This window comes from Mycetocola lacteus, from assembly GCF_003667575.1.
Classification (GTDB): domain Bacteria; phylum Actinomycetota; class Actinomycetes; order Actinomycetales; family Microbacteriaceae; genus Mycetocola; species Mycetocola lacteus.
Window position 1 is genome coordinate 288,358 of sequence record NZ_RCUY01000009.1, and the last position, 57,049, is coordinate 345,406.

The 57,049-nt window shown below is 66.4% G+C and carries 55 protein-coding genes, 1 tRNA gene and 1 riboswitch (2 of these 57 running past the window's edge); of the genes, 25 read left to right on the plus strand and 31 right to left on the minus strand.

Translation table 11 applies throughout. The annotated features are described in order from the left end of the window. The 3 genes in view from cydD to D9V34_RS10495 are tightly spaced (at most 16 nt apart) and all read right to left on the minus strand, a layout consistent with a single transcriptional unit that may run on beyond the window. On the minus strand, positions 1-1,474 hold the 5' portion of the coding sequence (cydD, locus tag D9V34_RS10485; RefSeq protein ID WP_121688761.1) for a thiol reductant ABC exporter subunit CydD. It extends 212 nt beyond the left edge of the window; 1,474 of the gene's 1,686 nt are visible here — the first part of the coding sequence; its start codon is at positions 1,472-1,474; its stop codon lies off the left edge, out of view. A gap of 12 nt (positions 1,475-1,486) precedes the next feature. Beyond that, complete coding sequence (gene cydB / locus D9V34_RS10490; RefSeq protein WP_121688762.1) at positions 1,487-2,497, minus strand: cytochrome d ubiquinol oxidase subunit II; 1,011 nt, start codon at positions 2,495-2,497, stop codon at positions 1,487-1,489. A 16-nt stretch (positions 2,498-2,513) separates the two neighbouring features. Then, positions 2,514-3,923, minus strand: a complete 1,410-nt coding sequence (locus D9V34_RS10495; protein ID WP_121688763.1) for a cytochrome ubiquinol oxidase subunit I — start codon at positions 3,921-3,923, stop codon at positions 2,514-2,516. 252 nt (positions 3,924-4,175) lie between these two features. Here D9V34_RS10495 and D9V34_RS10500 point away from each other — a divergent pair, with 252 nt between their 5' ends. The 3 genes from D9V34_RS10500 to D9V34_RS10510 all read left to right on the plus strand — a co-directional run bounded on the left by D9V34_RS10500 (position 4,176) and on the right by D9V34_RS10510 (position 7,040). Next, a complete protein-coding gene (locus D9V34_RS10500) occupies positions 4,176-4,841 on the plus strand; it encodes a DedA family protein (protein ID WP_121688764.1) in 666 nt (221 codons plus the stop codon). Positions 4,842-4,901: 60 nt separating this feature from the next. Then, positions 4,902-5,933 (plus strand): App1 family protein phosphatidate phosphatase, encoded by a 1,032-nt coding sequence (locus D9V34_RS10505; protein ID WP_121688975.1) that lies wholly within the window; start codon positions 4,902-4,904, stop codon positions 5,931-5,933. A 63-nt stretch (positions 5,934-5,996) separates the two neighbouring features. Next, on the plus strand, positions 5,997-7,040 hold the full coding sequence (locus D9V34_RS10510; RefSeq protein ID WP_121688765.1) for an FUSC family protein: 1,044 nt from the start codon (positions 5,997-5,999) through the stop codon (positions 7,038-7,040). Positions 7,041-7,068: 28 nt separating this feature from the next. Here D9V34_RS10510 and D9V34_RS10515 read toward each other — a convergent pair whose 3' ends face one another. Continuing rightward, a complete protein-coding gene (locus tag D9V34_RS10515) occupies positions 7,069-7,767 on the minus strand; it encodes a hypothetical protein (RefSeq protein WP_245991998.1) in 699 nt (232 codons plus the stop codon). Positions 7,768-8,422: 655 nt separating this feature from the next. Beyond that, positions 8,423-8,812 (minus strand): YchJ family protein, encoded by a 390-nt coding sequence (locus tag D9V34_RS10520; RefSeq protein ID WP_121688767.1) that lies wholly within the window; start codon positions 8,810-8,812, stop codon positions 8,423-8,425. Between the two features lie 60 nt (positions 8,813-8,872). On the opposite strand from D9V34_RS10520, the gene D9V34_RS10525 reads away from it, so the two are divergent. After that, on the plus strand, positions 8,873-9,592 hold the full coding sequence (locus D9V34_RS10525; protein ID WP_121688768.1) for an SOS response-associated peptidase: 720 nt from the start codon (positions 8,873-8,875) through the stop codon (positions 9,590-9,592). 86 nt (positions 9,593-9,678) lie between these two features. Beyond that, a riboswitch (FMN riboswitch) is annotated at positions 9,679-9,807 on the plus strand. A gap of 70 nt (positions 9,808-9,877) precedes the next feature. Next, positions 9,878-10,573, plus strand: a complete 696-nt coding sequence (pnuC, locus tag D9V34_RS10530; protein WP_121688769.1) for a nicotinamide riboside transporter PnuC — start codon at positions 9,878-9,880, stop codon at positions 10,571-10,573. Positions 10,574-10,645: 72 nt separating this feature from the next. On the opposite strand, the gene D9V34_RS10535 is transcribed toward pnuC, so the two are convergent. Continuing rightward, the gene (locus tag D9V34_RS10535) at positions 10,646-10,975 is read right to left on the minus strand and encodes a thioredoxin family protein (RefSeq protein ID WP_121688770.1); all 330 of its coding nucleotides are present in this window, start codon (positions 10,973-10,975) and stop codon (positions 10,646-10,648) included. Between the two features lie 133 nt (positions 10,976-11,108). Between D9V34_RS10535 and D9V34_RS10540 the strand changes: the two genes are divergently transcribed. From D9V34_RS10540 to D9V34_RS10575, 8 genes are all read left to right on the plus strand, one after another. Then, positions 11,109-12,092, plus strand: a complete 984-nt coding sequence (locus D9V34_RS10540; RefSeq protein WP_121688771.1) for a diaminopimelate dehydrogenase — start codon at positions 11,109-11,111, stop codon at positions 12,090-12,092. A 226-nt stretch (positions 12,093-12,318) separates the two neighbouring features. After that, positions 12,319-12,408 (plus strand): K(+)-transporting ATPase subunit F, encoded by a 90-nt coding sequence (kdpF, locus tag D9V34_RS10545; protein WP_121647648.1) that lies wholly within the window; start codon positions 12,319-12,321, stop codon positions 12,406-12,408. Beyond that, positions 12,408-14,069: a potassium-transporting ATPase subunit KdpA gene (gene kdpA / locus D9V34_RS10550; protein WP_121688772.1), complete on the plus strand. Its 1,662-nt coding sequence runs from the start codon at positions 12,408-12,410 to the stop codon at positions 14,067-14,069. The genes kdpF and kdpA overlap by 1 nt, the downstream gene beginning before the upstream one ends. After that, positions 14,069-16,201, plus strand: a complete 2,133-nt coding sequence (kdpB, locus tag D9V34_RS10555; protein ID WP_121688773.1) for a potassium-transporting ATPase subunit KdpB — start codon at positions 14,069-14,071, stop codon at positions 16,199-16,201. Before kdpA ends, kdpB begins: the two co-directional genes overlap by 1 nt. Before the next feature lie 27 nt (positions 16,202-16,228). Beyond that, positions 16,229-16,819 carry a potassium-transporting ATPase subunit KdpC gene (gene kdpC / locus D9V34_RS10560; RefSeq protein ID WP_121688774.1) on the plus strand — a complete coding sequence of 197 codons (591 nt, stop codon included), beginning with the start codon at positions 16,229-16,231 and terminating at the stop codon, positions 16,817-16,819. Then, positions 16,816-19,371 (plus strand): ATP-binding protein, encoded by a 2,556-nt coding sequence (locus D9V34_RS10565; RefSeq protein ID WP_245991999.1) that lies wholly within the window; start codon positions 16,816-16,818, stop codon positions 19,369-19,371. The genes kdpC and D9V34_RS10565 overlap by 4 nt, the downstream gene beginning before the upstream one ends. Then, entirely contained in the window at positions 19,368-20,057 is a 690-nt protein-coding gene (locus D9V34_RS10570; protein WP_121688775.1) for a response regulator, read from the plus strand. The genes D9V34_RS10565 and D9V34_RS10570 overlap by 4 nt, the downstream gene beginning before the upstream one ends. 80 nt (positions 20,058-20,137) lie before the next feature. After that, complete coding sequence (locus D9V34_RS10575; protein WP_121688776.1) at positions 20,138-20,845, plus strand: TetR/AcrR family transcriptional regulator; 708 nt, start codon at positions 20,138-20,140, stop codon at positions 20,843-20,845. Positions 20,846-20,861: 16 nt separating this feature from the next. Here the strand turns inward: D9V34_RS10575 and D9V34_RS17570 are convergent, their stop codons facing one another. Both D9V34_RS17570 and D9V34_RS10580 read right to left on the minus strand, forming a co-directional pair. Then, on the minus strand, positions 20,862-21,704 hold the full coding sequence (locus tag D9V34_RS17570; RefSeq protein WP_147441682.1) for a hypothetical protein: 843 nt from the start codon (positions 21,702-21,704) through the stop codon (positions 20,862-20,864). A gap of 82 nt (positions 21,705-21,786) precedes the next feature. Beyond that, entirely contained in the window at positions 21,787-22,167 is a 381-nt protein-coding gene (locus D9V34_RS10580) for a winged helix-turn-helix transcriptional regulator (protein ID WP_342773001.1), read from the minus strand. Positions 22,168-22,265: 98 nt separating this feature from the next. Between D9V34_RS10580 and D9V34_RS10585 the strand changes: the two genes are divergently transcribed. Both D9V34_RS10585 and D9V34_RS10590 read left to right on the plus strand, forming a co-directional pair. Beyond that, positions 22,266-22,655: a nuclear transport factor 2 family protein gene (locus tag D9V34_RS10585; RefSeq protein WP_121688777.1), complete on the plus strand. Its 390-nt coding sequence runs from the start codon at positions 22,266-22,268 to the stop codon at positions 22,653-22,655. Between the two features lie 93 nt (positions 22,656-22,748). Continuing rightward, positions 22,749-24,299 (plus strand): MFS transporter, encoded by a 1,551-nt coding sequence (locus D9V34_RS10590; RefSeq protein WP_245992000.1) that lies wholly within the window; start codon positions 22,749-22,751, stop codon positions 24,297-24,299. Here D9V34_RS10590 and D9V34_RS10595 read toward each other — a convergent pair. Beyond that, on the minus strand, positions 24,296-24,784 hold the full coding sequence (locus D9V34_RS10595; RefSeq protein WP_081864054.1) for an Lrp/AsnC family transcriptional regulator: 489 nt from the start codon (positions 24,782-24,784) through the stop codon (positions 24,296-24,298). The two genes, D9V34_RS10590 and D9V34_RS10595, sit on opposite strands and share 4 nt — an antisense overlap. Positions 24,785-24,846: 62 nt before the next feature. On the opposite strand from D9V34_RS10595, the gene D9V34_RS10600 reads away from it, so the two are divergent. Both D9V34_RS10600 and D9V34_RS10605 read left to right on the plus strand, forming a co-directional pair. Next, entirely contained in the window at positions 24,847-25,626 is a 780-nt protein-coding gene (locus D9V34_RS10600; protein WP_220700580.1) for an AzlC family ABC transporter permease, read from the plus strand. Next, on the plus strand, positions 25,623-25,955 hold the full coding sequence (locus D9V34_RS10605; RefSeq protein WP_121688779.1) for a branched-chain amino acid transporter permease: 333 nt from the start codon (positions 25,623-25,625) through the stop codon (positions 25,953-25,955). Before D9V34_RS10600 ends, D9V34_RS10605 begins: the two co-directional genes overlap by 4 nt. Before the next feature lie 22 nt (positions 25,956-25,977). Here the strand turns inward: D9V34_RS10605 and D9V34_RS10610 are convergent, their stop codons facing one another. Both D9V34_RS10610 and D9V34_RS10615 read right to left on the minus strand, forming a co-directional pair. Further along, positions 25,978-26,805, minus strand: a complete 828-nt coding sequence (locus D9V34_RS10610; RefSeq protein ID WP_121688780.1) for a phosphatase PAP2 family protein — start codon at positions 26,803-26,805, stop codon at positions 25,978-25,980. A gap of 126 nt (positions 26,806-26,931) precedes the next feature. Then, positions 26,932-27,687 (minus strand): SDR family NAD(P)-dependent oxidoreductase, encoded by a 756-nt coding sequence (locus D9V34_RS10615; protein WP_121688781.1) that lies wholly within the window; start codon positions 27,685-27,687, stop codon positions 26,932-26,934. Positions 27,688-27,926: 239 nt separating this feature from the next. Between D9V34_RS10615 and D9V34_RS10620 the strand changes: the two genes are divergently transcribed. The 3 genes from D9V34_RS10620 to D9V34_RS10630 are packed head-to-tail and all read left to right on the plus strand — an operon-like array spanning position 27,927 to position 30,296. Further along, positions 27,927-28,787, plus strand: coding sequence for an aldo/keto reductase (locus D9V34_RS10620; protein ID WP_121688782.1), 861 nt, complete (start codon positions 27,927-27,929; stop codon positions 28,785-28,787). A 14-nt stretch (positions 28,788-28,801) separates the two neighbouring features. Next, positions 28,802-29,470, plus strand: coding sequence for a TetR/AcrR family transcriptional regulator (locus tag D9V34_RS10625; protein ID WP_121688783.1), 669 nt, complete (start codon positions 28,802-28,804; stop codon positions 29,468-29,470). Beyond that, a complete protein-coding gene (locus D9V34_RS10630; protein ID WP_121688784.1) occupies positions 29,448-30,296 on the plus strand; it encodes an oxidoreductase in 849 nt (282 codons plus the stop codon). The genes D9V34_RS10625 and D9V34_RS10630 overlap by 23 nt, the downstream gene beginning before the upstream one ends. Before the next feature lie 56 nt (positions 30,297-30,352). Here the strand turns inward: D9V34_RS10630 and D9V34_RS10635 are convergent, their stop codons facing one another. Further along, positions 30,353-31,372: a LysR family transcriptional regulator gene (locus D9V34_RS10635; RefSeq protein ID WP_121688785.1), complete on the minus strand. Its 1,020-nt coding sequence runs from the start codon at positions 31,370-31,372 to the stop codon at positions 30,353-30,355. A 74-nt stretch (positions 31,373-31,446) separates the two neighbouring features. Between D9V34_RS10635 and D9V34_RS10640 the strand changes: the two genes are divergently transcribed. Next, positions 31,447-32,283, plus strand: a complete 837-nt coding sequence (locus D9V34_RS10640; RefSeq protein ID WP_121688786.1) for an aldo/keto reductase — start codon at positions 31,447-31,449, stop codon at positions 32,281-32,283. 232 nt (positions 32,284-32,515) lie between these two features. Here D9V34_RS10640 and D9V34_RS18145 read toward each other — a convergent pair whose 3' ends face one another. Continuing rightward, positions 32,516-34,687, minus strand: coding sequence for an Ig-like domain repeat protein (locus D9V34_RS18145; RefSeq protein ID WP_183091949.1), 2,172 nt, complete (start codon positions 34,685-34,687; stop codon positions 32,516-32,518). Positions 34,688-36,231: 1,544 nt separating this feature from the next. Next, positions 36,232-36,609, minus strand: a complete 378-nt coding sequence (locus D9V34_RS10655; RefSeq protein ID WP_147441683.1) for a hypothetical protein — start codon at positions 36,607-36,609, stop codon at positions 36,232-36,234. A 31-nt stretch (positions 36,610-36,640) separates the two neighbouring features. On the opposite strand from D9V34_RS10655, the gene D9V34_RS10660 reads away from it, so the two are divergent. Then, the gene (locus D9V34_RS10660; RefSeq protein WP_121688979.1) at positions 36,641-37,069 is read left to right on the plus strand and encodes a MarR family transcriptional regulator; all 429 of its coding nucleotides are present in this window, start codon (positions 36,641-36,643) and stop codon (positions 37,067-37,069) included. 12 nt (positions 37,070-37,081) lie between these two features. On the opposite strand, the gene D9V34_RS10665 is transcribed toward D9V34_RS10660, so the two are convergent. The 15 genes from D9V34_RS10665 to hemE all read right to left on the minus strand — a co-directional run bounded on the left by D9V34_RS10665 (position 37,082) and on the right by hemE (position 51,582). Further along, positions 37,082-37,894 (minus strand): fumarylacetoacetate hydrolase family protein, encoded by an 813-nt coding sequence (locus D9V34_RS10665; protein ID WP_121688789.1) that lies wholly within the window; start codon positions 37,892-37,894, stop codon positions 37,082-37,084. Next, on the minus strand, positions 37,891-38,553 hold the full coding sequence (locus D9V34_RS10670) for an MBL fold metallo-hydrolase (protein ID WP_121688790.1): 663 nt from the start codon (positions 38,551-38,553) through the stop codon (positions 37,891-37,893). The genes D9V34_RS10665 and D9V34_RS10670 overlap by 4 nt, the downstream gene beginning before the upstream one ends. A 101-nt stretch (positions 38,554-38,654) precedes the next feature. After that, complete coding sequence (locus D9V34_RS10675; RefSeq protein ID WP_147441684.1) at positions 38,655-39,188, minus strand: hypothetical protein; 534 nt, start codon at positions 39,186-39,188, stop codon at positions 38,655-38,657. 123 nt (positions 39,189-39,311) lie between these two features. After that, on the minus strand, positions 39,312-39,914 hold the full coding sequence (locus tag D9V34_RS10680) for a hypothetical protein (protein WP_121688792.1): 603 nt from the start codon (positions 39,912-39,914) through the stop codon (positions 39,312-39,314). Positions 39,915-40,037: 123 nt separating this feature from the next. After that, positions 40,038-40,110 (minus strand) — tRNA-Ala (locus D9V34_RS10685). Between the two features lie 297 nt (positions 40,111-40,407). After that, on the minus strand, positions 40,408-41,922 hold the full coding sequence (locus tag D9V34_RS10690; RefSeq protein ID WP_121688793.1) for a DHA2 family efflux MFS transporter permease subunit: 1,515 nt from the start codon (positions 41,920-41,922) through the stop codon (positions 40,408-40,410). A gap of 33 nt (positions 41,923-41,955) precedes the next feature. Next, positions 41,956-42,588 carry a PadR family transcriptional regulator gene (locus D9V34_RS10695; RefSeq protein WP_121688794.1) on the minus strand — a complete coding sequence of 211 codons (633 nt, stop codon included), beginning with the start codon at positions 42,586-42,588 and terminating at the stop codon, positions 41,956-41,958. 147 nt (positions 42,589-42,735) lie between these two features. Further along, the gene (gene hemL, locus D9V34_RS10700) at positions 42,736-44,064 is read right to left on the minus strand and encodes a glutamate-1-semialdehyde 2,1-aminomutase (RefSeq protein ID WP_121688795.1); all 1,329 of its coding nucleotides are present in this window, start codon (positions 44,062-44,064) and stop codon (positions 42,736-42,738) included. Positions 44,065-44,095: 31 nt separating this feature from the next. Next, positions 44,096-45,073 (minus strand): porphobilinogen synthase, encoded by a 978-nt coding sequence (gene hemB, locus D9V34_RS10705; protein ID WP_121688796.1) that lies wholly within the window; start codon positions 45,071-45,073, stop codon positions 44,096-44,098. After that, positions 45,070-45,909 (minus strand): uroporphyrinogen-III synthase, encoded by an 840-nt coding sequence (locus D9V34_RS10710; protein WP_121688797.1) that lies wholly within the window; start codon positions 45,907-45,909, stop codon positions 45,070-45,072. Before D9V34_RS10710 ends, hemB begins: the two co-directional genes overlap by 4 nt. A 4-nt stretch (positions 45,910-45,913) precedes the next feature. Then, on the minus strand, positions 45,914-46,888 hold the full coding sequence (hemC, locus tag D9V34_RS10715) for a hydroxymethylbilane synthase (RefSeq protein WP_121688798.1): 975 nt from the start codon (positions 46,886-46,888) through the stop codon (positions 45,914-45,916). Continuing rightward, positions 46,885-48,054 (minus strand): ferrochelatase, encoded by a 1,170-nt coding sequence (locus D9V34_RS10720; protein WP_396822693.1) that lies wholly within the window; start codon positions 48,052-48,054, stop codon positions 46,885-46,887. Before D9V34_RS10720 ends, hemC begins: the two co-directional genes overlap by 4 nt. A 161-nt stretch (positions 48,055-48,215) precedes the next feature. Further along, a complete protein-coding gene (gene hemQ / locus D9V34_RS10725) occupies positions 48,216-48,908 on the minus strand; it encodes a hydrogen peroxide-dependent heme synthase (protein WP_121688980.1) in 693 nt (230 codons plus the stop codon). 8 nt (positions 48,909-48,916) lie between these two features. Further along, on the minus strand, positions 48,917-50,491 hold the full coding sequence (locus D9V34_RS10730; protein WP_121688800.1) for a protoporphyrinogen/coproporphyrinogen oxidase: 1,575 nt from the start codon (positions 50,489-50,491) through the stop codon (positions 48,917-48,919). Then, positions 50,488-51,582 carry a uroporphyrinogen decarboxylase gene (hemE, locus tag D9V34_RS10735; RefSeq protein ID WP_121688801.1) on the minus strand — a complete coding sequence of 365 codons (1,095 nt, stop codon included), beginning with the start codon at positions 51,580-51,582 and terminating at the stop codon, positions 50,488-50,490. The genes D9V34_RS10730 and hemE overlap by 4 nt, the downstream gene beginning before the upstream one ends. Positions 51,583-51,701: 119 nt before the next feature. Between hemE and D9V34_RS10740 the strand changes: the two genes are divergently transcribed. After that, positions 51,702-53,048: a glutamyl-tRNA reductase gene (locus tag D9V34_RS10740; protein ID WP_121688802.1), complete on the plus strand. Its 1,347-nt coding sequence runs from the start codon at positions 51,702-51,704 to the stop codon at positions 53,046-53,048. Between the two features lie 108 nt (positions 53,049-53,156). Then, positions 53,157-54,017: an ABC transporter ATP-binding protein gene (locus D9V34_RS10745; RefSeq protein ID WP_121688981.1), complete on the plus strand. Its 861-nt coding sequence runs from the start codon at positions 53,157-53,159 to the stop codon at positions 54,015-54,017. 563 nt (positions 54,018-54,580) lie between these two features. Here D9V34_RS10745 and D9V34_RS10750 read toward each other — a convergent pair. Further along, on the minus strand, positions 54,581-55,378 hold the full coding sequence (locus D9V34_RS10750; RefSeq protein ID WP_121688803.1) for a PIG-L family deacetylase: 798 nt from the start codon (positions 55,376-55,378) through the stop codon (positions 54,581-54,583). After that, a complete protein-coding gene (locus D9V34_RS10755; protein WP_121688804.1) occupies positions 55,371-56,525 on the minus strand; it encodes a glycosyltransferase in 1,155 nt (384 codons plus the stop codon). Before D9V34_RS10755 ends, D9V34_RS10750 begins: the two co-directional genes overlap by 8 nt. Before the next feature lie 137 nt (positions 56,526-56,662). Between D9V34_RS10755 and D9V34_RS10760 the strand changes: the two genes are divergently transcribed. Then, positions 56,663-57,049: the 5' portion of an RNA polymerase sigma factor gene (locus D9V34_RS10760; protein WP_121688805.1), read on the plus strand. 123 nt of this gene lie beyond the right edge of the window; only the first 387 of its 510 coding nucleotides appear in the window; the start codon lies at positions 56,663-56,665; the stop codon falls past the right edge of the window.

Below are 57,049 nucleotides of genomic sequence, written 5' to 3' on the forward strand. Positions count from 1 at the left end.
CACGTCGACGCATCCGGTACAGCGCTCGGGCGATGCCCACGCGCTGCGCCTGCCCGCCGGAGAGACCGGCACCGGACACACCCAGTTCACGTGCGGCATCCAGGTCTTCGGCAACCGCGGTTTCCAGCGCCCAGGCCAGGACGGCGGGGTCGGGGTCCGGGTCGCCCAGGGTGACGTTCTCGGCAATGGTTCCGGCGGTCAGGCCGGGACGCTGCGGAGCCCAGGCGAGCCAGTCGCGCTCCCCCGCGGGGACTCCGCGCAGGGAGAGGCCGTCGCGGGTGATCTCGCCGCTAAAGTCGGTGAAGCCCAGCAGCGCACCGACCAGGCTGGACTTGCCCACACCGCTCGGACCCGAGAGGACCGTGAGCTTCCCGGGCAGTACCTCGGCGCTGATCGGCTCATGTGACAGCGGCGCATCGGCCTCGTGCTGGGCGCGAACCGCGGCGAATACCAGGCCGGTGCCCGCAGTCCGGCCCTGGGTAACCGAAGCGGCGGAGCCGGTGGTGGTTTCGGGCAGCGCGGCCGCCTCATCAAGAATCGCAAACGCATCCTCGGCGGCGGTCACGCCCTCGGCTGCCGCGTGGAAGTTGGTGCCCACGTTGCGCAGCGGGAGGAACACCTCGGGGGCCAGCAGCAGCACAAACAGTCCCACCGAGAGCAGCATGCCGCCCTCAACCAGGCGCAGGCCGATGCCCACCGCCACGATCGCGACGGCGAGGCTCGAGGCCAGCTCCAACACAAAGCCGGAGAGGAAGGTCACCCGCAGCACCTTCATCGTCGCCTGGCGATACTCGGTGGTGATGGTGCGCATCCGGTCGGCCTGGCGGTGCTGGCGACCAAAAATCTTCAGGGTTGCGAGGCCGCCGAGCAGGTCGACGAAGCCGCGCGAGAGTTTACCCAGGGTGTCCCACTGGGTGCGCTGGATGGACTGGGTTGCCCATCCCACCAGCGCCATGAAAAACGGAATCAGCGGCAGGGTGACCACCACAACGATGCCCGACACCCAGTCCTGCCACCAGATCACCACAACGAGGATCGGGGTGACCAGGGCGGTCAGGATCAGCTGGGGCAGGTACTTGGCGAAGTAGTCATCCAGCGCATCCATGCCGCGGCCGGAGAGGGTCGCGACCGAGATCGATCCGCGCCGGGCCAGCCAGCTCGGACCGAGCTTTCGGGTGGCATCAAGGATCTTGCCGCGCAGCTCGGCCTTGACCCGGCCGGCCGCGCGCATCGAGAGCGTTTCGCTCGCCCACACGGTGAGCGCGCGAACCGCAGCGACCCCCACCAGCGCGCCGAGCCACGGGCCCAGGACGGAGAGCGAATCTCCATCCAGGGCCCCGGTCACAATCCGGGTGAGAACGGCGGCAAAGCCGATCACACACGCGGTGGTGACCAATCCAATCAGGGTCTGAGCCGCGAGGTAGACGCGGATTGAACGGGCATAGCGCAGCAGGCGGGGGTCAAGCGGACGCATCGTGAATGGACCCTAGTGGGCCGCAGCCTCGATCGTCGCGTGGGTGATCCGCTTCCGGAAGACCCAGTAGGTCCAGCCCTGGTAGAGCAGGATCAGGGGCAGTGCGATCACGGCCACCCAGCTCATGAACTCCAGCGTGTAGGTCGAGGACGAGGCGTTCTCGATGGTCAGGCTGTTGGTAGCCGGGTCGATCGTGGAGGGCATCACGTTCGGGAACAGGGTCACGAACAGGGTCAGCACGGCGGCGGCGACGGTCACGGCGACGGCCGCGAAGCTCAGCCCCTCCTTGCGGAGGTAGTTGAGCGCAACCGCGCCGATCAGAGCCACGGCGGCAATCGCCGAGCAGATGATCGTGGCGAGCTTGAACTCGGACATGATGATCGTCCACACCAGGAAGCTGGCCGCAACCACGATGGTGATGATCCCCACCTTGACCGCAAGCTTCTGAGCCCGAGCGTGCAGCTCGCCATCGGTCTTCAGCAGGATGAAGTACAGACCGCTGAGGAAGAACAGCAGCAGCGTGGTGACACCACCCAGCAGCGCATACGGGTTCAGCAGGTTCCAGAACCCACCCACGTAGTCGAAGTGCTCGTTCAGCGGAACGCCGCGGACGACGTTGGCGAAGGCGACACCCCAGAGCAGTGCGGGGATAACCGACCCGATGAAGATCATCGTGTCGAAGGAGCGCTTCCAGCTCTCGTGCTTGCGCTGGTGGCGGTACTCGAAGGAGACACCGCGCAGAATCAGCGCAATCAGGATGAGGAACAGGGGCAGATAGAACCCGGCGAACAGGGTTGCGTACCACTCGGGGAACGCGGCGAACAAACACGCACCGGCCACGATGACCCAGGTCTCGTTGAGGTCCCAGACCGGACCGATGGTGTTAATCAGGACGCGACGCTCGGAGTCGTTTTTACCGAGGAAGGGCAGCGAGATGCCCACACCGAAGTCGAAGCCGTCGAGGATGAAGTAGCCGATGAACAGGGCACCGACGATCCAGAACCAAAGCTGTGCAAGATCCATGATGGTTTCCCTTTACCTAGTAGACCGTCGCGGTGGGCACCGGAGTGTCCGAACCGTCGTCTGCGGTTTCCACCGGCGCGGGGCCGGCAATGGCTGCCTTACGGATCAGGCCGAATTCGACCACGGCGAGTGCGCCGTAGACGATCGTAAATCCGATCAGGGAGAGGAGCACCTGGAACCCGGTGAGCTCGGGCGATACGGCGTCCTTGGTCTTCAGCAGACCAAACACGATCCACGGCTGTCGACCCATCTCGGTGAAGACCCAACCGATCGACATGGCCAGCAGGGAGGCCGGGAAGGACCAGATGGCGACGCGCCAGACCCAGCGCTTGGGACTGCGGCCCTTGCGGGTCACAAACAGGCCCACGGCGGCGACGATCATGTGGAACATGCCCAGACCGATCATCCAGCGGAACGCCCAGTAGGTGATCCAGATGGTCGGCGAGTAGGTGTCGGGACCGTACTGAGCGGAGTACTGAGCCTGCAGCTCGCGGATACCCTCAACCGTTCCATCGAACGAGTGGGTGGAGAGCAGGGACAGCAGGTAGGGCACGCGGATCGAGAACAGCTCGTGCTGTCCGTCCGGGGTACCAAACGTGAAGATCGAGAAGGAGGCGTTTGCTCCCGTGGCGGTGTTGTACAACGCCTCGGCGGCAGCCATCTTCATCGGCTGAGTCTGAACCATGGCCAGGGACAGCTGGTCACCAAAGAACATGGTGCCGGCACCGGCGATGAGCATCATCCACAGACCGAACTTCAGCGCCGGACGCATGGTGTCCAGGTGCTGGTTGCGCGACAGGTGGTAGGCGGCGACGGCAACGATCAGACCGGCACTCACCATGAAACACGCGGCGATGGTGTGCGGGAATGCGGCCAGGGCCACCTTATTGGTGAGCAGCTCACCGATGCTGGTGAGCTCGGCCCGACCCTTTTCGGCGTTCATCTGGTAGCCCACCGGGTTCTGCATGAACGCGTTGGCGGCGATGATGAAGTACGCGGACAGCGCCGTCGCGAAGGCCACACACCAGATCGAGGCCAGGTGGAGCTTGGGCGAGAGTTTATTCCACCCGAAGATCCAGACACCGATGAAGGTGGCCTCAAAGAAGAATGCAAGCAGACCCTCGAGGGCCAGCGGGGCACCAAACACGTCACCGACGAAGCGGGAGTAGTTGGACCAGTTCATACCGAACTGGAATTCCTGCACGATACCGGTGACCACACCCATGGCGAAGTTGATCATGAAGATCTTGCCGAAGAACTGGGTGAGCTGCAGGTAGTGCACCTTACCGGTCCGCACCCATGCGGTCTGGAAGATCGCCACCGTGGTGGCCAACCCGATCGTCAAGGGGACAAACAGGAAGTGATACACCGTGGTGAGACCGAACTGCCACCGGGACAGTATCAGCGGATCGAGAATTTCGTTCATGTCACAAACGCTCCTGGTTTACGCAAGACAACTACGTGGACTAAGCGACCGTCAGCTCCGTGCAGGGAGGTAATTCCTGTGGTGAGACCTGTCTTGTTGACCTCAGATTAGCATGATTTAACCCTGTGGTCTGACCACACATTTCGCATACTAACCGACACGGTGTCGCAATCCCCGAAATGGGTGCCAAGACTCCCCCTATACGGGTCACGAATGCACAAATGTGCGACCCTGCTGTCGTAGATTAGACACGTGAACGATTTCCTCGGCGGCATCCTCGACCTTGTCCAGAGCGTTGATCCCGTGCTGCGCACGCTGCTCGCTGGGATCGGCATGATGCTGGAGACCAGCGTCCTGATCGGCCTGATCGTTCCCGGAGACACCATCGTGATCATCGCCTCGACCGCGGTGTCCGGACCGGTGGAATTCATCTCAATGGTCCTGGCGATCATCGTCGGCGCACTGCTGGGCGAGTCCATCGGCTTCTGGTTGGGCCGCACCTTTGGTCCGGCTATCCGCCGCTCGTGGGTGGGCCGCAAGATCGGTGAGAAGAACTGGCAGCGCGCCGAACTCTACCTCGATCGCCGCGGCGGTATCGCGGTGTTTCTCTCACGGTTTCTCCCGGTCCTTCACTCGCTCATCCCACTGACCGTGGGCATGAGCCGTATGACCTATCGTCGCTTCCTTGCCTGGACGATTCCCGCATGTGTGATCTGGGCGGGGGCGTACGTCGGTGTGGCCTCGGCCGCCGCGGGTGGATATCGGCAGATGGCCGATCAGCTCCACGGTGCCGGATACATCTTTGTGGGTGTGATTGCCGCGTTCCTCGCGGTTGTTTGGGGTGTCAAAAAGCTCATCGGACGCCGCGAAGCGAAGCATTTGGATCTTCCCGAGGACCAGGCCGACCCCAAAGCATGACAGAATTGACTCGTGCCCACGCCTGACCACGACGACACCGCACGTCACTCCCCCTCCGCGATGGTCTCGGCAACCATTCATCGCGCCGCCCGAATTGACGATGCCATTCTCGCCTGGCGAGAACGCCGCGGCCGCAAGCGCGGCTGGCGGGGAACCGTGGTCCCCTACACCGGGTATGGCTCGACCACCTGGGTACGCGTGCTGTGCCGGGTGCTCCTGAGCGGAAGCACCACCCACCCGCAAACCCGTGAGCAGGATTCGTCCCGTCGCATTCGCGGCTGGCGCTCCTTTATTACCGTGCCGGTGGTGGATGCCGAGGTGATCGTCACCGTCGCCGGAGTTGAGCACCGCCTGAGCGCCGACCGCGGCGGTCTGATCGATGCGGTCATTCCCGCCGAGCTTGAGCCCGGATGGCAGCAGATCACGCTGACCACCGAGGGACACGAACCGGTATCCGCCGACGTATTTATCGTGGACCCCGAGGCTCGCTTCGGGGTGATCTGCGACGTGGACGACACGGTCATGGTCACCGCCCTCCCGCGCCCACTGGTCGCCGCCTGGAACACCTTTGTGCTGGATGAGCACGCCCGCGTCCCGGTCCCCGGAATGGCCGTGTTCCTGGACCGGATGGTGCGAGCCCGCCCCGGCTCCCCCATCATCTACCTCTCCACGGGCGCCTGGAACGTGGCCCCGACCCTCAACCGCTTCATGTCCCGAAACCTATATCCGGCGGGCGCGCTGTTGCTCACCGACTGGGGTCCCACCGTGGACCGCTGGTTCCGCAGCGGCCGCGACCACAAGGTGCAGAACCTCGACCGACTCGCCAGCGAGTTCCCCAACATTCGCTGGCTCCTGGTTGGCGACGACGGTCAGCACGACGAGGACCTCTACCGCGACTTCTCCCAGGCCCACCCGGGCCAGGTGCGGGCCATCGCAATTCGGCGCATGTCCACCGGCGAGGCAGTGCTGGCCGGCGGCCGCAGCCGTCACGACGACGTGGAGGACAGTGAGAGCGACGGCGTGCTGCGCCTCTCGGCACCCGACGGTGCCGGGCTGCTGGCGCTGCTCAAAAACGCTCATCTGCCCGACTAGCGCCGACGCACGTTATCCGACGCGCCCAGCACCCCTGATGCATCCATCCGATATTCTGGGGGCATGCGCCTGACCTCTCTGATCCGCACCAGTTCGCGGATTCCCCTGCTTCAGGCGCTCAAGACGTCCATCGCCACCGTGCTCGCCTGGTTTGCCGCTTCCGCGGTCCTGCCCTCGCAGATGCCCGTGTTCGCGGCGGTCGGCGCACTACTCGTGGTCCAACCGAGCCTGCATCAGTCAGCCGGTAAGGCAATCGAGCGCAGCATTGGCGTGATCGGTGGTGTGCTGATCGCCACCGGCGTCAACCTGGTGTTCGGCTTACAAAGCTGGGCGATCCTGCTCGCCATCGTGATCTCGATCATGGTGGCCTGGGTGTTCCGCCTGTCCCCCGGATCCTCGAATCAGATCCCGATTTCGGCAATGCTGGTCCTCGCGATCGGCGGTGCCACCCCCGACTACGCCTGGCATCGAATCCTGGAGACCCTGATCGGTGTGGCCATCGGTTTTGTGGTGAACGCGGCGATCGTGCCGCCGGTGATCCTCGCCCCCGCCCAGCGCGAGGCCGCGCAGCTGGCCCAGTCGGTTGCGGCACAGCTGGATGATCTGGCCGCGGCGCTCCCCTCGAAGCAGAGCCGCGCGGAACTGGACTCGCTGATGATCTCGGCCCGCCTCCTGCGTCCGATGCGCGATAAAGCCCTGGCGGCGATCCGGGTGGGCGAGGAATCGCTCACGATGAATCCCCGCCGAAGCAACCATCGGGATCGCCTCAACGAAACCAAGGCTCTGATCCAAACCCTGAGCGCGCTAACCAACCGGGTTGTGGGGATGAGCCGTGCCTTCCACGACCACTACGATGACGGGCTGCGCGATGAACCCACCGTCCGGGCGATCGCCCAGGAACTCTCCCGCGCCGCCCACGACCTGCGACTCCTGGCGGACGCCCGCATCCTCGACCGTAAGGATCCCGAACTCTCGGTTCCGATCGAGGAACCCATGCTGACCGCGCCGATCACCATCCACAAGCCCAACCCACTGCACTGGATCCTGATCGGCTCCCTGATGGAGGATCTCCGCCGCATCCGCGAGGAGATCACCGGGGACGCCTAGCCCTGGAGCTTAAGCCCGCTGCAATCGGCTAGAGATCATCGAACTTCACGATTATCTCGTCGGAGTGGTCGAACCAGGTCCACGGGGGCCGCGCGTCAAGAAGCTCGCTCACCTGCCGGTGGCCCGGCGAAATTGGGATGTCCCACTCCAGCCCCTCTGGCCCCGGTCCCGCACCGTTCCAGTAGCTGCGCTTTGTAAACTGGGCGGCGATGTCTTCCCACCTGCGAGGTCGATAGAGGCCTGAATCATCCAACGCCGAGATTCCACGTGTGATCGCCTCGCGAACCGCCGCCCCCATGAGGAGCTCGTCGATATAGGGCCCCGGCGAGTAGAACGGAACGGTCCCGCGCTTCAGCTCGTTCACGATTCCCCGACAGGCTCTCGCTACGGCGTCCGCAAACGCCCTATTTTCTGCGATACGAAACATCACGCGCACATCAAAGTAGGCAAATGGGGGAACCTGAAATAGCGGGCGCTGCCCCGGGGCCAACAACCATCGAGCGATATCCTGGTTGGCCCAAGCTTCGAGAATTGCCACCAGCACCTGCGCCTGCTTCGGTGTCAGAAAGCCGCCACCCAGCCACTTCCATTCCAGCGTGTCCTGATCCCTCTGCCGGACCTCCGGTGTGCGCTCCGCCAAACCCAGCACCCGCGCGCAGGCCACACCCGTGCTCTCTTTGACCCTCTCCGGATCCACTTCCCAGCGCGCCCACGTGGACACACTCACGGACGCGCGCCTAGCCGCTCCGGCCTGTGACAGCCCGAGGTCCCTACGCCTGCGCAACCTCTCGTTCATCTGAGCGAGGCTAATCAGAACTCGCCCCAGGATCAACTCCCCGGTTCCACCACGGACACCGCGGACACTCCGAACGCTTCGAACGCTTCGAACGCTTCGAACGCTTCGAACGCCGACGATGCACTGAAATCGGGGACGTCGCAGACAAATCGGGAGGGGACCAGATGAATCGGGGTACCAGATGAATCGGAGGCGCTTTTCCCGTTTGCCTCGTTTAGTCCACCCTCCCCACCCCTTTCCCTTTTAGCGAGAGGGTCGTTTTGACCCGTAATTGACACGTCAAAACCGGCACTCGCCACAGAAGCATGTGCGAGGAGAAACAGGGCGGGATTTTGACACGTAATTGACGTGTCAAAATGCCTCCTCGCCACAGGGGCATGTGTGTGGGAGAAACGGCGAGGTTCTCCGCTCACCGCACCGGACCGCACCGGACCAGACCGCACCGGACCGCGTCACAATCGGGATCAACTAAGGAGCGGGCCAAGCACCAAACGGCTACCAAAGCGCGACAAGCGACTAGCGACTAGCGACTAGCGACAAGCGACTAGCGACTAGCGACTAGCGACTAGCGACTAGCGACTAGCGACTAGCCGATGGTAGGGTCGGCGTCGCGGTAGTACCAGCGGCCGTTTTCGCGGGTGAAGTGGCTGCGCTCGTGCTGGGTGCCCTTGCCGTCCGGGGAGCGGTAGTAGGCGGTGAATTCGACCGTGCCGACGCGGTCCAGGGGGCCGCCGGCGCTGGTGCCCTCGATGTCGAGGCGGTACCAGCGCAGGTCGGGGTCGAGCTCCAGGGCACCGGGACGGGTGTGCGGGTGCCAGGTGTGCAGCAGGTAGTCCACATCGCCCACCGCAAACGCCGAGAACCGCGAGCGCATGAGCGCCTCGGCCGTGGCTGCCGGGGTGCCGGCATGGGCGCGACCGCAGCACTCACCGTAGGTGAGGCCGCTCAGGCATGGGCAGCGCAGTGTGGGATCCATGGCTCAATTCTCCCACGATGTCCCCACCAGCGGATAACATCTCAGGAAAGGAGGCTGCGCATGTGTGGACGCTTTGCCATGGATGGCGAGATCAACAGCATGATCGTCGAGTTTATCGAGGAGACCGGGCGCGCTCCGGCCGAGTGGCGGCCGTCGTGGCAGCCCTCCTGGAACATCGCCCCGACCCAGCAGATCCCGATCCTGCTCGAGGCCACGCGGCCCGAGCTCAATCGTGAGCTGCGGTTCGAGAGTGCGTCCTGGTCGCTCGTCCCCCGCTGGTCCGAGACGCTGCGCCCGAAGTTCCCCACGTTCAACGCGCGGATCGAAACAGCCGCCGAAAAGCCCACGTTTCGGGCAGCGGTCAGGCATCAGCGCGCGGTCGTGTTTGCCACCGGCTACTTTGAGTGGCACACCGAGGACGGGGTCAAGGCGCCCTATTTCATCCGTCCCGCGACCCATGAGATCACCGCGTTTGCCGGGCTCTACTCCTGGTGGCCGGACCCCACACTCCCGTATAATGATCCGGCGCGCTGGCACCTCACCGCGACCATCCTGACCCAGCCCACCGCCCCCAACCTGGCCGAGATTCACGACCGCAATCCGGTGTTCCTCCCACAGGAGCTGTGGCTCCCCTGGATCGACAGCTCGGTGACCGGAGACGCGGCCCTGCTGGACACGGTGGCCGAGGCCGGAGCCGCCTGGGCGCGGGACTTCCGTGCGGATCGAGTGGGTCCGGTACGCGGAAACGGCCCCGAACTCATCGACCCGGTGGCCGCCTAGGAACGTCGCACCGACGTCAAGAATCGTCATCCTCGCGGTCCGCACGAGCGCGCGGAACAAAATCCGCGGGGCCCGCGTTAGACTGATCGAGTGCTCCGGGGTCGGTGTAATTCCGAACCGGCGGTGATAGTCCGCGAACCGCACGGGAAACCGTGTGGCCGAATCGGTGAAATTCCGATACCGACAGTTAGAGTCTGGATGAGAGAAGCACGCTTTGGTGATTGTTGACGTTTAACATCCCTTGGTATTTCCCCCGCAGTTTCGCACGCGGAAGGAGAAAAACCATTGAACGTCATTACCTGGCTCTTTGACGCCCAGCTTCACATCGGATCTCAAACGATCCTCTGGCGCGAAATCATCGGCAACGTTTTCGGACTGATCTGCGCGATCGGCGGCATGCGACGCAAGGCATGGGCCTGGCCGGTCGGCATCATCGGCAACCTGCTCCTGCTCACGGTGTTCCTGGGGGCGGTGTTCCACACCCCGAACCCCACGAACCTGCTGGGTCAGGCCGGACGGCAGATCATGTTCCTGATCGTCGCCGTCTACGGGTGGATCCGCTGGCACCAGTCCCGCGGGGGCCAGGCCGTCGCGATCTCGCCGCGCTGGGCCAGCGGCAAGCAGCGCATCTTCCTGGTGGTTGCCCTGGTGGGTGGTACCGCGATCCTCACGCCGGTGTTTCGCGCACTGGGATCCTTCGAACCGGTCTGGGCCGACGCCTGGATCTTCATGGGTTCGCTGCTGGCCACCTACGGGATGGCCCGCGGGTGGGTCGAGTTCTGGCTGATCTGGGTGGCCGTGGACGCCGTGGGTGTGCCGCTGCTGGTGAGCGCCGGGTATTACGCCTCGGCGTTTATGTACCTGTTCTACGGGGCCTTCACGCTGATCGGGTTCTTTGTGTGGTGGCGGATCAACCGGGTCGAGTCGGCCGCCCGCGCGCTGCTGGACACCGATTCGGCCATGCCGGTGCTGCGTGGCTAAACCCGCACGCGCATCATCCCGCGCTCATGTGGCGGCACGAGTCCGTGTAGGAGCGCGGAGCGGGCCTGCGCGCTAGCAGGCGCCGGAGTTTCGCACCTCGATCAGGGCGTCGTCGATATCGGCGGCGGTCAGCACGTCGGCACGCGAGTAGACCAGGTGTCCCCCGCGGTAGATCAGCGTGGTCGGGATCGAACGCACACCCAGCTTCTGGGCCAGTTCGGGCTCGGCCACGGTGTCCACCGAGCCATAAAACACGTCCGGGTGCGCGGCCGAGGAGGCCCGGAACACGTCGGCGAAGGCCAGGCAGGGGCCGCACCAGGCGGCCCAGAGGTCAAGAATCACCAGGCGGTTGGATTCAAGAACGGATTCGAAGGACTCGGTGGTCACCGGCGTTACGGACATGGTTCCATGCTAAACCCGCCGCCACACCCCGGTGCACGAGCGTGCACCCCGCCGCCGGGCCACGCGGGCGCTGCGCTAGGGTGGGGGTTCGTTTATCCGGGAGCGCATTGGCGCGGTAAGGGAGCAGCACAGCATGTCACAGCAGATTCGGGTTGGCATCGTGGGATACGGAAATCTCGGTCGCGGAGTGGAGGCCTCGCTCGCCCTCAACCCGGATCTGGAACTCGTGGGTGTCTTCACCCGGCGCGATCCCGAGACTCTGATCCCCGCCCGCCCCGAGACCCGGGTGTTCGGGATCGACGCCCTGGACGGGCTCGAGGACCGGATCGACGTGCTGATCCTCTGTGGCGGTTCCAAGGACGACCTGCCGATCCACGGACCCGAACTCGCCGCCCGCTTCAACACCGTGGACAGCTTTGACACCCACGCCCGCGTGCCCGAGTACTTTGCGGCGATGGACGCCGCAACCTCCGGCGAGCGCGTGGCGATCATCTCGGTGGGCTGGGATCCCGGCCTGTTCTCGATTAACCGGCTGTACGGCGAGGCCATCCTCCCCGACGGCGATACGCACACGTTCTGGGGCCGGGGCCTCAGCCAAGGGCACTCGGACGCGATCCGTCGCATTCCCGGCGTCGCCGCGGGCGTGCAGTACACGATTCCCTCGGAGGAGGCGATTTCAAAGGTCCGCTCCGGCGAGCGCCCGACCCTCTCCACCCGGGACAAGCACACCCGTGAGTGCGTGATCGTCCTGGAAGACGGGGGCAACGAGGAAGCCATTCGCCAGGCGATCGTGACCATGCCGCACTACTTCGACGAGTATGACACCACGGTCACCGTCATCGACGCCGAGGAGTTCAACCGGGAGCACCGGGCGATGCCGCACGGCGGGTTTGTCATCCGCAGTGGGCAGTCCTCCCCGGAAACCTCCCAGGTGATCGAATACCGGCTCGCCCTGGACTCCAATCCCGAGTTCACCGCGAGCGTGCTGGTGGCCTATGCCCGCGCCGCCGCAAGACTGCGCGCCCGGGGACAGTTTGGTGCCCACTCGGTGCTGGATATCGCCCCGGCGCTGCTCTCCCCGGACTCCCCCGAGACGCTGCGAGCACGCCTGCTCTAGCACGGTGTTAAGAGCGCGTTAAGAAAGCGCAGTGCGGTGTCAGGACGGCGTTAAGACGATCCCTACACGAACCGCTTCCGCGGTTACCTAGAGAGGCACCCCGCCCGAACCGTTCGGGACCGGGGGTTCCGTCTCGGGAGATTTTCGTGTTAGACATCCTCTTTATCGGCATCACCATCGCGTTCTGCGCGCTGTGTGCGTGGGCCGCTCGTGGAATCGAGAAGCTATGAGCCTCGACTCCATCACCGGACTCGTTCTGATTGTCCTGGCCCTCGGCTACCTGACCGTGGCCCTGCTGCACCCGGAGCGCTTCTGATGGCCGCGCTGGTCCCGGGGATCCTGCAGATCCTCCTCGTTTTCGCCGCACTCGCGCTCTGCTACCGCCCCCTGGGCGACTACATGGCGCGGGTGTTCACCACGACGAGCCACTGGCGGGTAGAGCGTGCGATCTATCGCCTCGGAGGCATCAACCCCGACGCCGAACAGGGCTGGCGCTCCTACCTGCGCTCGCTGCTGTGGTTCTCGCTGGTTTCCATCCTGCTGCTCTACCTGATTGTGCGCACCCAGTCGGTGCTGCCCTTCGCCGGTGGACACACCGGGCTAACCCCCGACCAGGCGTGGAACACCGCCGTGTCCTTTGTGACCAACACCAACTGGCAGTCCTACTCCGGTGAGGCCGCGCTCGGTGTGACCGCCCAGGCCGTGGGTCTGGCCGTCCAGAACTTCCTCTCCGCCGCGGTGGGTATCGCGGTCGCCGTCGCGCTGTTCCGCGGCCTGGCCCGCACCGAAACCACCCAGCTGGGTAACTTCTGGGTGGACCTGGTGCGCGGCAGCGTGCGCATTCTGCTTCCGCTGTCCACGGTCTTCGCGATTGTGCTGCTGGCCGGTGGCGTGGTCCAGAACCTCGCCGACCCGGTCACCGTACACACCCTCGGCGGCGCGGTTCAGCACATCCCCGGCGGAACGGTGGCCTCCCAGGAGGCGATCAAGAACCTCGGAACCAACGGTGGCGGGTACTTCAATGCCAACGCCGCCCACCCCTTCGAGAACCCCAGCGCCTGGACCAACCTGCTGCAGGTGTTCCTGATGCTGCTGATCCCGGTGGCCCTGACCCGCACCTTCGGGGTGATGATCGGCAGCAAGAAGCACGGCTTGGCGATCCTCTCGGCCATGGGTATCCTCTACATCGCCTCCCTGGCCGGTGTGATCGCCTCCGAGCTGGTCAATGCCAGCGGAGCCCTGCACGCCGCGGGTTCGGCGCTCGAGGGCAAGGAGCTGCGCTTCGGCGTGATCGGCTCGGACTTCTTCGCGGTCAGCACCACGATGACCTCCACCGGTGCCACCGATGCCGCACACTCAAGCTTCACCCCTCTGGGTGGCGGACTGCTGGTGCTCAACATGGTGCTCGGCGAGATCTCCCCCGGTGGTGTCGGATCGGGCATGTACGGCATGCTGATGATCGCGATCCTCTCGGTGTTCATCGCCGGGCTGATGGTCGGACGCACCCCCGAATACCTGGGCAAGAAGATCGGCCCCAGCCAGATGAAGCTCGCCTCGCTGGCGATCCTGGTGATGCCCGCGACCGTGCTGATTGGCACCGCAGTTGCCTTCTCGCTGCCCAGTGTGCGCGCCTCGCTCAGCACCAGCGGGCCGCACGGCCTGACCGAGCTGCTGTACGCGTTTGTCTCGGCGGCCAATAATAACGGTTCCGCCTTTGCTGGGCTGAGTGCCAACACCCCGGTGCTCAACGTGATGCTGGGACTGGTGATGCTCGCCGGCAGATTCCTGCCGATCATCCTGGTCCTCGCCCTCGCCAGCACCTTCGCCGAGCAGCGCCACGTGCCGGATACCGCCGGTACCCTGCCGACCCACCGTCCGCTCTTCATCGGCGTGATGGCCGGTGTGGCCCTCCTGGTGTCCGCGCTGACCTTCCTGCCGGCCCTGGCGCTCGGCCCGATCGCCGAGGCGCTCGGCTAATGACTACCCCCACCACAGAAACAACCTCGGATCCTCTAGGGAGCACCGTGTCCACGTCCACCACTACCTCAGCAAAGCCGTCCGCGGCGGCCACCGCCCGCACCTCCGGCGGTGCCTTCAGCCCCCGCCAGATGGTGTCCTCTCTCCCCGCGGCCCTGCGCAAGCTCGATCCGCGCATCATGATCAAGACCCCGGTCATGTTCCTGGTCGAGGTGGGTGCCGCCTTCACCACCGTGATGGCGATCATCAGCCCGAGCCTGTTTGCCTGGGGCATCGCCATCTGGCTGTGGCTCACCGTGGTCTTCGCCAACCTGGCCGAGGCCGTGGCCGAGGGACGCGGCCGGGCCCAGGCCGACTCGCTGCGTGCCGCTCGCACCACCACCACCGCGGCACGGCTGGACGCAAACGGTCACATCGAGATCGTCCCGGCGACCGCGCTGCGCCGCGATGACCGGGTGCGCGTTCGGGCCGGAGAGGTCATCCCCGGTGACGGCGACGTGATCGAGGGTGCCGCAACCGTGGACGAGTCCGCGGTGACCGGCGAATCCGCCCCGGTGATCCGCGAGTCCGGTGGCGACCGCTGTGCCGTGACCGGCGGCACCCGGGTACTCTCGGACACCATCATCGTGCAGATCACCAGCGAACCCGGCGAAACCTTCCTCGACCGGATGATCGCCCTGGTGGAGGGTGCCACCCGACAGAAGACCCCCAATGAGATCGCGCTGAACATCCTGCTGGCCGTGCTGACCATCATCTTCCTGCTGGTGATCCTCAACCTCCAGCCGCTGGCCATCTTCTCCGGGGCTCGGCAGTCGCTCATCGTCCTGACCGCCCTGCTGGTCTGCCTGATCCCCACCACAATCGGCGCGCTGCTCTCGGCCATCGGTATCGCCGGCATGGACCGCCTGGTTCAGCGTGGCGTGCTGGCCCGCTCGGGCCGTGCGGTCGAGGCCGCCGGGGACGTCAGTACCCTGCTGCTGGATAAGACCGGCACGATCACCGAGGGTGACCGCAAGGCCACCGGCCTGCTGCCCGTGACCGGCGTGAGCGCCGATGATCTGGCCCGCGCCGCCCGCCTCTCCTCCCTCGCCGACGAAACCCCCGAGGGCCGCTCGGTCGTGACCTTTGCCGAGGAGCAGTTCCCCGCCCAGAGCGCGATCGCCGCCCCGGCCGACGCCGAGTTTGTGCCCTTCCAGGCCAAGACCCGGATGAGCGCGATCGTGTTGCCCACCGGCGAGAAGATCGTCAAGGGTGCCACCAACGAGGTCCTGGCCTGGGTCGAGGCCCATGAGGGCACCGTGCCCGCCGATGCCCGTACCATCGCCGATGAGGTCTCCGCCGGAGGTGGCACCGCCCTGGTGGTGGCCACCCACGCCCCCGAGATGCCCGCCCGGGTGCTCGGCGTGATCCGCCTGTCGGATATCGTCAAGGCCGGCATGCCCGAGCGCTTTGCCCGGCTGCGGGCGATGGGGATCCGCACGGTCATGATCACCGGTGACAACCGGCTGACCGCGCAGGCCATCGCCGCCGAGGCCGGGGTTGATGACTTCCTGGCCGAGGCGACCCCCGAAGATAAGCTCGCCCTGATCCGCCGCGAACAGGAGGGCGGCCACCTGGTCGCCATGACCGGGGATGGCACCAACGACGCCCCGGCGCTCGCCCAGGCCGACGTGGGGGTGGCCATGAACACCGGCACGTCCGCCGCCAAGGAGGCGGGCAACATGGTGGATCTCGATTCGGACCCCACCAAGCTGATCGAGATCGTCGAGATCGGCAAGCAGCTGCTCATTACCCGCGGCGCGCTCACCACCTTCTCGATCGCCAACGACGTAGCCAAGTACTTCGCGGTCATCCCGGCCATGTTTGTGGCAGCGTTCCCGGGCCTTGCGGCGCTCAACATCATGGGCCTGCACTCCCCCGAGTCGGCGATCCTCTCGGCGGTGATCTTCAACGCCCTGGTCATCATCGTGCTCATCCCGCTGGCCCTGCGCGGCGTGCGCTACCGCCCCCAGGCGGCGGCCAAGCTACTCGGCCACAACCTGCTCGTGTTTGGTGTGGGCGGGCTGATCATCCCCTTCCTCGGGATCAAGGTCATCGACCTCATCCTGACCCTCATCCCCGGCCTCAACTAAAAACGATCCGATCTAAGGTTCACGAACATGTCTGCATCCTCCTCACTGCGCTCCTTCGGGACCGCGCTGCGCACCCTCCTGGTGCTCACGGTCCTGCTGGGTATCCTCTACCCGGCGGCCATCCTGCTGGTGGGCCGGGCCATGCCCGCGGCCGCCGACGGCTCGCTGGTCTCCGACCACGGCAAGGTCGTGGGATCCTCGCTGATCGGCCAGGACTTCACCGGCGACACCTGGTTCCACCCGCGCCCCTCGGCGGGCAAGTACGATGCGCTGAACTCCGGCGCCTCAAACCTCGCTCCCACCTCGAAGGACCTGGCCAAGCAGATCGATGATCTGCGTGCCCAGGTGGCCAAAACCGAGAACGTGTCCCCGGCCAAGGTTCCCGCCGATGCGCTGACCGCCAGCGCGTCGGGCCTCGACCCGGACATCTCCCCGGAGTACGCTCGGCTACAGAGCGCACGCGTGGCCGCCGCCCGTCACCTCTCCGAGGAGACCGTGGCCAGACTCGTGCGCGAACACACCGAGGAACCGCTGCTGGGGTTCATCGGCGTCCCGACCGTCAACGTGCTGGAGCTGAACCTGGCTCTTGAGCACGCCGCAGGAAGCGAGGCTCAGTGAGCGAACGGGTTGCCCGTGGCACCCTCAAGGTCTACCTCGGTTTCGCGCCGGGCGTGGGAAAAACCTTCACCATGTTGAAGGATGCCCACGACCGGCACGCGGCCGGGGTCGACGTGGTGGTGGGGCTGATCGAGGACCACGGTCGGGAGCGCACCCGCGAGCTGCGGGCGGGCATCCCGGCGATTCCGCTGCGCGAGGTGTCCTACCGCGGCGGCAGCTTCCGTGAGCTCGACGTGGACGCGATCCTGGCGCGCAAACCCACGCTGGCCATCGTGGACGAGCTGGCCCACAGTGTGGTGCACACCGAGGGCACCACCGACGGTCCCGAGAAGCGCTGGGAGGAGGTGCAGACCCTGCTGGATGCGGGGATCAACGTCTACACGACCCTGAACATTCAGCACCTGGAATCCCTCAACGACGTGGTCACCGCGATCACCGGGATCACCCAGCGTGAGACCATTCCCGACCGGGTGCTGCGCGCCGCCGATGAGATCGAGCTGGTGGACCTCACCCCGGATGAGCTGCGCGCCCGGCTCGGCGCCGGACACGTGTATCCGGCCAACCGGGTGGATGCGGCCCTCGCCAACTACTTCCGGATCGGCAACCTCACCGCCCTGCGTGAACTCGCGCTGCTGTGGCTCGCCGATCAAGTGGATGAGCTGCTGGAGAAGTACCGCACCCAGAAGAGCATCAACACCACCTGGCCCGCCCGCGAGCGCATCGTGGTCGCGGTGACCGGCGGCCCGGAAACCGAGACGCTGCTGCGCCGCGGGGTCCGCATCGTGGGACGGATCGCCGGACGCGAGCTGCTCGCCGTGCACGTGATCCAGGACGACGGTCTGCGCGCCTCCGACGCCACCGCGCTGGCCCGCGCCCGCACGCTGGTCGAGGAACTCGGCGGCACCTGGCACACCGTGGTCGGTGAGGACCCGGCCAAGGCGCTGCTCGACTTTGCCCGCTCGGTCAACGCCTCCCAGCTGGTGCTCGGCGTCAGCCGCTCGGGCTGGCTGCGCCGCCTGCGCGGACCGGGCATCGGTTCGCGCGTGATCGCCGCTGCTGGCAATATCGACGTACACATGGTCACCCATCAGGCCGCACACGGCAAGCGCGAACCGCGCGCCCGTCGCGGGGCTGCGCTGACCCGCTCGCGCCGAATCGCCGGGTGGATCGCCGCCCTGGTCGGCCCGGTTGTGGTGACCGCGCTCTTCCTCAGCTTCGGCCCCGGGGCGACCTCGCTGAGCTTGACCCTGCTGGGCTACATCACCCTGGTGGTGTTTGTGGCGCTACTCGGCGGGTTCTGGCCGGCGATCATCGCCGCGCTGGTGGGCACCGCGCTGGTCAACTGGTTCTTCACCCCGCCCGTGCACACCCTGACCATCTACCAGAGCGAGAACGTGGTCGCGCTGGTCCTGTTCCTGCTGGTGGCCGCCGGGGTGGCGCGCGTGGTGGACCTCGCCGCCCGGCGCACCACCGAGGCCGCCGCGGCCCAGGCTCAGGCCGCGCTGCTCTCCGAGCTGGCCGGGGGCGTGCTGCGCGAGGGAGCCTCGGTGCAGTCGCTGCTCGACAGCCTGCGCGAAACCTTCAGCCAGGATGCGGTCACCCTGGCCTCGCACACTCCCGAACCCGCCGGTGCCGATGTGTGGCAGGCCGTGGCGACCTCGGGACCCGCGTGCCAGGGTCCGGGTTCGGCAACCAGCACAATCCGGATCGACAAGACCCACGCGCTGCTGCTGGTGGGCGCGCCGGTTTCGGCCTCCGACCAGCGCGTCCTGGAAGCCTATGCGGGCCGCCTGCTCGGCGTCCTCGCCCAGGACGAGCTGGACCGTGCCCGCGTGCAGGCCCAGGAGCTCGCCGCCGGCAACTCGATCCGCACCGCCCTGCTGGCCGCGGTCTCCCACGACCTGCGCACCCCGCTGGCCGGAATCAAGGCCGCGGTGTCGAGCCTCCGGTTGCCGGATGTGGAGTTCAGCGCCGAGGATGAGGCCGCCCTGCTGCTCACCATCGAGGACTCCACCGACCGGCTCAATACCCTGGTCACCAACCTGCTGGATATGAGCCGGATTCAGGCCGGGGAGATCCGGCTCGAACAGGCCCCACTGGAGGCCGCCGACGTGGTGGCCGGTGCGCTGGCCGCGCTGCCCGGACATCCGGAGATCTCACTGTCGATTCCCGAGGATCTGCGCCTGCTCGGCGACTACGGGCTGCTGGTGCGCATCCTCGCCAACCTGCTGGATAACGCCCTCAACCACGGCGCGGGTGCCCAGGTCGGGGTGTCCGGCGGCCGGGTCGAGGATCGGGTGGAGCTGCGCGTGATCGATCACGGACCGGGCATCCCCCGCACCGAACAGGACACGGTGTTCCGACCCTTCCAGCGCCTGGGTGATGCCCCGGCGGGAACCGGGATCGGGCTGGGACTCGCCGTGGCGCGGGGCCTGACCGAGGGAATCGGTGGCACCCTGGAGATAGAGGAAACCCCCGGTGGGGGCGCCACGATGGTGCTCGCCCTCCCCGCCGCGGATCCCACCCATCCATCCGAGAGGAGCCCACGTTGAGCACGGTACTCGTGGTGGAAGACGACGCCAACATCGCCCGCGCCCTGCTGGTGAACCTGCGGGCGCGCGGCTACCGGGCGCTGCACGCCCCCGACGGAACGCGCGCCCTGGACCTCGCCGCCCACGAACATCCCGACGTGATTCTGCTGGATCTCGGCCTGCCGGATGTGAGCGGACTCACGGTGATTCGCGGGATCCGTGGATGGTCACGGGTGCCGATCCTGATCGTGTCCGCGCGGCAGGAATCCGCGAGCAAGATCGAGGCGCTGGATGCCGGGGCCGACGACTACGTGACCAAACCGTTTGCGATGGACGAGCTGCTTGCCCGGCTCCGGGCGGCCCTGCGCCGCGGCACGCCCGAACAGGCCGAGGCCAGCGTGACCACGGCCGATGGGCGACTCGAAATCGACCTCGCTACCAAGCGGGTGCGCGTCGAGGGGACCCCGATCAGCCTGACCCCCACCGAGTGGCTGCTGGTTGAGCAGTTCGCCCGCAATCCCGAACGCCTACTCAGCCAGACCGAACTGCTGCACGCGGTCTGGGGCCCCGAATACGGGCGGGAAACCAACTATCTGCGGGTGTACCTGTCCCAGATCCGCCAGAAGCTTGAGGTTGACGGATCCCGGCCACGCTACTTCGTCACCGAGCTGGGGATGGGGTATCGCTTTACCCCCTCGGGCGGCTAGGTCACCCCACGCCGCCTACACTCACGAAACACCCACACACAATCCCCTAAACTGGGACAGCCCTTCGAAAGGAGCCGTCCATGACGAGCGATCGACTCCCCCAGTCCGACAGCACCGCTACCGCCGGCGAGATCACCGGTATGCGCCGCGCCCCGCGCCAGGAGCGCAGCGAAAAGCGCGTGACCCTGATTCTGGACACCTTTGCCCAGCTGATTGACGAGGTCGGTTATTCGGCCATCTCACTCTCCCTGCTGGCCCGCCGAGTGGGCATGTCCGGCCCCGGAATCTACCGCTACTTCGACGGGCTACCCGCCGTGGCTCGCGCGCTGGCCACCCGCAACCAGGAGCGCGTATTCGAGGCGATCGTGGCCCGGATCTCGCACCGACCCGAGGCCGACTGGGACGAGGCCGTGACCGACGTCATCGCCGGCTACGCCGACTTCTTCCGCACTGAGCCGGGTTTCCGCTGGCTGCGGCTGGGCAACATCATCGACGAGCACCAGGATGATGCCGCCGAAACCAACCGGATGATTGCCGCGCGTCGCGTGGGCGAGCTGTTTGCCAACCACTTCAACGTGGTCCCGCGTCCCGACTTTGGTCGCCACATTGAGGTTGTGGTGGAGGTCACCGATTCGCTGGTCGCGCGGGCGTTTGAGCTCTCCCCCGAGGGCGACGAGTTCTTCCTCACCGAGTCGGCCCGCATGGTGGTCACCTACGTGGGCGACTACCTTGAGCGCACCCGCCCCGCGGGTTCCCCGGGCACCCCGCCCAAGACTCCCAAGGGCTAATTATCCCAATTGCTTATCAGCTAAAAAAACCTTCCGGATTAGGAGATGTGGAAAGCAGTCGGTCAGGATTCTCGGACAACAGGACGTTAGCGAGGCTCAAAGCTGCGCTTAGGTCGTCTCTTGGGATATCTTTCGCATGAGCAACTGAGTTCCTGACGGCTCGGATGACATCTATTTGAGCTGAATACTTCGTCTTAAGGTAATCCCGAACCATGCCGTCTTCATCAGGCCAATAGTCCTTGTTTTCCACTGTGAGCGCGGGCGTCGGCAACGTTGTGAGGATGTTCTCCCTGATGTCTTCCCAAGCCTTCAAGATCGAAATGCGCAGTTCTGCGTCCGATTTGCCACTAGACGCTGAATCCATCTGATTCTTATACGACTCAAAACCGGATTCCTTGACTGTGCCTTGAGATATATCGCCCCAATCGCCAGCGCGCAAATGAATACTCGTCTGGGACGTGGCCGCGGATGCAGAGAACGACGAACTAATTACATCGACGCGCGTTGCTAGCGCAGCGATTCTAGTCTCTGAATCCATCGAACGCTTGTTTGCGTTCTTTGCGATAGATTCAACTCCAAGCAACTTCTGTTTGACGGACAAACCAAATAGACCGACCTCGCTAATTTCAGCCCAAATCAATGCAACTACGAGTACAAGCATTGCTAAAACGCCCGAGTCAGTCAAAACAGGAGTACGGCATGTCACCGACGCGTCACTTGAACCCGGGTTCGTAAAATCACACACTAGAAACTCGCCCAGCAGGGTCCCGCGAACGCAAAAAGCGATCACGATGAACGCGAGTATGTAGCGAACTAATCGCCACTGATTGGATCTAAGTGAGTTAAAAATGAATTTCATGTCATGTTCATATTGGCAGGAATCGCATGCCATTAAGGCATAAGCACACACTAGTTAAGAATCCGATAGCGATTGGCTACTTTCAAAGGAGATGCGCTACCAACACGATTTCATCGGCGGCGCTGTCATAGCGATCGCGGTTGTCCAGGACATCCTCGATATGGGATTCCGCCCAGATCTGGAGCGCCTTCAGCGGCTCTTCGAGCGTGCGTCCCAGCTCGGTCAGTTCATAGCGCCCGTCGGCACGAATCAGCATGCCATCGCGCTCCAGGGAGCGCAGCGTGTCGGTCAGCACCTTCTTACTGATGCCCTCGATCCGGGTGTGTAGCTCGCCAAAGCGCAGCGGGCCGGCCACCAGGCTGATCACGATCATCGCCGTCCACTTATTCGCGATTTGCGCGAGCGAGGTGCGCGAGGGGCAGCTGCGCGAAAAAATGTTCCACTCCACAGGTCTTCCATTCACTCCGGGTTGACCCTAGCCTAGTGCCGAGATGCCGGTTACGTTGAGGTAACCGCATGCATCATGACATAACTGTCCTAGGACAACCCCAAGGAGAAATCATGAGCATTCCCGCCGCCTACCAGCGCTACGAAGACGCCCTCGCCACCGGAGACATGGCAGCCCTGGCCGCCGCCCTGCACCCCGCGGTTGTATGGCACCAGCCGGGCGCCAACCCGCTCTCCGGCGACCACGTGGGACCCGACGCCGTACTCGCCCTGCTGGGTGGGTTCATGGAGCGCAGCCAGGGCACCTTCGCCCTGCAGACCCAGACCCGCATGGTCAACGGTGACACCGTGGCCACCACCGTGGCCTTCTCGGCACAGCGTCCCGGACGCCCCGATCTGGGCATGAACGGGGTGGATGTGTTCCGCATCGCCGATGACCGCATCGCCGAAATCTGGCTCTTCAGCACCGACCAGGAAGCCGAAGACGCCTTCTGGCAGGACTAGGGTGTCGGGGCGCCCGTGAACTCTGGATAAACGGGCGCTTTCACCCCCTCCTCACGGCGTTTTCAAATCGATTCGACCGCTACAGTTAAACGTGTGAGTGTTTCCCCTTCCCCCGCACAGGATTCCCTGTTTTCCCGCCGTTTTTTGAGTGTCACCCTGGGTGCCTGCGCCCTGGTATTTTTAGGTGCGTTTGAGTCGATGGCGGTCACGACCATCATGCCCGTGATCAGTGCCGATCTGAACGGACAATCCCTCTACGCCCTGGCCTTCGCCGGCCCCCTGGCCACCGGCATTATCGGCATGGTCGTGGCGGGCAACTGGGCCGACCGATCCGGTCCCACCCGGCCGCTTCTGGCCGCGGTGACGATGTTCACTATCGGCCTGATCGCCTCGGGCCTGGCCACCGCAATGTTCCCGTTCCTGCTGGGCCGCCTGGCCCAGGGCATGGGCGGCGGCGCGATCACCGTGGCCCTCTACGTCATGGTCGCCCGGGCACTGCCCCCGCGCCTGCACCCGCCGATGTTTGCCTGCTTCTCCGCCGCCTGGGTTTTGCCCTCGCTGGTGGGACCGGTGATTGCCGGATTCGTCGCCGACACCTGGAGCTGGCACTGGGTCTTCCTGGGCGTGGTTATCCTCGTGGTGTGCGCCCTTGCTCTGGTCACCCCCACACTGCGCCGCCTCTCGGCCAGCGAGCACACGCTGCGCGCCGCGGATGCCGACGGCACCGTTCCGGTACGCGCCGCCTGGGACGCCCCGCGTATCCTCTGGGCCACCCTGGCCGCCGTGTCCGTGCTGACCCTGAGCCTTGCCGGCGAACAGGGGCCCGGCGGCCTGGTGGTTGCCGTGGTCGCGCTGGTGATCGGGCTGATCGCCGTACGCCCGCTGCTGCCCGCCGGCGTCCTGGGACTGCGCCGGGGACTGCCCGGTGTCATCCGCATGCGCGCGGTGGTCGCCGCCACCTTCTTTGGTGCGGAGATCTACGTGCCCTACCTGCTGATCGAGCACTACAACTTCTCCCCCACCGCCGCGGGCTTCGCCCTGACCGGTGGTGCCGTGAGCTGGGCCGTGGGCTCGGCGCTGCAGGGTCGGATGGGCGACCGCCTGCCCAACGCGTTCATCGCCCGCAGCGCCCCGATCATCGCGTTTGTGGCGATCGGCGGGCTGTTTGTGGTGGCACTACTGCACCTCTCGCCGTGGATCGCGCTGGCCGCCTGGACCCTCGCCGGTCTCGGCGTGGGCATGCTCTACCCGCGCCTGGGTGTGCTGACCCTGGCCCACTCAACCCCCACCAACCAGGGCTTTAACTCGGCGGCACTGACCATCGCCGACTCGTTTGGAAGCGCCATCTCGCTGGCCATCGCCGGGGTGCTGTTCAGCTCGGCCCTGATCGGAGGAAGCGGGCCGTTCCTGCTAGTCTTCGCCTTCACAGCGGTGCTCGCGCTGGTCGCGCTGGCGATCTCGTCGCGGATGCTCGGCGGACTGCCGACGAGCGTGGAACCCACGCCGACGATGCCGGTCACCGTGGTGCCCGCGGATCCACACACCGGCCCGATCACCCTGATCTCCGCCGAGGAGATCGCCGTGCACACCGGGACCATCACGATTGTCTCGCCGACGCAGCCCGAGAACAGGGACGAAGACTAGGGCTCAAACGAGCGCGCATCTCCCTCGGGTAGCGTGTCGGTGAACAGCTTCATGGTGAGGTGGGAGTCCACCCGGGTCACCGGGGAGAGCGTGGAGAGCTTGGACGTGAGGAACATCTCGTAGGCATCCGAGTCGGACACGGCAACCCGGATGTAGTAGTCGGGGCGGCCAAACATTCGGCGCAGCTCCACCACCTCGGGCATCGCGATCACGTCCTGCTCAAACTTCTCCATCGTGACCCGGTCGTTGACCCCGATGTCCACGGCGACCACCACCTCGAAGCCCCGACCCATCGCGGTGTAGTCCACCTGGGCACCGTAGCCGGCGATGATCCCCGCCTCCTCCAGGCGACGCACGCGTCGCAGGCACGGGGGCGGGGTCAGCCCCACCCGGCGGGCCAGATCCACGTTGGACATCCGTCCGTCGCGCGCAAGCAGTAACAATATCTCTTGATCGATGGCGTCCAGGGCGGGTTTGTTGCTCATAATTACCATTCTAGGTTCATATCGGGTACAAAATAAGCCACGCTTTTTCCTAAAATTGCGTTGTGACCCCTGAACCCGCACCCACGGCCCGGCGTGGCGCTCGCCCGCGACCCGACGGCCGTCGGGCGCGTCTTGGTGAGCTTAGGCTGGCGTTCTTTGACACCGCGGGTGCCGGAGGCGCCCTGTTCCCCCTCGGGCTCGCATTCGGCCTGCTGGTTTCCCAGGCGGGCCTGGACTGGTGGTGGGCCACGATCTTTACCGCCGTCGTCTATGCGGGATCACTCGAGTTCATCCTGGTGGGGCTGGTGATGGTCGCCGCACCGCTCTCCACGATTGCCCTCACCTCCCTGGTGGTTAATGTGCGCCACGTCTTTTACGCGCTCTCCTTCCCGATCCACCGGGTGCGCCCGGGCCTGGGCAAGCTGTACTCGGCGTATGCGATGACCGATGAGGCCTATGCGATCACCACCGGCCGCCCCCGAGAGAACTGGACCGGCACCCGGATCATCGGCATCCAGGTGTTCTGTCAGCTCTACTGGGTGCTCGGGGCGACCGTTGGCGCGCTGGCCGGGAACCGGCTGGAGCTCCATCTCCCCGGGCTGGAATTCACCCTCACCGCGCTGTTTGTGGTGCTGGCCATCGAGGCGTATCGCGCCCGCCGAGACATGCCCACCGCGGTCATCGCCCTGCTCTCGGGCCTAATCGGCATCGCGCTGTCCCCCGAACACATGCTGCCGATCGCGATGTCGCTGCTGACCACGGGGCTCCTGGTTCGGTTCTGGCTGCGCACACGCCGAGCGCGGCATACATCGAATGTGGATCACGGCGAGGAGGAACGATGATCGACCCCGGCTATCTCCTTGCCACCGTCCTGGTCGCCGGAGGCATTACGTTTGCGCTGCGCGCGGTCCCCCTGCTCGCGGTCGCCCCGCTCCGGCGCAGCGCAGCCGTGCGATATCTCGCCGAGGAGCTGCCCGCGGGCATCATGATTGTGCTCGTGCTCTACTGCCTGCGGGATCTAGACGTCACGAGCCTCTCCCCCGCGCTCCCGACACTGATCGCGCTGAACGTGACCATCGGGCTCCAGCTCTGGAAGCACAACGCGCTGCTGAGCATTTTCGCGGGCACCGCGGTCAACGTCGTGCTGCTCTCGACGGTGTTTCCGGCCTAGCGGGTACGCCGGTGCCGCCGCGTTAGCGGCGTCCGCGCACCGGGATCCGCAGCAGCGACACCAGGGCGAGGACCCACAGCGCCGCACCACCACCGGCGATTTCTCCCGCCAGCATCACGCGGGTGTTCAGCCCAGCCCCCAGCCCGGCCACACCGACCGCAAACGCGACGGCAAAGCCCAGGGTCCCCAGCACCATGAACAGCGTGCGCACCAGGCGCAGCCCGCGGGTGCCGGATTCCACCCGTCCACGCGCGGGCCGCACAATCGTGCCGAGGGCCAGCGTGCCCAGGGAGAGCGCGAATCCACCAAAGACGTCACTCGGACGATGCCAGCCAAACATCAGGAGCTGGGCGCTGATGGTCACCAGCAGCGGGGCACCCAGCAGCATCACGATCCAGCGCCCGGTGGAGGGCAGCACCAGGATCAGGGCCATCACCAGGACCGACACCACGGCCGCATGCCCGCTGGGGAATGAGTTCCCCGGGTTTTCCAGATGGAATTCGGGTCGCTCCAGGAACACGTTTTTCAGAGCCTTGGCCGAGAGCACGGCGACCCCGATGGCAAGCACCGTATGGACCGCCCCGCCGATGCCCGATCGCCAGAGCGCGATCAGCGCGATCACCACCGCCAGGATCGCAATCGACTGCAGGCTCACCCAGTCCAGGGGCGGTGGAACGTTACTGGAGAGGGTTGAGGCGCGCAGGAGTGCGTTTTCGGCGCGCTGTCCCACATCGTTCTGGACCCCAAGCAGATAGGTCGCGACAAACACGGCGAGGGCGATCACAAACACGATGATCGCGCGTCCGCGCGCACCAAGACGGGCGCGAGACGGGGACGGGTTGGGCGACATAGGGGGAACTTTCTCAGCGACCCGAGGGCCGGGGACGTGCGGGGAAGAATTCAACCCTATGACAGCATGCCTGGGAGTTTCGGGATCGCCCCGGGGTTTCAGATCCGCCCGGGGCGAACGTCGAAACTAGCGGGCGCTGTAGCCGCCGTCCACGAGGTGGGTGCTTCCGGTAACAAATCCCGCGGCATCACTGGCGAGGAACGCGATCATCTGGGCGATCTCCTCGGCGGTGGCCAGACGTCCCATCGGGTGCAGCGCAACCAGGGCCGCGTAGCTCTCCGGGGTGGTGATGTTCTGAATCATCGGGGTGTGGACATACCCGGGGGCGACCGCATTGACCCGCACACCGGTGCGGGCATTTTCCAGCGCGGCGGACTTGGTCATCCCCACCACGCCGTGCTTGGCGGTCACATAGGCCGAGGCACCGGCCTGGCCAACCGTGCCGAGAATCGAGGCGAGGTTCACCACGGCGCCGCCGCCGTGGGCGGCCATCGCCGGGATCTGCGCACGCATTCCGGTGTAGAGCGAGTCGAGGTTGATGCTGATCACGCGGTGCCAGTCCTCGGGGGTGTACTCGGTCAGCGGGGCCGACGGTCCCGAAATGCCCGCGTTGTTGACGGCGATGCCCAGGGGCGCCATCGCCTCGGCCAGGCGGACCGACTCGGTTCCCCAGTCGGGGCTGGTCACGTCGGCCACGAACGTAGCCGCGGTGCCTCCACGCGCAATAATCTCCTGATACACGGCCTCGACGGCCGCCTGGTCACGGTCAACCAGCAGCACCGCTGTTCCGTTTGCCGCCAGGAGCTCCGCGACGGCGCGGCCGATTCCTGCACCCGCTCCGGACACGATTGCCGAACGGTTTGCCACATCATAGGTAGCCATGATTTCCTTCCCGGACCGGCGAACGTCTCGCCTGGCCCATCCGGAACCATACGCCTCGGTATGTACTCGTCAATGGGTGGCGCCGATTTCGCACGCTTTGCTGTCGCATTGTGTGGGATTTCCCGTTTTCACCCCGGAAACTCGCGGATTGCTGACGTTCGCACGCCGCGAACACGCGGGCTTGACAAGCGATCAGACAGAACTAAACTAAACGTACAGTTCAGTTCTGAAAGGACACCATGTCAACACCACACGCAGCCGGTTCGGGCACCTTCCTTCTTGGCGGCGACCTCCCTGTCACCCGACTGGGCTATGGCACCATGCAGCTCACCGGCCCCGGAGTCTGGGGCGAACCCGCGGACCCCGACACCGCGATTGCGGTCCTCCGCCGCGCGGCCGAGCAGGGCGTCACCCTGTTTGATACCGCGGATTCCTACGGCCCCAGCGTCACCGAGCGACTGATTCGTGAGGCTCTCCACCCCTACCGCGACGAGATCGTGATCGCCACCAAGGCGGGCTTCACCCGTCAGGGACCCGGAGAATGGACGATGCTGGGCCAGCCCGCCTATCTGCGCCAGCAGGTCGAGATGTCCCTGCGCATCCTGGGGCTGGACCGGATCGACCTCTTCCAGCTGCACCGCATCGACCCGAACTTCCCCCTGGCGGACCAGCTGGGGGTCCTCGACGAGATGCGCGTCGAGGGCAAGATTCGCCACATCGGCCTGTCCGAGGTGAGCGTGGACCAGGTGAGGGCGGCATCCGACATCACCCGGATCGCCTCGGTGCAGAATCTCTACAACCTCAGCGACCGCAGCGCGGAGGATCTGCTGAGCTATGCCGAAGCCACCGGCATCGGCTTCATCCCCTGGTTCCCCCTCGCGACCGGCAAACTCGCCGGCCCCGACAGCCCGCTCGCCCAGATTGCCGAAACCCACGGTGCCACCCCGGCACAGCTGGCCCTGGCCTGGCTTCTGCACCGCTCCCCCGCGATGCTGCCCATCCCGGGAACCTCCTCCCTCGCCCACCTCGATTCGAACAACGCCGCGGCGGACATTAGCCTGGATGCGGACGAGATGGCAGCGCTTTCGGCGCTGAGCTAACCCCGGAGGACCCAATGCCCACGCCCCCACCCGCCGAGGTACCCGACGGTATTCAGTGTCACCCCACCGGGACCCGCAGCGACCGCATTCACGAATCGGTTCTGCGCGCGACCGAGGAGCTACTGACCGAGGGTGGCTATCCGGCGGCGACCGTGGACGCCATCGCGGCCCGGTCGGGCGTGAGCAAGGCCACCATTTATAAGCACTGGCCCTCCCGGACGGCCGTGGCTGCCAAGGCGTTTGGACGCCTGATGGCGGGCGCACTCCCGCTGCCCGACACCGGCAACAGCGTTGCCGATCTCACCGAGCAGGTCCGCCGCGTCAGCGCGTTCTACGCCAGTGACCTGGGGGCGGTTTTTGCGCAGCTGCTAGCGGCCTGCGTGAACGATCCAACCGGGGCCACCTACTTCCGCGAATACTTCCTCGAGGGCCGGCGCACGGCGATCGCGACGCTCTGGCAGCGCGCGGTTGAGCGAGGCGACGCCTCCCCCACCATCCCGATTGACGACGTGATCGACATCCTGTTCGGACCGCTGATTTTCCGTCGCTTGACCGGACACTTCCCCCTCACCGAGGACGCGGCTACCACGCTGGCGCTGAACGCGCTCCGTGGGCTCCTCCCCGCGGCGTCCCCACACACTTCTCTTTCCAAGGATTCCCATGACACACACCATTCTGATTAGCGGCGTGAGCGGCGGCCTCGGCCGTTCATTCGCCACCGCCGCACTCGACGCCGGACACACCGTTGTTGGCACGCTGCGCAAGCCCGAACAGATCGCCGCGTTTGAGGCGCTGGCACCGGGCCGCGCCCACGGCATCCTGCTTGATGTCACCGACACTCCGGCGATCGCCCCGGCAATTGAGCGAATTGAGCGGGAAATCGGCCCGATTACCGCGCTGGTCAACAATGCCGGCTACGGGGTCGAGGGCACATTTGAGGAAACCCCACTGGACACCGTGCGTGAGCAGTTCGAGGTCAACGTCTTCGGTGTAATTGAGCTCACCCGCGCGGTTCTGCCCTACCTCCGCTCGCGTCGGGCCGGCCACGTGGTGTTCATCACCTCGATGGGTGGTCTCCGCGCCTTCCCCGGCCTGACCGCCTATAACTCCACCAAGTATGCGGTGGAGGGGCTGGCCGATGCGCTCCGTCCCGAGCTGGCAGGGCTGGGCATCCACGTGACCAGCATCGAACCGGGCGGGTTCCGCACCAACTGGGCGGGATCCTCGATGACCCGGGTGCCCCGCACCATCCCCGATTACGATGCCCTGATGGATCCGATCCGCGAGCACCGTAATCGCGCGAGTGGCCACCAGCTGGGGAACCCCGACGCCGCCGGGGCCGCGCTCCTCACCGTGCTGGATGCCGAAACCCCGCCGGCTCACCTGATGCTGGGCTCGGATGCCCTCCGCCTGGTGGCCGAGGCGCGCGCCGACTTCGCCGCCGAAGCTGAGGCCTGGCGCGCGGTCAGCGTCTCGACCGACTTCGCCGACGGCATCACGCTGGGCTAAGGTCCGCAAGCCTCGCCCGACCGACGCCGCGGAACCGCGGGCCGACCGGGCGAGGCCTACATCGAGGCGGCGAGGGATTCTGTTTCGGGCAGCACGCTCCCCCGCTCGATTGCCACGTTTTCGGTGCGGGCCAGCACGCGCGCCGCATACTCGCGGTGCGCGTGCTCGGGGGTGCAGTGGTCGGGCAGGCAGCGTCCCGAATCCAGTAGTTCCAGCAACAGGTTGGCCGGGACCGAACGGGGATCCGCCGCGGCGGTCGCGGTGATGGCCGAAACGGTCCAATCGGCGGTGGCGGCCCCCGGCAGGTCCCGCACGATCAGGTCGCGAGCCTCGGGCTTGCCGATCACATGCTCGGGAACGATCGCGATCCCCATCCCACGGCCCACCAGCTCCAGCAGCGCATGCACGTCGTTGACGGTGCAGCGCACGCGTCGGTTGACTCCGTGCGCCGCCAGAACCTCATCATTCAGGGTGCGCACACCCCAGGAGGGTGCAAAGTCGACAAAGTCCATGCCCGCGAGGTCTTCCCACCCCGGGTCGAGGATCGCCGAGAGCGGGTGGTTGGCGGCGTGCAAAATGACCAGGGTTTCCTGGCCCAGGACAACGCGCGGCAAGGCACCCAAATGCTTGGTTGCGGCCACAAAGGCCACGTCCACAGTCCCGCTGCGGACCTTCCCCACCAGATCGTGGGACCCGGCCTGAACAAACTCGGTTTCCACCAGCGGATAGCGTCGGTGGAAACGGTCAAGAACCGCGGCAATGTCCACAAATCCGAGACACTGTTCGGCACCGATCCGCAGCGAACCCGACACCTGGTGCGAGGTCTGGATGACCGCATCGCGTGCACGGGCGGCCTGCTCAAGCATCAGCCGCGCGTGCGGGATGAGCGCGAGGCCCGCCTCGGTGGGTTCAACACGCCGAGACGTTCGATCAAAAAGCGGCGTCCCGAGCTCCTGTTCAAGGTTCCGAATCGAGGAGGACAGACCCGACTGGGAGATGCCGGATGCCTCGGCTGCCCGCGTAAAATGGCGTTCGTCGGCGAGGGCGACGAGGTGTTCCAGCTGCCGTAAATCCATGTATTAGTTCCACTTCTCAAAACCATCAGTATCAACTGTTGGACTTCTAGATTACCGCTCCCTAGGCTGGGGTCATGAGCATTCCTACCATTTCCCTGAATTCCGGACATTCGATTCCCCAGCTCGGCTTTGGTGTCTTCCTGGTACCGGCCGATGAGGCCGAGCAGGCCGTCACCGACGCGCTTGAGGTGGGCTACCGCCACATCGACACCGCCGCGATCTACCAGAACGAGGAGGGTGTGGGCGCCGCGATTGCCAAGAGCGGCATCCCCCGCGACGAGCTCTTCATCACCACCAAGCTGTGGATCGACCACCAGGCCGGCGAACTGCCTCACGAGGCGATCCGCACCAGCCTGGACAAGCTCGGCCTCGACTATGTCGACCTGTACCTGAGCCACTGGCCGGCCCCGAAGAACGACTCGTTTGTCAACGCCTGGTCCAAGATGATCGAGATCCGCGACGCCGGGCTTGCCCGTTCGATCGGTGTCTCCAACCACCTGCCCGAGCACCTGGACGCCCTGGTTGCCGCCACCGGCGAGGTACCGGCGATCAACCAGATCGAGCTGCACCCCGCATTCCAGCAGCGCGATGTGCTCGAGTGGGCCGTCGCCAACGGCACCCACATCGAGTCCTGGGGCCCCCTCGGTCAGGGCAAGTACCCGCTGTTCGAGATCCCCGCGGTCGCCCAGGCCGCCGAGGCCCACGGCGTCACCCCGGCACAGGCGGTCATCCGCTGGCACCTGCAGAAGGGTTTCATTGTGTTCCCGAAGTCCAGCCGCAAGGAGCGCATGGCCGAGAACTTCGATGTCTTCGGCTTTGAGCTGACCGACGCCGAGGTTGCCGCCATCGACGCCCTGGACCCGCTGGACCTCTCCGGCCGCGTAGGCCCGAGCCCGCTGGACGTCAACTAGGCACCCGGCGCCTCGCTCAGAACCGTCGCCTCCCACACGGGAGGCGACGGTTCTGTCTGGTGTGCGGGCGTGCAGGCCGCGGGCTTACTCAGCAGCGAGACGCCAGGCCGGCATCGGAGCTGGCCGTCTCGCGGAGGGCACGCGTGTACTCTCCCCCGAAGTCGACCCGAGTGCGGTTTATGTATCGGCTGGCGATGGCGCTGGCGGACCCCGCCGCTCGCCCCGCGAGGCCCTATGAATTGCGTGAGCGCTGTGCGCGTCGATGCCCTCCCAGCAGGCCAGCTCCGAGCAGCAACGCGAATGCTCCAAATGCCACTCCGAGAGGCACACCGGTCGCGCCAGTCTCGGGGAGACCATTGCCCGGTTCGGCTCCGGGGTTGGTTCCGGGGTGGGTCCCCGGGTCAGCTCCGGGGTCGGTCCCAGGGTGGGTCCCAGGGTCGGCCCCGGGTTGAGGAACCAGGATCTCGGTTGAGCTCGTGCGATTCGAGGAAGCACCCACAGCAACAATGGTGTGCTTTCCCGCCGCCACCTCCGGAAGCGCGAACGTGAAGACAGCAGAACCCGCCTCGTCGGCAACGACGCTCCCCAGCTCAATCGGATCAGAGTGCAGGGTGAGGTTAATGGTCTCATGAGGGACAAAACCCGTCAGATTGATCGTGAGCTTATCGCCGACCCCTGCGGTGGGCTTGCTTACGACAGCCGCGGCGGTTCGCGCCTTCACCGACAGAGTGACATCGTCAGACTCCGAAGCATCATGATTCTCGTCTCCCGAGTAGGTAGCGACGAGCTGGCTGGTGCCCGCGGTAAGGTTTCTCAGCGGTAACGTCGCACGTCCAGCAACCAGGGGTGCCGAGCCGACGGCCGTCGCACCGTTCCTGAGCGTCACGGTACCTCCGGGTACCGTTCCGTGGCTCGCGGCAACCGACACGGTCACCGATGCGCTGTCACCCTCAACGAGCGCAGCGGAGGCAACGGCGATCGACGTGACAGACGATGCCTTTCTTGTGGCGGCGGATGCTGTGGCGCTCAGCGCGACGGCTACCGGGGACTGTACCGTCGCGGTGAACGGGAAACTTCCCGCAGGCTGTACACCCAGGTTCAATGTTGCCGTTCCGGATGCGTCCACGGTCGCGGTGCCCAGTGAATCATGTGCCGAGTCGGCGAAGGCGATCGAACCGGTGATCGGGTATCCGTCGGCCCGCGCGAGCGTCGCCTTGGCTTCGGCCTCCTGTCCGTAGGAGACGGGTGATGCGGTGGCGCTCAGGGTGACATTGGCGAGGACAGAGACGTTTCCGTTGCCCGCGTTCGGAACGTAGAACGAACCGCCCTGCTGCGGGTCCAGCACGCCCCAGAAAGCGAGGTTTCCCACGGGGATTGTCCGGGCGACACCCGCATCGGCGGGCACCACAGAGACAAAGGACTTCGTCTCTGACGGGAAAACCTGTGTGACCACCAGAGCCGTACCATCCTTGAGCACGTCGACGGAGAGCGGGAGGAGTGTGTCAGCGTTCACGGTTCCGAGGGCTTCGCTGCGACTGATCGCGGCCGTCGCCCATCCGTTGTTGGAGGAGAACCACGACACGGCGTTGGTGTCAGAGCTGGCGATAACGACCGCTCCGGTTCGCGGGTCCACGCCGATTCCCGTGGGGGTGTCGGTCACCGGGAAGGTGCCGATGACGGCTGCGGGGGTAGACGCGGTATCGATCACGGTGACGAGCTTCGCATACTCGCTCGCGATGAAGAGGAGGTTGCGGTCGTTGTCGATCGCGCTCGTTGCCCCGGCCGTGGCGACAGACGACAGCGTCTGAACGACCTTGAGCTTATCGGCGCCGTCCGCACGTCCGAGGATCGACACCGTGTCGCCGCTCAGGTTGACAACGTAGGCGCGTCCATCCGCTCCCACCTCGACCTTTTGGGGGTTCCCCCCAACCTCGACGGTGGGAGGCAGCGACGTCGCGGTGTACGTGGCATCGGGATCAACCACCGAGACAAACCCATTCGTCGTGTTGTGGACGACGTACACGGTTCCCCCGACGGGCGAGACGGCCGCATCGAGCGCATAGGTTTCACCGTCCAGCGGAATGGTTGACGCCGCTCCATTCCTCAGGTTGAGAACGGAGAGGCTCGGGGTGTCATCCTTCTGATCATCGGCTAGGTACAGTCGGTCACGGGTGGGATCCACCGCTCCGCCCTGCAGCCACGTTCCCGCGGTCGTCTGGGTATAGATGCTCGGCCGAGCAACTTCGGCGAGCGTGGATACGGTCGACGACGGCGTGGGTACCGCCGCCGCCCCGTCGGAACTCAGGACGGTGCTGGCAACGGGAATCGTGATGAGCGCCACGGTGGCGACCGCCGCGAGTTGGAAGTTTGCACGGAAATATGGCCGTGTCAGGGCAGGGGGCATGTGGGGGAATCTCATTCTGGTTAGTGCAGCGGGTATCCACAGCTATTCGTCGTCACAATACATTTCACAACAAAGTAGTGCGATTTTCGCGATCGTGCGGCTGGCCAAACACTAGCGGAATGCGGACCTCGGCGCCACAGTTTCGTTATGCACCTCGGACCAACATGCATTGCGGGAACTTTTCGCCACCGAACGCGGCGGGAAAGCCCTCGCGACTAGGCCCGCAGAGGCCTCTCCGCGGACACAACCGCCGTCACCCAATTCGGGTGGCGGCGGTTCATGTATTCGCGCGCATCTAACCGTTCCGCCGAAACCAACGTCGGCGTCTGCTCGACCTGCTCCGCCCCATCTGCCGGTTAAAGTCCGCCTGGGATGCCTCAAATTTGCGCAGGTATTCCGTCCACTCGGCCTCGATCTGTTCTTGTCTATCATCAGGCTCCCACCTGCCGGTCTCTATCGTCCAAACCCACATATCTCGCATCGTTCACCTCCTTTCGATCAGGCTAGATCCGAATCCACCCAAAAGACACACCGGCGCCACCTTACTCACCGGGGGTACACGGGGGAACCGCGTGATCCCGCTAGGCTTTCCACAATTCCCAGAGCTTCACCAAAGCACTGGAGGACAACCAGGTCACCGGCCGCGAAACAATTAGGGACTTCGCTCAGGACGGCGAGCACACCGACGGTCACACCTGAGACCCGCACAGGTAGCGCAATAAGTGCCCCGCTCAGCAGTCCGAGCGGGACATGTCGTCCCCTTCGACGCTGCTCGTTTACATCCGATATCAGGAGCTGGTCGATTTCCGAGTCAACGAGCTGCCACAACCCCGTCTTCGCTGAGGCTTCACGGAACTCATGTCTCTCAAACTGGGCACTCAGTAGTCCCCCTGGCAATCCGTCGGCAGTCGAAAACCACGGGAGTAGTACACGCACACCGGCTTCCGACCCGCCCAGTCGAAAATACACGGCGATGATTGATTGCGCGTCTAGCTGTCGCGAGGCCTGGGTCACGATGCTTCGGATTACAGCGCCGAGTTCAGACGCACGCCGACGTCTGGATGCCGTCACTAAGACGGAAATCGCGCGCAGAATCTGTGCCACGGTAAATCCCAGCGATGCGGCGCTTCGCTCGCCACTCGCGCGTCGATTCTCGAAGATCTTGTCTTCTCGTTGCGCGGACCTATGGGCTCGATAGAGTCCGAGTACAAGAATGAGGAATCCTGCAAGATAACCCCCACGCCGAAACAGTAGTGCAAGCCCCCACACGTCAAGCGAATCCAGAATCGCCAGCATAAATGCCGAAGCCGCGACCAACACCAGCGCGATAGTGGGCCATCGCACGCAGCGGAGAGGTTGAGTTTTCGTCATCCACTAACGCTAAGAAACCCCGTCCCGCAGGCGCCGCGAAGCACAGGATCTGGGGAGAGATCCGCGAAGTTACGGCATTGTGGACAACGCCCCAACCCCGATACCTCAACGATCATTGGTTGAGGTGATGGGTGAGCTTCCACCCCCGCATGCGCACTCGAAGCGGCCGAACCTCAGACCCGGTGGGGAGAGACGGGGGTGTTCGCCAGGTTGCGGGTGAAGGACTGCCGGTTTGGTTCGGTGTCGTCCGCCGCAAGGCCGGCATCCGCGAGCATCCTGGCGGCCTCGGCGGGGATCTGCGTTAGCGTGCCGGAGCCATCGTGGGCGGAACGAGCCAGGCCCGTGAGTAGGGTGATCGGATCCCCGTTCGCGGTCTGCACCTCGATGCGTGCACCGCGGCCACAGGCCACCAGGTACACGCGGGTCAGCTCCGTCAGGGCGTACACGCGCCGGGAGCCGCGACGGCGCAGCACAATCTCCGCGGGGTGGATTTCGAGCGTGATGGTTTCGGTACCACGACCCACCCGGGCAACCGGCATCGCCCAGATCAATTCGAATACAGCCTTGCTGTACTATTTCACCATGATCGAATCTTCAGAGTGGGCCGAACAGCTTCGTCGATCGGTGGGCGATTTTGTCCGCGCAACCAGGGCATCCGCCGACACCCTGCCCGATGCCCAGGCCGCGACGCTCGGATATCTGGACCGCGAGGGTCCCGCCACGATCGCCGAGCTCGCCCGGAAACGCAACGTCCGCCACCAGAGCATGCGTGTGACGGTCGACGATCTAGAACGCGCCGAGCTGGTGGACCGAACCCCGAACCCCGACGACAAACGCAGCCTGCTCATCACCATCACCGACCCGGGCCGCGCGGCCCTCGGCCAGGCGCGCGCGGGCCGAGCGTCCACGATCGATGCGGCGATCGCCGAAGAACTAACGGCCGAGGAACGACGCGACCTGCAGCGCCTCTCGAGCATCCTCGATCGACTCACCGCGGCGATCACCCGATAGCGCCCACCTCCGCTACGCGCCGGCCGACTCCGCAACCAACGGGTTGATCGCGGACCCCAGCCCATCGATGGTGGAAGCCAGCGTCATCCCCGCCGCGAGGCGACCGCTCATGCCGGGGCGCAGACCCGGGGTTCCGGTCAGGATGACATCGCCCGGTTCAAGCGCGACAAAGCGGCTGCAGTACGACACCAACTGCTCGGGTGAAAACAGCAGGTCTTCGGTACCGCCCTCCTGCCAGAGCTCACCATCAACCGTCGCGCGCAGGCGCAGGGCGCGGGCATTGTCCACCTCGTCCGGGGTGACCAGGTAGGGTCCCAGCGGGGTGGTTCGGTCGGCAACCTTACCCTGCAACGCCTCACTCGTGCGATGCTGCCAATCCCGCATCGACAGGTCGTTGGCCACCGCGTACCCGGCGATCGCTGCCGACGCCTGATCCACGTCGAGCCGTCTCGCGCGTCGCCCCAGAACGACGGCAAGCTCAACCTCCTGCTCCACCTGATCACTCCCCTCGGGAAGCACAATCCGATCGCGGGGGCCGGTCAGGGTCGAGGCAAACTTGGCAAACACCGTGGGGTATTCGGGCACCGCGAGCCCGAGTTCGCGGATGTGGGACCGATAGTTCAGCCCCACGCAGATGATGTGCGCGGGCTCCGGGGAAACCCGGGCGAAGTGCGCGGTGGCGGCGTCCAGCTCACCGGTGTATTCCAGCGCATCGCGGTGGCTGTACGCCTCCACGGCCGAGGAGGCACTGACGGTGAGTACCCGCTCGCCCTGCACCACCGCCCCGGTGAGTCGGTCCCCGAGCCCGACCGTGGCGAATCTCATCGCCCGCGCCGAGCGTCCCCATCGGCGAGGTCGAGGCTCTCTCCCGGCGGCAGAATCAGGAACGGCACATCGGTCAGCCCCTCGGCTCCGATGAAGTTGGCGGTGGATCGCTGACCCAGCTCGCTCAACATCAGCTCGTGGATCTGGACGACCAGGGTGGGGGCGACCGCCCGCACATAGCTCACCGCGTCTCCGAGCTTGGTCCAGGGCCCACTCGTGGGCAGCAGCAGCACCTCGACCGGAACCTCGGGCACAAGATAGGCATCGCCGGGGTGGAAAACCGTGCCGCCCACGAGGTAGCCCACGTTGTCGATCTGCGGGATATCGGGGTGAATCACCGCATGCCGGCCGGCAAAGACGCGCACATCAATATCTCCCACGGCAAAGCTCTCCCCGTCGGAGACGGTGTGGACGGAACCGCCGGAGAGTCGCTCGGCGAGCGTCCGAGGCGCAAACACCCGCAGCTCGGGACGGGCGGTGAGCGCCGCTTTCAGCGCCTCCTCGTCCGCATGGTCAAAATGGTCGTGGGTGATGAGGACCGCATCCACCGACTCCAGGAGGGTGGCGGCCTCGGGCGTGAAGGTCCCCGGATCAATCACCAGCGAGGCGGTATCGGTGGCCAGCACAACGCAGGCGTGGGCAAACTTCGTGAGAATCATGAGGGAACTCCATTCGTACAGGTTAACTGTACAACATGACTGTAGAAATTCCCAGGGCGGCCCTGCTCGGCTTCTCGCACCCGTCCCCGTCCCCGAATTTGCTAGCGCGCGGCACCCGCCGGACGGGTCACCATGACGGCGTCCTCGGGCGGCGAGCCCGCGCTCTCCTGCAGGACCGAGATGTAATCGGTGAGGAAGTCGATACGGGAAACCTCATCGATTCGCGCCCGCTCATCCCCCTCGTCCCAGGTTCCCTCCGGCGAGATCGTCAGGTACCACCAGTGCGGTTCGACGACGGCAATCCCGTGCGCAATCCAGAAACCCCCGTCAGGTGCGGTGCTCCGGTAAAACCCGAGGACGGGCGCGTTGTCGAGTGCACCCCGAACCACTCCCTGCGCGCTCCCCAGATCGATCGGGTGGGTCGGCCGCGCGGGCGGCCAGTTCCGCTGGGCCTTCAGGAATGGCAGGAAGCGGTCGTCCGGACGAACCGCCGAAATATCCGCGGTCCGGATCGCCGAGTAACCGTTGAGATAGGCCCCATCACGCAGCCGGGCGAGCAGGGTCCACTCAGCCGAGACGTCCAGCACGATACCGTCGAGGGGTTCTCCGGGTGTCCCCTCGTGCCGGATTCGCACGGGCACAGCCTCACGCCAACTTTGCTCGAGTCGCCGGGAAATCTTCGATGGTTTCTGGTGCGTGTTTTTCACACCCCATAGTGGCACGTGGCAGGCGGCAATTGCCACCTCGCACACGGCTCGCTATTCCGGGGCTGGATCCTCCGAGGGCTCGGATCCCCAGGCGGGCATGGGCCCGGCGACCGCGTGAACGGCGCGGCTGTAGTCATCGTCAAACTCCACCCGGGTGAGGTTTGTGAACAGGGCCTCTCGGGCGCCGTCCTCCCAGGTGCAGTCCGGGTTGATCATCACGATCCACATTGCCCGAGCATCCCGCTCCACCGGGGTCCCTAACCACACCGCACCGGGGCGGCGCCGCTCCTCGGCAAAAATGAAGACCGAAGCAATCCGTGCCACATCGGCGAGGATGGTCGCCGCGGAAGCCAGGTTGATCTCCCCGGCGGGAAGCGGTGGCGGCCACTCGCGGTGCTCGCGCAAATAGGGAACAAAGGTTCCCTGCAGGCGGACTCGGCGAATGTCCTTTCGACGCAGAATGGCATAGCCATCGTAGAACCCCGCATCACGAATGCTCTGCAGCAGGATCCAGTCCTCCCCCAGGGCCAGCACCAGACCCGTGCGTGTTTCCCCCTCCGAGAAGCGGTCGACAATTTCCACCGGGATGCATTCGGTCAGCGAGCGGCTCAGGCGACGCGCGATCTTTTTGCGCGAGTGGGAGGATTTAGGCACACCCCATAGTGGCATCCGCCGCAAGTCGACGCCACCCCGATCCGGGAGTGGCAAACGCCGTTTGCGGTGCAACGCAAAAACCCCGTCCGAAGACGGGGTTTCGCTGTGCTGAGTGCACGGGGGTGGATCTGAGGGGACTCGAACCCCTGACCCCCTGCATGCCATGCAGGTGCGCTACCAGCTGCGCCACAGACCCATATTTCCTTGCCCGATCTCTCGCGCTTGGAACTCTTATACTCTACAACACCGCGGCCCCGATCTCCCAATCGAGCGCCCCGGAGGCGACACCCGAACAGCACTCCGGCCCGAGATTAGGGGCGACGCGCCGCGGCGACCGCGACCCGGGCTCGGGCGCGTCGTTTCGCGGATTCGAGCGGCACACGGCGGCTTCCATTGCCCTGACCTACCCGATATCCCCTCCCCCACAAACACGCATCGCGCGACATGCCGGTTGGGGCATATCGCGCGATGCGTGAGGCGTGCTTGAGGGCGCTTATCCCTCGGCGGGAACCGACGCCGCGGCGCGGGTCTCCGGTGCGGCCCACGCGGCCTTCTTCGGCTTCTGGAAGAAGAGCACAAACAGGGCGCCCAGCAGCGCGATCGCCGCGGGCAGCAGTAGGGTCTGCGACATCGCGGTGGTGAACGGCTCGTGCAGGAACACCGGCAGCTCTCCCCCACCGATCTCGGACAACCCCGAAGCTCCACCCGGAGCGGCGGGCATCTCTGCGGTCAGGCGGGCCTGAATCAGCGCGGCGATGCTGGCACTACCGAGCACAGCACCGATCTGACGGGTGGTGTTGAACACACCCGAGCCGGCACCGGCCTTATGCGGGGGCAGGTTCCGGGTGGTCATGTTGGACACCGGGCCCCACATGAAGCCGTTGGCAAAACCGAGCAGGGCGCTCGGGAAGAGCATCATCCACAGCGGCTGGTCCGGGGTCATCAGCAGCGAGTACCAGAGCAGCGAGACCGACAGGACGGTCAGCCCGAACAGGGCGAACCACTTGGGGTTGACACGGTCGATCATCTTGCCCACCACGGGCGCGAGACCCGCGGAAATCACGGCCATCGGCACCAGCATCAGCGCCGACTGGGTCGGGGTCAGTCCGCGCACCGTCTGGTAGAAGAACACCAGCGGCAGGGACATACAGGTGATGGTGAACCCGACGGTCGTAATGACCAGGTTACCCACCGAGAAGTTGCGGTCCTTGAACAGATCCAGCGGCAGCAGCGGCTCGGACTTGGTGATCGCCTGCCAGCCCACAAAAGCAGCCAACACCACGATGCCGGCGATAATCAGACCCCACACGCTGATCGGTCCCACGATGGTGCCCCAGTTATAGGTGCCACCCTCCTGGATACCAAACACCAGCAGGAACATACCGACGGCGCTCAGGAACACACCCACAATGTCGAATCGGTGTGCACTGGTGGCCAGCTGCGGCACGTTGCGCCACACCATGATGAAGCCGATGATACCGACGGGCACGTTGATGAAGAAGATCCACTCCCAACCGATGCCGTCCACCAGGACGCCCCCGAGGATCGGACCCACCAGGGTCGCCACACCGGCGGTGGCACCCCAGAGACCCATGGCCGCGCCGCGACGATCCGGCGGGAAGATGCGGGTGATGACGGCCATCGTCTGCGGCGTCATCAGTGCGGCACCGAGACCCTGCACGGTGCGGGCGATAATCAGAACCTCGACGCTACCCGACAGACCACACCACAGCGAAGCCAGGGTGAAGATCGTCAGACCGATCAGGTAGAGGTTTTTCGGACCGAACCGGTCGCCCAGGCGGCCGGTGATCAGCAGCGGAACGGCATAGGCCAGCAGGTAGGCGCTGGTCACCCAGATCACGGTGTTGATGTCGGTGTGCAGGCCGCGCATGATCGCGGGGTTTGCCACCGAAACGATGGTGGTATCAATCAGGATCATAAAGAACCCGATGACCAGCGACCACAGCGCCGGCCAGGGCCGCACGGCGGTAGCGGGAGGTGTTGACATGAGTGTCACTTTCTACTGAGGGGGATCAAAAATTTAGGGGGCCGGATAGAAGTTGCGGGTTTTCGCCGCGGTGGCGCTGGCGCGCTCCTCGGGCGATCGGCAGTCTTCCCAGGGCAGTGCGCCGGATTCGAATCGGGCGAGCTGAGCGGTGAGCCAGGCCAGTTCGGCCTCGTACATGGTCAGCTGATAGGGCGCGTTAATCCAGTACATCTCGGGAACGCCCAGACTCTCGACGGTCGCGATGTCGGCACGAAGCTTGTCGATGCGGAGGCCGAGCTGGGCTACCCGCTCGGTCAACAGCTCGCGCACCCGCGGCGCGGGCAAAACGTGCGCCTCGGAGAGCGCCTGGAGGACGCGGGGGCGCTCGGTCATCGGGGTGCGCAGCAGCTCGGCCACATCCACAAAGAGCCGCTCGCGGCCGGGATCGGTGATCTCAAACAGGGTGCGTTCGGGGCGAGCACCCTCGCGCTCCACCTGGGCGGCGATCGCATACCCCTTCTGCTCCAGCGCATAGACGGCGCGGTACAGCGAGCCGGGGCTCACCTTCACCACGGTGTCTTCGCGACGCTGGGTGGCGATCTGATACATCTCGTACGGATGCATCGGACGCTCCAGGAGCAACCCCAACGCCACGATCTCGATCGGTTTGAGTGTAACCTCGGCCACTATTTCCTCCAACAAAACTATTCCACATGGAATATACCCCGTGGAGGGGACATTCGCAAAACGATGCTTTGTGAACTTCCGGTAAACGCAGCAATGCCCGGGACAGGAAAACCTGTCCCGGGCATCGGGTGTGGGGTGGTGGCAAGCCTAGGCGGGAGTGGCCTCGGCTGCGGCGCGGGCGGCGGCGGGCAGCGCCGCCAGGATCTGGGCGACGGCATCCTCATCGTGGGCGGCCGACACAAACCAGGCCTCGAAGACGCTCGGCGGCAGATTGATGCCGGCATCCAGCATCGCGTGGAAGAACGGACCGTAGCGGTAGGCGTCCTGCGCCTGAACCTCGGCGTAGTTCACCGGGGCCTCCTCGGCAAACACAAACGAGAACAGGTTGCCGGCGCGCTGTACAACGTGCGGGACCTCGGCCACCGTGAGCGCCGCGGACACCGCGGACGAGAGGGTGTCGGCGACGATATCCAGGTGGGCATAGACCTCGGGGGTCGCGCGGCGCAGGGTCTCCAGGCCCGCGGCCACGGCGACCGGGTTTCCCGAGAGCGTTCCGGCCTGATACACCGGGCCGAGCGGGGCCAGGTGGTCCATGACCTCGGCGCGGCCACCCAGGGCGGCCAGCGGCATCCCGCCGCCGATGACCTTGCCGAAGGTGAAGAGGTCGGGCACGTAGTCCTCCCCCGCCGCGGCCTGCAGGCCCCAGAATCCGGCGGGTCCCACGCGGAATCCGGTGAGCACCTCATCCAGGATCACCAGGGCACCGTGGGCGTGCGCAAGCTCGGTCAGCGCGGCGTTGAAGCCCGGTGCCGGCGGGACCACACCCATGTTCGCCGAGGCTGCCTCGACGATGATCCCGGCGATGTTCTCGCCGTGTTCGGCGAAGACCGCGCGCAGCGCATCCAGGTTGTTATAGGGCACCACCAGGGTCTGCCCGGCGGTGGCCGCGGTCACCCCGGCCGAACCCGGCAGCGCCAGGGTCGCCAGGCCCGAACCCGCGGCGGCCAGCAGGCCATCGGAGTGTCCGTGATAGTGACCGGCGAACTTCACCAGCAGCTCGCGCCCGGTGAACCCGCGCGCCAGCCGGATCGCGGTCATGGTCGCCTCGGTCCCGGTGGAGACCAGTCGAACCTTCTCGATCGGGTTCACCCCGTTCACGCGCACGCGCTCGCGGATCAGCTCGGCCAGCTCGGTCTCCGCCGGGGTCGATGCCCCAAACGAAAGTCCGCGCGCGGCGGCCTCCTGCACCGCGCGCACCACGTCGGGCTGCGCGTGGCCGAGGATCGCCGGGCCCCAGGAGCACACCAGGTCCACGTACTCGGTACCCTCGGCATCGGTCACCCGGGCACCCTGGGCGGACACCAGGAAGCGCGGCGTTCCCCCCACCGAACCGTAGGCGCGCACCGGGGAGTTCACCCCGCCGGGAATCGAGGACTTGGCGCGGGTAAAGAGGTCGGCGTTATCGGCGTGGGTCATGGGGGCTCCTAGATATCGGGAACGGGAAAGTTTAGGCGCGCAGCCAGGTGGCCAGCTCGGTGGCCCAGTAGGTGAGCACGGCGTCGGCTCCGGCGCGGCGGATACCGATCACCGACTCCTCGATGGCTCGGCGACGATCGATCCAGCCGTGTGCGGCGGCGGCCTCGATCATCGCATACTCACCGGACACCTGGTACGCCCACACCGGGACTGTGGACATCGCGGCCACGTCGGCGAGCACGTCAAGGTAGGACATCGCGGGCTTGACCATCACGATATCCGCACCCTCGGCGAGGTCCAGCAGGGTTTCGCGCATGCCCTCGCGGCGGTTGCCGGGATCCAGCTGATAGGTGCGACGATCACCCTGGAGCTGCGAGTCCACGGCCTCGCGGAAGGGGCCGTAGAACGCCGAGGCGTACTTGGCCGAGTAGGCCAGCAGCGCGGTGTCGATATGGCCGGCGCGGTCCAGGGCCGCGCGGATCGCGCCGACCTGACCGTCCATCATGCCGCTGAGGCCCAGCAGCGTCGAGCCGGCCTCGGCCTGAGCCAGCGCCATCGAGACGTAGCGCTCGAGGGTGGCATCGTTGTCCACGGCACCGTCCTCGGTGAGCACGCCGCAGTGGCCGTGGTCGGTGAACTCGTCCAGGCACAGGTCGGTCTGTACCACCAGCGCGTCGCCCACCTCGGCCTGGAGCGCACGGGTTGCGCGCTGCAGGATGCCCTCGGGAGCATCGGCCTGACTGCCCACGGCGTCGCGCACAGTCGGAATCCCGAACAGCATGACGCCGCCGACGCCCGCCGCGGCGGCCTCGGTCGCGGCGGACCGCAGGCTATCCAGGGTGTGCTGGAATACGCCGGGCATCGAGCCGATCGCACGCTTTTCGGTGAGGTCCTCGTTCACAAACAGCGGCAGGACCAGCTGGGCGGGATCCACCCGGGTTTCGGCAACCAGGCGACGCATCGCCGGGGACTGACGCAGGCGGCGGGGCCGCTCGGGCAGGGAATTCATGGGGTGTCCTCTCCGCCGTGATCGGGCACGACGAGTCCGGGAGTGGTCTGAGAATAGTGGGTTTCCAGGGCCTCGATCATGCTTTCGGCATGTCGGATCGGCGCCTCGATGGTGATCGCCAGCCCGGCAGCCTCGGCCGCCTCGGTGGTGCGATCCCCGATGCTGACCCGGACCACGTCGGCGGACAGGTCGGGCACCTGGGTGATGATCTGGACGGCGACGCTGCCCGAGGTCACCAGAATCGCGTCGATGTCGCCGAGGGCCAGCGCGGTGCGCACCTCGGGGGTGAGCTCCACCGGGATCGTACAGTAGGCGTGCACCCGGGTCACGTCGGCACCGAGTGCGGCAAGCCCGTCCACCAGGGTCGGGCCCGCGAGTGCCGAGTCCAGCACCAGCACCCGGCCGAGGCCGGGGTGTGCGTGCAGCGCACCGAAGCTCGCGACCAAACCGCGGGCGGTGTGATCCTCGGGCGGCATCAGATCCACCCGGTAGCGGGCCTCGGCCAGCGCGGCGGCAGTTGCGGTCCCGACCGCGGCGATCCGGGTGGTCTCCGGAATTTTTGCGGCATGGGCACGCAGCACCCTGACCGTGGTCGCGCTGGTCACGGTCACCCAGTCGAATGTCCCCGCGGCCAGCTGCTCAAGCGCCTGTTCGAGCGCCGCCGCGTCGGGGGCCGGTTCGAAGTCGATCACCGGAGCGATCACCGGGGTCGCGCCGTGGGCGGTAAGGTTCTCGGCGACCTGCACGCCCCAGCGTCCGTCACGGGGCACCAGCACCCGGCGGCCGGCGAGGGCCGAACAGGTGCCGTGAATGGCGGGATCTGCGTGTGTGTTCATCGGTCTAGGTCAGCGGCGCAATCTCGGCGGCACCGTCGGCGAGCAGCGCATCGGCCAGGTCGGATCCCAGCCCGGCTGCGACACTCAGCAGTGTGTCCGCCGAGACCGCGACACCCTCGGTGCGTTCGCGCAGGTCGGTCCCGGTGGGGGCATAGACGGCCGCGTGCAGCGCCAGCGTTCCGCCGGAAAGTAGCGCGTGAGCCCCAATCGGTGCCGCGCATCCGGCTTCCAGGCGGGCGAGCACCGCGCGCTCGGCGGCGGCCTCCGCACGGGTTTCCGGGTGCTCGATGGCGTTCAGGGCCGCGCGGATCGGATCGGTCACCGGTGCGGCCACCGACTCCGCCCGCACCTCGATCGCCAGCGCACCCTGGGCGGGAGCGGGCGGCCACTCGGACAGCTCAAAGCGCTCGGTGATCGCACCGTCTCGGCCCAGGCGTTCCAGTCCGGCCACCGCGAGCACGACCGCATCCAGCTCGCCCGAGCTCACAAAGCCCAGGCGGGTGTCGATATTGCCACGGATATCGACGATCTCCAGGTCGGGACGGCGACGACGCAGCTGCGCGATCCGCCGCGGGGATCCGGTCCCCACCCGGGCACCCTCGGGTAGCTCGGCGAGGGTCAGCCCATCGCGCGCGCACAGCGCGTCCCGTGCATCCGCCCGCTCGGGAACCGCACCGATCGCCAGGCCCGGGGCCGCGGCGGTGGGCAGGTCCTTCATCGAGTGCACAACCAGGTCACACTCCCCCGCGAGCAGGAAGTCGCGCAGGGCCGAGGCGAACACGCCGGTGCCGCCGAGGCTCGCGAGCGAGGCCCGGGTGACGTCGCCGTGGGTGGTCACCGGGATCAGGACGGTCTCGATGCCGGTGGCCGCGGTGATCGCGCGAGCGATATCGCCGGTCTGCGCCAGCGCCAGGGCGCTGCCCCGGGTACCGATCCGCAGAACGGTACCCGGGGCAGCGGAAGAATGCTGCTCGGTCACGGGGCGATTCCCGCCAGGGCCGGCTTGAAGCCCGCCCGCACGTTCTCGCAGCAACCCGGACGGCACACGTCATACCAGGGACCGAGGTCGGTCATCGCCGGACGCTCGGACACCGGGGTGCCGTCGCGACGCTCCAGAACCAGGTCCACCAGACCCTTCACAAACTCGTGGTGAGTACCCGGGGTGGGCACCCGCAGCGAGTACAGTCCGGCGTTCTCGGCCGACTCGGTGGCCTCGTTGTCCAGGTCCCAGAGGACCTCCATGTGGTCGCTCATGAAGCCCAGCGGCACGATCACGACGGCGCGGGTACCGGCGGCCGGCAGCTCCTCGATCACGTCGTTGATGTCGGGCTCAAGCCAGGGCATGCTCGGCGGGCCCGAACGGGACTGGTAGACCAGCTCCCAGGGCACATCCTGGTCCAGGGCCAGCTCCTGCTGAACCGCGGCCATGACCACCTCGGCGACGGCGAGGTGCTGGGCGGCATACGCGCCCCCCTCGCCGAAGCCGCGCTCGGACGGACCCGAGCGCACGGCGTCGGTGGACGGAATCGAGTGGGTCGCAAACAGGACCTTGACCTCGCGGGCCAGGTCGATATCGCGCACATCCTGGACGATCTTCGCCAGCGCATCGCCGACACCCTCGATGAACGGGGTCACAAAACCGGGGTGGTCGAAGAACTGACGCACCTTGTCGATTTCGATCTGGCCCTCCAGGCCGGTCTCGTCCAGCGCGATCGCGAAGTCCTCGCGGTACTGACGGCAGGAGGAGAAGGACGAATACGCACTGGTCGCGATCGCGATGAGCTTGCGGTAGCCGCGGTCGTGGGCCTCCTGCACGGCGTCGCGCAGGTAGGGGTTCCAGTTGCGGTTTCCCCAGATCACCGGCAGGTCGATGCCGCGGCTGGCCAGCTCGGCCTCCAGGGCCGCCTTGAGCTCACGGTTCTGGTCGTTGATCGGGCTCACACCGCCGTGGTGGCGGTAGTGCACGGCCACCTCTTCGAGGCGCTCCTCGGGGATGCCGCGGCCGCGGGTTACGTTGCGCAGGAACGGAATCACATCGTCCTGACCCTCGGGTCCGCCGAAGCCGGCGAGCAGGATCGCGTCGTAGTCCACCGGGGTCTCGACCCAGGGGGCACCGGAGCGGGCGGCTTCGGTTGCACCGGGCACGATGTCCGCGGGAGCAGCAGCCTGGGGCGCGGCGGCCACGGTTGCGACGGGCGCAGTTGCGGTCGGCGCGGTTTCGATGGTCACGGCCTCGGCCGAACCCTCACGCGAGCAGGCACAGTTGCCGCCGCAGCCGCCGGTCTGGGCGGGAGTTTGCAGGTCACTCATCGGATCACCTCAACAATCTCGGCCGCCTCAATCCGCCGGCCGGTATAGAACGGTACCTCTTCGCGCACGTGACGACGGGCGTCGGTCGCACGCAGTTCACGCATCATGTCGACCAGTTCGGTCAGCTCATCCGACTCGATCGGCAGAATCCACTCGTAGTCTCCCAGGGCAAAGGAGGACACGGTGTTGGCGATGGCCCCACGGAAGGTCGCACCCATCCGGCCGTGCTCGGCGAGCATGCGGGCACGCTCATCCTCGGGGAGCAGGTACCACTCGTAGCTGCGCACAAACGGGTAGACGGTGATCCACTGCTTGGGATCCTTGCCGGTCAGGAAGCCGGGCACGTGACGCTTATTGAACTCGGCCTCGCGGTGCACACCCAGCGCGTTCCAGGTGGGCAGCAGCTCGCGCAGCAGCTCGGTGCGGCGCAGCACGCGGGCGGCTGACTGCAGGTCCTCGGCGCGGTCGCCGTGGATCCAGATCATCAGGTCGGCGTCGGCGCGCAGGCCCGAGACGTCGTAGAAGCCACGGGTGACCACGCCGTTTTCGGCGAGGGTGTCCACGGCGGCGTTCAGCTCGGCCACGGCGGCGTCGGAGTACTCACCGCGGAACGCGGGGTTACGACGCAGGACAAGCCAGAGGGTGTAACCGAAGGGAGAGTCCGGGGTGTTTACCGGGCTGGTGTCGATGGACAAAGCTACTCCTTTGAATTCGGACTGTTATCGGATGTGGGGGTCTGGGTGGGAGCGGCGAGTTCGCCGTTCTCCAGGTATTCGGCGGCGATCAGGTGGCGCACGCGCTTCGCCGTCTCATGGGCATCGGGGACCACCGAGGCGAGCCCGGTTCCCGACAGCCAGGCACCGGTGACATCGAGTCCCGGAACCGCGGCCACGGCCGCGCGGATCCGCTCGGCCCGCTCCCGCGCACCCTGAGCAGAACCCGGCGGGGTGCTGCGCCAGCGGGTGCGGGCGAACCCGGCCACGGTATCGGCGGGCAGGTCCACGCCGAGGATCGCGGCGGCATCGGTGCGGGCGATCTCGGCCAGCTCGGCGTCGTCCCGCTCCCCCAGGGCTACCGGGTCGTAGGACAGCCGGACCGCGTGACGTCCGGGATGCTCGGCCAGCGCCTCTGCAAGCCAGGCCCACTTGGCACTCGAGTGGGTCAGGGCCTTGGCCTGGACGCCGCTCTGTCCGGCATGACCGGCGATCAGCACGCCGCTGCCGCGCGGGTGCCCGTCCAGGTTCGGGGCGTCCAGCAGCAGCGAGGCGAGGACCGCCTCGGGGGAAACCTGGGCGGTCTCCTCGGCCAGGGCCGAAACAACCGGAACCAGCAGGTCAAACGCGGGCAGCTCGGCCGTGGCCACAATCACCCGGTCGGCATAGAGCACCGTGTGATTTTCCAGGCGCAGGGTCCACAGCGTGTGCTCCCCCGGGCCCTCGGAAATCGAGTAACCCTCGGTGGCCACAAAGTCGTCGGAGTTGATGATCGGCAGGTCCTCGGCGGACACCGCACCGGCGAGCAGCCCGGCCACCGGCGTTCCGGTCTGGATCACACCGCCGCGGCGGATAATCTCCGCCGCCAATACCGAAACCAGCGTATGCATGCCGCCGATGATGCCCTCGACCTTGGCACCCGCGCGGGCGGGGCCGGAGGCATCGGTGAGCTCGGCCACGGCCGCGCCCAGGGAACCGGTGCGGGTCAGCGCCTGGTTGAGGCCCGGGGCGACGCGATCCACGTCGATCTCCTCGGGACCCACCGAATACACCCCGCGCACCACCGGGGTCACCAGCTCGGTGAGCACCGCATCGCCCATGCGCTTGCGCACGAGCTCGGCGAGGTTCTTTTCGCGGCCGATGGTCAGCACCGGACGCACGCGGTCCAGGTAGGCGCGCATGACACCCTTGGACCCGATCACTCGGCGCACATCCTCGGCCAGCGGGTTAGCCGGGATTCCCAGCAGCGCGGTCTTGGGCAGCGGCACCGAGGCACCGTCGGTGCGGCGCAGCCAGGCACCGGCCGGGTTCGGGGCAACGATCTGGTCCTCAAGGCCCAGCTCCACCAGCAGCTCACGCACGTGGCCGCCGCGGGTCGCATAGCTCTCGGCACCGCCATCCAGGACGGTATCGCCCACGGTGACCGGGGAGACCGATCCGCCCAGCAGGTCGGCGGCCTCGATCACCGTGACGCGGATACCCACGCGCAGGCAGTCGAGTGCGGCCACCAGGCCGGCGACCCCGCCGCCGACGATCACTACATGACGCGGTTCGATCACAGCGAGTGCACCAGCTCTACCACGCGGGTCAGCACGGTCGGGTCGGTCTCCGGCGGGACGCCGTGCCCGAGGTTCATCACGTGGGCAGGGGCATCGAGCCCGCGGCGGTGCACGTCGCGCACGTGCGCCTCCAGAATGTTCCAGGGGGCGGCGAGCATCGCCGGGTCCACGTTGCCCTGAACCGGGACGGAGGCACCCAGGCGACGGATTCCCTCATCCAGCGGTGTGCGGTAGTCGATCCCCACCACGTCGGCCCCCACATCGCGCATCTGCGGGAGGATCTCGCCGGTGCCCACACCAAAGTGGACGATCGGCACGCGGGTTTCGGTGCCGGAGGCCTCGAAGGTCAGATCACGCACGAAGTCGAGCACGCGAGCGCTGGCCGGGGCCACGTGACGCACGTAGTCCTCGGGCGAGAGCGATCCGGCCCAGGAGTCGAACAGCTGCGCGGCCGAGGCACCGGCGAGAACCTGGGCGCGCAGGAAGCGGCCGGTAATCTCGGCGGTCCAGGTCATCAGCGCGGCCCAGGATTCGGGGTCGGCGTGCATCATGGTGCGGGCGCGGATATGGTCCTTGCTCGGGCCACCCTCCACCAGGTAGGCGGCGAGGGTAAACGGCGCGCCGGCGAATCCGATCAGCGGGGTGGTGCCGAGCTCGGCCACGGTGCGGGCGACGGCGTCGATGATCGGGCCCAGGGCGCTGTCCAGCTGGGCGGGATCGTTCTGCACCAGCTCGGCCACGTCGGCGGCGGTGCGCACGGCCTTGCCCATGACCGGTCCGCGACCGGGCACGATCGACACATCCACGCCAACCAGCTTGAGCGGAACAACGATGTCGCTAAAGAAGATGCCCGCGTCCACCGCGTGGCGACGCACCGGCTGCAGCGTGATCTCGCTGGCCAGCTCCGGGGTGAGGCACGCCTGGAGCATTTCGGTGCCGACACGCAGTTCGCGGTACTCGGGCAGGGAACGCCCGGCCTGACGCATGAACCAGACGGGGGTCGTGGCCGGACGGATGCCGCGATACGCTGAAATCAGCGGGGATTCGGCGGTGAGGCCCGCCTGAAGCGGGTGTGTGGTGGGGACAAGCATGACCCCATCATCTCAAACCTCACGGCAAAAGTTGCCGACACCCGGTCGAGTCGCCACCGACAGAGTGTCGGGAAGTATGTCCCGGTCAGACGCGAAAAATCTGGGGTTAGTATGGATGGGTGCTGATCTGTTTGACCGCGAGCCACAAGAACTCCTCCTTCGACCTTCTCGAACGTCTCTCCGCCGCCGAGGGACGCCTTGAGCGCGCCCTGCTGGACGCCGACCCGACCATCGCCGGGGCCGTCATCATCAATACCTGCAACCGCTTTGAGGCGTATGTGGAACTCGATAGCGCGGGCACCCCGCCCCAGGCACGCGCGGCGCTGACCGCGGCCGCCGCGTCCTCGGCCAATCTCGACTCCGCCGAGCTGGTAGACACCTGGGATCTACACGTGGGCGAGGAAGCCGCACGACACCTGTTCGCCGTGTCCTCGGGCCTGGAATCCGTGGTCGTGGGCGAGGGAGAAATCGCCGGTCAGGTGCGCCGGGCCCTGGAATTTGCCCGCGCCGAGGACACCACCACGAGCGACCTCGAACGACTGTTTCAGCGCGCCTCGCAGACCTCCCGTGCAGTCAAAAACAAAACCCCGCTGGGACGCGCCGGACGCTCCCTGGTGCGCCTGGCCCTCGACCTCAGCGACAGTCGCGTGCCCGACTGGTCGGCCCTGCGCGTGCTGCTGATCGGTACCGGTGCCTACGCCGGGGCCAGCCTGGCCGCGCTGCGCGATCGCGGCGTGACCCAGGTGTCGGTCTACTCCCCCTCGGGACGCGCGGCAAAGTTCGCCCAAAGCCACGATATTGAACCGGTGGCCGCCGCCGACTTTGAGACCGCGGTGGCCGAAGCCTCGCTGATTGTGACCTGCACCACGGCCACCGACTATGTACTGGATGCCGACACGGTAACCACCGGAAGGCGACACGCTCCGCTCGCGCCGCCGCAGCTCGGACACGAGGATGCACCCGGCTGCCCGGTGATCGCCCCCGCCCGCCAGCTGGTGATTGACCTGGGCCTGCCCCGCAACGTCAACCCCAACGTGGTGGAGGCCGGGAGCATCGAGCTGCTGGATCTGGAAACCATTCGTCTGCACGCCCCGCTTGAGGAGGTCCAGGCTACCGATCACGCCCGCGTGCTGGTCAACCGGGCCGCCAAGAAGTTCATTCAGGTGACGTCCGAGCAGGGCCTCGACCCGGCCGTGGTCGCGATGCGTCGACACGCCCATGCGATCCTCGAGGAGGAGGTGGCTCGGGTGGCCCCGCGCGACCCCGACGGCGTGGCCGAACGCGCGCTGCGCCACCTGATGGGACGGATGCTGCACGTGCCCACCGTGCGCGCTCGGGAGCTCGCCCGAGCCGGTGAGCACGACCGCTATCTGGAGGCGCTGGAGACCCTGCTGGGACTCGCGGTGCCCGCCGCCGCGGACCAGGTCGAGGCCGAGGTGCCGGAATCGAACCGTCGGGCGTCGTAACGTCGACACCACGTCGGCACGATTCCCCTAAATTCGCGCTACCGTGTGGTGAGGATACCCTCACTACACCCCATCCACGTCGGGAGAAACATGACCCAGCAGGCAGCGATGAACGTCCCGTCACACGCCACCACACACACCGACGCCGCATCGACCGAGGCAGGCGCGAAGCTGCGCACCGACGCGGTCTCGATCGGCTACGATCGCCGGGTCATCAGCTCCGAGCTCTCGGTCGAGATTCCCGACGGCTCGTTTACGGTGATCGTGGGACCCAACGCGTGCGGGAAGTCGACCCTGCTGCGCTCGCTGGCCCGGCTGATCACCCCGAGTGAGGGCACCGTGCTGCTGGACGGAGGCGACATCGCCAAGCTCGGCACCAAGGAGCTCGCGCGCCGGCTGGGCCTGCTGCCGCAGACCTCGATTGCGCCCGATGGCATCCGGGTGGCCGATCTGGTGGCCCGCGGGCGCTACCCGCACCAGGGACTGTTCACCCGCTGGTCAGCCGCCGATGAGGCCGCCGTGTCCGCGGCGCTTGCCGCCACCAAGACCACCGAGCTCGCCGACCGCCTGGTGGAGGAGCTCTCCGGTGGACAGCGTCAGCGCGTATGGGTCGCGATGGTCCTGGCCCAGGAAACCGGGGCCGTGCTCCTGGATGAGCCAACCACCTACCTCGACATCGCCCACCAAATCGACGTCCTCGAACTCTTCCGCGACCTGAACCAGGGTGGACAAACCCTGGTGGCGGTGCTGCACGACCTCAACCACGCCGCACGCTACGCGACCCACGTGATCGCGATGAAGGACGGCGCCGTGCGCGCCAGCGGAACCCCCACCGAGGTCATCACCGAGGAACTGGTCGAGGATGTCTTCTCGCTGCCCTGCCGTGTGATCACCGACCCGGTCACCGGCTCACCCCTGGTGATCCCGCTCGGCCGCTCCACCACAACTGAGGCACCCGCGGCACCGTAACCTCAGCGCCTGCACTTGCATTTGCATTTGCATTTGCATTTGCATTTGCATTTGCACCAGTATCGGCGTGGTGTCGATATCGGCGTGGGCACCGGTATCGGTATCGGTATCGGCACGGTCTACTATCCCTGGACGCCGTCTCACCAGGACCCGGCCACACTCGATCGTCATCACGGGGGCATCCCCCTTCCGCGCGCGACCCCGTTTTGACACGTCAATTACGCGTCAAAACGGTGTCGCGTTTAACAAGGCAGGTGCCTCAACGTCTCAGCGTCTCAGCGTCTCAGCGTCTCAGCGTCTCCACACCCCAGCATCCCGGTGCCCCAGCGTCAGCGTCCCGGCATCCCAGCATCCCAGCATCCCAGCATCCCAGCATCCCAGCGTCTCGGCACCCCGGCTTCCCGGCATCCCGGCATCCCAGCATCCCTGCGTCGGTCACCCAACACCCAGGCACCCCGGCAGCTTAGTAGCCCTGTCTCGCGGTGCTGGCCGTGAGCCCCATGGACGTCGCGGACGTGCGCATGGCGTGTATTCCGCGATGCGCAATCTCCGGGGAGGACGCCCTAGCGCAGCCGCCGGTATCGCTCGACCGTCTGCAGGTCCTGGTGCTGGCCGCCGGAGTGGGTGATCGAGGTCTCGGCGAGGCTGAACTGGCTAGCGTGGGCGGCGTGGGCGGCACGCACACTCGCCGCGTGAGCGTCGCGGCGAATCTCCAGGTCGAAGTCCGTGTCCGCCGGATCCAGCACCACAAACAGTGGCAGGTCCAGGGCTGTGGCGACCCGCAGCGTCGCCTCGTGGGTGGCAAGGTGATCGGGGTGTCCGTAGCCGCCGTCGGAGTCATAGGTGACCAGAGCGCAGAGACCCGATGCATCGGACGCTGAGGACGCAGACGCAGACGCAGTCACAGCCGCAGCCGTAGCCGCAGCCACACCCGAGTCGACCGGCCCGGCGGCCAGGATCAGCGCGCGCAGGTCGGCATCCACCTCATCCGGGTCGGCGGCGGTCAGGGCCTCGGGATCGCGGTCGGGGGCGGGGGCCGCGCGTCCATCGGCACCCCAGACCATACCCGAGTCACGGTAGTGACGGCGCCCCTCGCCCAGGTAGTGGTGCCGGGTCACTCCGAGCGCACTCAGGGCCGCACGCAGCTCCTCGGCGCGCACGGCGGTCAGGTCGGCACCCTCCGGGACCGAGCCGGGCACGATCTCCCCGCGTTCGCCTCGGGTCGCGGTAATCACGGTCACGGGGACTGACGCCTCGGCGAGCGCGGCGATCAGCGCCGACGTGGTGAGGGTTTCATCGTCGGGATGTGCGTGCACAAACACCACCCCCGGGCTGAACACCGCGGGGAGCGCGCTAGTCATGAGCCGGTGCCGCGATCAGCTCGGTGTACAGCTCGCGCACGCGAGCGGCGGCCACCCGGGAGTCGGTTTCGGCCGAGTACTCGCGGCCACGCTGGCCCAGCTCCCGGCGACGCTCGGGGTCGTTCATCAGCGACATGATCGCCTCAGCCCACAGCTCGGGGCTGCGCTCATCCACGAGGAGACCGCTGACACCCTCACGCACGGCGTCCTGCAGCCCGCCGGCGCGGGAGGCAATCACCGGGACACCGCTCGCGGCCCCCTCGGTGGCGACCAATCCGAATGTTTCCGAGTAGGAGGGAATCAGCACGATCGCGGCCGACCGCATGGCCGCGGCCAGGTGCTCGCGGTCTAGGCTGCCCAGCAGACGGATGTCGACCCCGGCAGCCGCAGCGTGATCGGTGATGCGACGTCGGTGCGTGGGTGTTCCTCCGCCGGCGATCCGCAGCTCGGGTCGCTCATCCACGGGGATGTGGGCGAGCGCGTCGATGGCCAGATCGATGCCCTTGACCGTGCGCAGGCGTGCGGCGATCAGCAGGTAGTCCCCGGCTGGTCCGCCCGGGTGGAAGAGTTCGCGGTCCACACCCGGTGCCACCACGCGCACGTTGCCCTCGGTGATCTGTGCGGCCTCGGCGCGGCTGAGTGAGATGACCAGGTCGCTCTCGCGGGCAAGCCAAGCCTCTCCGCGGAACCGCTCGGGCTCCTGTGGGCCGGCTCCTGGTGGACGCAGGGTCGCGGTGAGGGCGGCCAGGGTATGGAAGGTCTGCACGTGCGGGACACCCCAGGCGCGGGCCACCGGCAGCGCGGCCATCCCTGAGTACCAGTAGTGGGAGTGGATCAGATCATAGCGCTCCCCGGCGGCGAGCTCGCGAGAGAACGCCTCGATCAGCGGCGGCAGCAGGTCCGGCTTGTCCAGGTAGCGGGGGTCGCCATCATCGATCAGGCGAACCCGCAGGCCCGGCTCCAGCTCCACCACGGCGGGGTCGTTGGGGTCGGTGCGTCGCGTGATCAAATCCACCCGTTCCCCGGCACGCACCAGGGCGCGAGCGAGGGTGAGCAGGTAGATGGTCATCCCACCGGCCTCACCGGATCCAACCGGTTCGAGCGGGGAAGAGTGCAGGGCGACAAGCGCAATGCGACGTGCGGTCACGGCGATATTCCTTCCGAGGGCCCGCGATTGTGAGGGCGAGCCACGGGTCAACGTTACCGGCTTCCCCGGTCCAACCTCACATTTGGTGGGCGGTGCGCGTTAGCCTGACAGAACATGCCACCCACCCCGAGGATTCCATGCCCACACCACTTCCGTTTGAAACCGCGATCGAGACGCACGGTGCCACCGTGCTGCGCGTCTGTCGCGCGGTCCTCGGTGGGCACGTCGATGCCGAGGACGCCTGGGCCGAGACCTTCGTGGCCGCGCTGGCCGACTGGGATCGGATCGCCCGGATCGAGAATGTGCGCGGGTGGCTGGTGACCGTCGCTCATCGCAAGGCGATCGATGTGCTGCGGGCGAAGGGGAAACAGGGGCCCAGCCTGGATGTGGTGCCCGAAACACCCACGACGCTCGGCATCCCCGAGGCCACCCATCTAGATCTCTACCGGGCCATTGCCCTCCTCCCACCCGGTCAACGCACGGCGGTTACCCTGCACTATCTGGCGGGCCTCCCCTATGCCGAG

What these genes read in the sequence shown, in the direction of transcription:
- D9V34_RS10690 (WP_121688793.1), bottom strand. Translation starts at nt 41,922, where the DNA reads ATGTCAACACCTCCCGCTACCGCCGTGCGGCCCTGGCCGGCGCTGTGG.
- kdpA (WP_121688772.1), top strand. Translation starts at nt 12,408, where the DNA reads ATGGCCGCGCTGGTCCCGGGGATCCTGCAGATCCTCCTCGTTTTCGCC.
- D9V34_RS10665 (WP_121688789.1), bottom strand. Translation starts at nt 37,894, where the DNA reads ATGAGATTCGCCACGGTCGGGCTCGGGGACCGACTCACCGGGGCGGTG.
- D9V34_RS10505 (WP_121688975.1), top strand. Translation starts at nt 4,902, where the DNA reads ATGGTCTCGGCAACCATTCATCGCGCCGCCCGAATTGACGATGCCATT.
- kdpB (WP_121688773.1), top strand. Translation starts at nt 14,069, where the DNA reads ATGACTACCCCCACCACAGAAACAACCTCGGATCCTCTAGGGAGCACC.
- D9V34_RS10520 (WP_121688767.1), bottom strand. Translation starts at nt 8,812, where the DNA reads ATGGATCCCACACTGCGCTGCCCATGCCTGAGCGGCCTCACCTACGGT.
- D9V34_RS10610 (WP_121688780.1), bottom strand. Translation starts at nt 26,805, where the DNA reads ATGTCGCCCAACCCGTCCCCGTCTCGCGCCCGTCTTGGTGCGCGCGGA.
- D9V34_RS10635 (WP_121688785.1), bottom strand. Translation starts at nt 31,372, where the DNA reads ATGGATTTACGGCAGCTGGAACACCTCGTCGCCCTCGCCGACGAACGC.
- D9V34_RS10605 (WP_121688779.1), top strand. Translation starts at nt 25,623, where the DNA reads ATGATCGACCCCGGCTATCTCCTTGCCACCGTCCTGGTCGCCGGAGGC.
- D9V34_RS10640 (WP_121688786.1), top strand. Translation starts at nt 31,447, where the DNA reads ATGAGCATTCCTACCATTTCCCTGAATTCCGGACATTCGATTCCCCAG.
- D9V34_RS10660 (WP_121688979.1), top strand. Translation starts at nt 36,641, where the DNA reads ATGATCGAATCTTCAGAGTGGGCCGAACAGCTTCGTCGATCGGTGGGC.
- D9V34_RS10615 (WP_121688781.1), bottom strand. Translation starts at nt 27,687, where the DNA reads ATGGCTACCTATGATGTGGCAAACCGTTCGGCAATCGTGTCCGGAGCG.
- hemE (WP_121688801.1), bottom strand. Translation starts at nt 51,582, where the DNA reads ATGCTTGTCCCCACCACACACCCGCTTCAGGCGGGCCTCACCGCCGAA.
- D9V34_RS10745 (WP_121688981.1), top strand. Translation starts at nt 53,157, where the DNA reads ATGAACGTCCCGTCACACGCCACCACACACACCGACGCCGCATCGACC.
- D9V34_RS10595 (WP_081864054.1), bottom strand. Translation starts at nt 24,784, where the DNA reads ATGAGCAACAAACCCGCCCTGGACGCCATCGATCAAGAGATATTGTTA.
- D9V34_RS18145 (WP_183091949.1), bottom strand. Translation starts at nt 34,687, where the DNA reads ATGCCCCCTGCCCTGACACGGCCATATTTCCGTGCAAACTTCCAACTC.
- D9V34_RS10535 (WP_121688770.1), bottom strand. Translation starts at nt 10,975, where the DNA reads ATGTCCGTAACGCCGGTGACCACCGAGTCCTTCGAATCCGTTCTTGAA.
- D9V34_RS10630 (WP_121688784.1), top strand. Translation starts at nt 29,448, where the DNA reads ATGACACACACCATTCTGATTAGCGGCGTGAGCGGCGGCCTCGGCCGT.
- kdpC (WP_121688774.1), top strand. Translation starts at nt 16,229, where the DNA reads ATGTCTGCATCCTCCTCACTGCGCTCCTTCGGGACCGCGCTGCGCACC.
- D9V34_RS10620 (WP_121688782.1), top strand. Translation starts at nt 27,927, where the DNA reads ATGTCAACACCACACGCAGCCGGTTCGGGCACCTTCCTTCTTGGCGGC.
- D9V34_RS10495 (WP_121688763.1), bottom strand. Translation starts at nt 3,923, where the DNA reads ATGAACGAAATTCTCGATCCGCTGATACTGTCCCGGTGGCAGTTCGGT.
- D9V34_RS10625 (WP_121688783.1), top strand. Translation starts at nt 28,802, where the DNA reads ATGCCCACGCCCCCACCCGCCGAGGTACCCGACGGTATTCAGTGTCAC.
- D9V34_RS10710 (WP_121688797.1), bottom strand. Translation starts at nt 45,909, where the DNA reads ATGAACACACACGCAGATCCCGCCATTCACGGCACCTGTTCGGCCCTC.
- D9V34_RS10540 (WP_121688771.1), top strand. Translation starts at nt 11,109, where the DNA reads ATGTCACAGCAGATTCGGGTTGGCATCGTGGGATACGGAAATCTCGGT.
- D9V34_RS10575 (WP_121688776.1), top strand. Translation starts at nt 20,138, where the DNA reads ATGACGAGCGATCGACTCCCCCAGTCCGACAGCACCGCTACCGCCGGC.
- D9V34_RS10750 (WP_121688803.1), bottom strand. Translation starts at nt 55,378, where the DNA reads ATGACTAGCGCGCTCCCCGCGGTGTTCAGCCCGGGGGTGGTGTTTGTG.
- cydB (WP_121688762.1), bottom strand. Translation starts at nt 2,497, where the DNA reads ATGGATCTTGCACAGCTTTGGTTCTGGATCGTCGGTGCCCTGTTCATC.
- D9V34_RS10510 (WP_121688765.1), top strand. Translation starts at nt 5,997, where the DNA reads ATGCGCCTGACCTCTCTGATCCGCACCAGTTCGCGGATTCCCCTGCTT.
- kdpF (WP_121647648.1), top strand. Translation starts at nt 12,319, where the DNA reads ATGAGCCTCGACTCCATCACCGGACTCGTTCTGATTGTCCTGGCCCTC.
- D9V34_RS17570 (WP_147441682.1), bottom strand. Translation starts at nt 21,704, where the DNA reads ATGAAATTCATTTTTAACTCACTTAGATCCAATCAGTGGCGATTAGTT.
- hemB (WP_121688796.1), bottom strand. Translation starts at nt 45,073, where the DNA reads ATGAATTCCCTGCCCGAGCGGCCCCGCCGCCTGCGTCAGTCCCCGGCG.
- D9V34_RS10670 (WP_121688790.1), bottom strand. Translation starts at nt 38,553, where the DNA reads ATGATTCTCACGAAGTTTGCCCACGCCTGCGTTGTGCTGGCCACCGAT.
- D9V34_RS10585 (WP_121688777.1), top strand. Translation starts at nt 22,266, where the DNA reads ATGAGCATTCCCGCCGCCTACCAGCGCTACGAAGACGCCCTCGCCACC.
- hemL (WP_121688795.1), bottom strand. Translation starts at nt 44,064, where the DNA reads ATGACCCACGCCGATAACGCCGACCTCTTTACCCGCGCCAAGTCCTCG.
- D9V34_RS10525 (WP_121688768.1), top strand. Translation starts at nt 8,873, where the DNA reads ATGTGTGGACGCTTTGCCATGGATGGCGAGATCAACAGCATGATCGTC.